Raw genomic sequence first — 57671 nt, forward strand, 5'->3', positions numbered from 1 at the left:
TTCGCGGTCTCTACATCTGCTCCCGCTTGAGTCAGAAGATACTTCGCCACTTCCAAGTTTGTTTCACTATCGTCAACCACCAAAATGCGCGAGTTGCTCAGCCATTTTGCTTTTATTTGAGCTGTCGTCGTAGCGCTCAAAACACGCTCAATATCACCCGTAAAACGACAAACCGTATCATTCACCGCATCAAATAGGGTCGATGCAGACACTGGCTTTTGCAGTGTATAGGCGATCAAAGGATTATCATCAAACTGGCCTAATTGCTGTTTTTCAATGTCTGAAACCATGAGTACGGCTGGCAGTGTATCTTTTTCGATTTGATGAGCTAACTTCTCTAGTGTTTGAACACCATCAAGATCGGGCATTTTCCAATCAACAACTAAAGCATCCGGTAGACGCAAACCATGCTCTTGCCTTTCAATAAAGAGTTCGACAAGCGCGTTCCCGTCATTCACTAGATCTGCTCGCCATCCTAGTGAGCGAGTAAGTGACATAATCTGCTTAGCATCTTGTTCATCATTTTCAGCCACGATGAGATACAACATTTGCTGATTTTGTAATCCGGCTAACTCAATTTCATCAGCAGAAATCACCGAGAAAGGAATATCAACCCAAAATGTAGAACCTTTACCCTCCTCGCTTTTTACGGCAATTTCCCCTTCCATAAGTCCAACAAGCTGACTTACGATAGATAGCCCCAATCCAGTTCCGCCATATCGTCTTGTGGTACTTGCATCCGCTTGTGAAAAAGGTTTAAAAAGTCGTGATATGTTTTCTTGTGATATCCCCACACCAGAATCAGTAACAGAAAAACGCACAATGGCTTGAGGTTTATCATCAATAACTTTCGTATCTTTCAGTTCAACGTTAAAGCTGATCTTTCCGATATCAGTAAACTTGAGGGCGTTACTCAGTAAATTATTCAAGATTTGCTTCAACCGTAACGGGTCAGCTTCTATCCAATCGGGCAAATCACGTGATAGTACTAAAGCAAATTCAATCTTTTTCTGTTCTGCTTGAATAGTAAACACGCCGCTGATTTCGTCAGAAAAATCGCGAAGATTAACCGGCAGTAACTCTAAAGACATCTCATCCGCTTCAATTTTGGACAAGTCCAACACGTCATTGACTATTCCTAATAGTGACTTGCCCGAAAGGCTTATTTTATCTATCAGTAGACGCTGTGTTTCTGTCAGTGATTCGTCGGCAAACATATGAGTTAACCCGATGATCGCGTTAAGAGGTGTCCTTATCTCATGGCTAGTATTCGCCAGAAAAGCGCTTTTAGCACGTGTTGCATTCTCTGCTTCTTGTAGCGCCACCTTCAGTTCTTTTTCTATTCTGAGTCTTTCAGTGATATCTCGAAGCGAAACGGAAACAAGCAAATCATCTTCCATAGGAACCGCACTTAAACTAATTTCCACAGGAAACTTTTCACCAGTGCCTTTTAATGCAAATAGCTGTCGAGAGGGAGCCATACGACGATTTTCAGGGTTATTCATGTATGCATTTAAATACATACTGTGCGCTCCCCTAAATTCTAGTGGGATGAGTTGATCAATCGAATTATTCTCAAGTTGACTCCTCGACAAACCAAACACTTTCTCAGCTTCCGCGTTTACCATTTTGACGATGCCAGTTTGATCCACAATCAAGGTGGCTTCAGGGGAGGACTCCAATAGTGCTTTAAATCTTGATAATTCTTTGGTTTGTTGACGTTGTAACTGGTGATTCCATTTCTCGCGCTGTGACACCAAAGCGCTCATCCAAAGCCAATATTGAATCACAACGCTCACAAAAACGAATATTAGAATGGCAAAAAATAACACTATAAATTGCCAGGAAATACGAATGATAAATGGCAGTTTAGTGCTCGTTGTATAGATATTGAGATGTCTGGGCGACGTGGTAGTGTCTAAATTGAACATTGAATCAACAGCCCAAATATCGCCACTATTGCCTGCATATTCATTGGCTCCGGTGATCGCCAATATTGTCGGCTCTACAGGGAGAAATTCATTACTCCACTTGACCGGATTACCGTTCTCAAACGCAAAGGATTGGCTCGGTTCAGGATGTACAATAAAACTCCCGTCACTGTTCGTAATGTAAGATTGGAGATGAGCGATATTCCCCAAAGTAATCTCATCTAAAATTGCAGTGGCGTTCAGGTTAATAATGATGAGACCAAATGGTTTCCCATCTTTAAAATACAAAGGTGTTGAAAACCGCCAGACAGGACGATGAGGGGTTTCAATGACTCCATATTCTCTATTGAGATTGATATCAGACACATAAACCTTACTGCCTCCCACACTCAACGTTTGTGATATATAAGGCTCTGAACTTTTATCCTGTAAATCAGCGTCATTAAAGACAATAAGACTGCTGCCTTCTCTTTGTACTTTTACCTGTTCTTTCCAATTATTTTCTTCGGTGATAAGTCTTACTTGAAATACTTCTTGAGATGTCTGCATGTAAGCTTTGAATATCTCTGTCATACGCTCTCGCCACAGCTCTTTCAACGCACGCCCAACCAATGGCATATCCTGACTTTCCATTTGTAGCATTGCTATAACTGGCGGAGTATTGGCTAAAAAGAGCGTGTCACGACTATATTGTGCGGCTATTTCTTCAAGGTTTGACTTCACTTCATGATTATTACGAGAAAGTTCATTTGCTAAGTCTGATTTTTGCCTCTCCAACATTTGCCAGCTGATTAATAAAAACACCGCTAACATAGTGACGATTGCTGACGGCCAAGTTTTTCTTACGTTCGAACTACGCAAGAAGTGCAAGACGCTTTGAACACCACGATATGCTTCACGGTTTTCATCAAAATCGTCCCCTGCATTTGTGCGCAAAAAATTAACGCTCAGAACTAACAGCAAGGTCAGCCCCATACCAATGATAATAACCCAGTGAATGTCCCAGCGATTGGCCATGTAAGCCTCATCATTCGGAACAATTTCTAATTTCCACTCCTGCCCCATAACGTTGATTACACGTACCATTTTGTCTTCTAAATGGTAGTTCGAACCATGACCATCACTAATATAAAACGGTGTTGATTCATTTTGGTTACTCAGTTGGACTTGTGCATGGTCTATAACCAAAGATAAACCGGCCAATACGTCATCAATGATCAAAGGAGCATACGACCAACCGACTACATTTTGCTCCCTAGCCTCTGGGGTTTGCATGGTGAAATCGTTTGGAAAGATAGGCAGCATAATTAACACACCGCGTCGGGCTTTTTTGTCAGCCTGTACCAGCGTAATGGGCTCACTCAAATACGCTCGGTTTTCTCTTGCAGAAGCTAGTGCTGCATTTCGGCGGTTTGTTTCAGAGCCAATATCAAGCCCTATGGCTTGTTTGTTCGGAGCAATAGGATAGATGTATTGAATAATGAAACGATCACCATCATGAGGATTCAATGAGCGAACTGAAAAATCCGGCATACCATCCTGCCGAGCCATTTCGAGAAAACGTTGTTCTTCCTTGACCGGCACTCGTCTAATAAAGCCAAATCCAAGTGCACCCGGAAACTCTCTGGTGATATCACGCGTCCCAATATAGCTTTCAAATTGCTTACGAGTGATTTTATCTGGTCCCGCTGTGACAACGGAACCACGAGCGCCCCTCAATCCATATTCGTACAGAGCAAAACGCTCCTGAATAATTGATTCGGCTTGCGTCATAAGCAACTCTATATGAGCTTTATCATCCTCTTGGTTTTGGGAGTGCAGCAGTATTGCAATTAATGCCGTAAGTAATGTACCCGCACACAAAGGAAGCCAAATAGATAAAAAACGGAAAGTTTTGGTCAGAGAAAATTTCATAAGGAGTAGCCCAATTCAATTTCTTCGGCTGAAACAGACCGAAATAGCGTTCTCTCTGACGTGGAATCACGCCAATGGCTTTGAACTGACCTTTCAAGTGGCGTGGTGTGAAAATCGACTTCGCCATCAAGCAAACAAAAGAGTCGTTGTTCAATTGAATCATCAACCAATAATATTCTAGGTAAAGACTTACCGACTGAGAACATGCTCTCTCCTTCTGCTAGGCACGCGCAAACCAATGAAAACGCATCACTCAACATGCCATATGTTAAAAGTGTAGTTTAGAAAAACTGTATAGCCTGAATTCGGTTAGCTAAGCCAATTCGATCAGATAAATAACAACGCCGTTTTGCAATGCGTTATTAGATAGATGGCAGAACCAACATTAACAAATGTTCAAAAGCTGACAAAGAAAGATTAACCGTTAAACGGTCTACTTACACACCTCTGAAACATTTGTACAACATTTAAAACTCACCTTTACAACAAGTGGCACATCGATTGCTCAGATAGATAGCGCGCAATATATTTTTAAGGCTTATGCAAAGGCGCAGCTCTTTTTCCTACTCCTGTTAGTAAATTGGTTAACGATTTAAGTCTCTTTAGATAAGTGGTTTATATGGCTAACTAAATACGGTATCTCTCACAACGCCTTAACTATTAAGCAGTTGCGCTTGAGAGGAACTCATTATGTTGTTCACATTAACGGGGTATATATGTTTGGTAGAAAAACAAAATTAGCATTGCAAAATGCAAATGAAGAAATTGCAAAACGCGATTCGCTTTTATCTTCAATTCAAAATAGTGTGGCTGTAATCGAGTTTACTCCAAGTGGAAAAATCATTTCAGCTAACTCTCTATTTCTTGATGTGGTTGGCTATCAACTCAGCGAAATTGCAGACAAGCATCATTCCTTGTTCTGTAGTGAAAACTACAGTAAATCAAAGGAATACTCGCAATTCTGGAAAGATATCGCCAACGGAGTTCCTCAGTCAGGAGCTTTTGAACGCATTAATAAAAATGGCGAGACAATCTGGCTGGAAGCGACATATTTCCCAGTCAAACATTCAGGGAAAGTCGTCAAAGTGATGAAAATCGCTTCAGATATTACAAAACGACGTATTAAAGATGAGGCTCAAACCAACTTAATCAAAGCTTTGAATCGTTCTCAAGCGGTGATTGAGTTTGATCCTTCTGGAAAAATTCTTGATGCAAATGAAAACTTCCTGCAAGTCTTTGGTTACAAGCTAGAACAAATTAAAGGGCAACATCATAGAATGTTGTGTAACGATGATTTTTATATTGAAAATCCACGCTTTTGGGACGACCTAAATAAAGGGAGTTATAAATCTGGGCAATTTCTACGTAAAGATAAATATGGGAATGATATTTGGCTTGAGGCGACCTATAACCCTGTCATTGACCGTTTTGGCAAAGTAACTAAGATCATTAAATTTGCTACAAATATAACCACTCAAGTGAGTAAAAACTTAGCTGTTGCAAAAGCTTCAGAAGTCGCATTGTCCACTTCTGTAGAAACTTCGCAAATCGCTAAAGAAGGAGCTTCACTGTTAAATGATTCGGTAGCACTGTCGACACAAATTGCCGATGATGTTCGAGTTACAGTAGAAAAAGTCCAAATGCTGAATGTTCAATCTCAGAACATTTTTTCAATCGTATCAATCATTAATGGAATAGCGGAACAAACTAATTTACTGGCTCTGAATGCTGCAATAGAAGCAGCTCGTGCCGGAGAACAAGGTCGAGGATTCGCTGTCGTTGCTGACGAAGTTCGCTCATTGGCATCAAGGACCAGTAAGTCTACATCCGAGATTACCCATGTAATCACGGCAAACCAAAAATTGACTGAAGACTTAACTTCTGCAATGGAATCCGTGGTTGACACTTCCAGCAAAGGTAAAGACAAAATCACTGAAGTATCCGCGGTGATGGACGAAATATACCGTGGCGCAGAGAATGTTTCGAAAACGGTGATGCAACTGTCTGAAAGCTAAACATTGCTTCCATCAACCACCATAATTCCAACACCTAAGTTTGGACTTACGATTTCTGAATATCAGACCGTAAGTCCCTGCTAGGTCAATTAAGAATAGTATTTACGCTTCATTCTTAGGGCTACGTTAACTAATGCGATTAGCACAGGAACCTCTACCAAGGGACCAATAACACCGGCAAAAGCTTGATCAGAGTTTAAGCCGAACACTGCGATGGAAACAGCGATAGCAAGTTCGAAGTTATTCCCAGATGAAGTAAAAGCGATTGATGCGTTCTGATCGTAAGGAATACCTAATCGTTTTCCTAAGTAGAAACTCGCAAAAAACATCACCATAAAATAAATGATAAGTGGCACTGCTATTCTGAAAACGTCCATTGGCAACTCAATGATCATCTCGCCCTTTAGACTGAACATCAGCACTATAGTCGCCAAAAGCGCAATAAGTGTAATTGGTGAAATAAGAGGAATAAACACATCGTTGTACCACTGCTCACCTTTTGCAGACACCAACAACTTACGGCTTAAGAAACCAGCTAGGAATGGGATACCTAAGTAAATGAGTACACTCTGAGCAATATCCAGAATCGTCACATCCACAACAAAACTTTCCAGCCCAAAGTAAGGTGGTAAAACAGTTATAAACAACCACGCCATAAAGCTGTAAGTCACAATTTGAAATGCACTATTCAAAGCAACTAACGTCGCTCCATATTCTTTGCTACCGCCGCTGATATCATTCCACACCAAAACCATCGCAATACAGCGAGCGAGGCCAATAAGGATTACCCCTACCATATAGCCCGGTTGATCTCTCAGGAAAATGATGGCAAGGGTAAACATCAAAACCGGTCCGATAACCCAGTTCATAACTAATGAAAGTGTTATTGCTCTCTTGTCGCGAGTCACTTCTCCCAACAGGCTGTAATTCACTTTTGCTAAAGGTGGATACATCATTAAGATAAGGCCAATAGCCAGAGGAATATTCGTTGAACCCACAGACATAGTCTCGTTCCACTCAGCGACTTGAGGGAACAATACTCCAACGCCTACGCCGACAGCCATCGCAAGAAAAATCCACAGCGTTAAATACCGGTCCAGAAAACTCATTTTTTGGGAGGCACTGGCCTCCTCACAACCTACGATGTTACTCATAGAATCCCCTTCAAATTAAACTAATTTGTAAATATGTTTTGTACCGATATTAGCTAACCGAGCCATTTGAACATGACTTACTTTTGATACTGTCCAGCTCTAACTCAATTAGCGATAGATTGTTTTGCAATGTAAGCTCCAACACTTGTTTAACCCAAGGTTCTATATTTGGATTAACTCGGTAATAAACCCACTTTCCTCGACGTTCATCAAGAACGAGGTCATGTTTTCGCAACTCTGCAAGATGTCGTGAGACTTTCGGTTGACTAAGATTAAGCGCTTTCATCAGGTCACATACACACAACTCCCCCAGCTTCTGCATCAAAAGCATAGATTTAAGGCGAGTTTCTTCTGAAAGTGCTTTGTAGAGAGAGATTGGATAAGACATAAAAAGATTTCAGCTTCTATTACATACGAAATATCATATATGTGTTTTTCCATATATGTCAATTTTAAAAGCTAGATAATCTGGTCGCCACAAACAAGTATCCGTAGACTATCGTCCTAAAAAGGCACATAAGGCTTGATTAAAAACCTCTGGCTGATCCATTAAAGGTAAATGCCCAGCGTCTTGTATCCTAATGAGCTCCGCATTAGGTATTGTCTGGTTAGCTCTTTCACCATATGACTCAAAAGCAGAAATGCCTGTCATTTCATTGGCTATAAAGCCATAAGAACCTAGGTAAGAAAGGGAAAGAAGCACAGCCATTAAGGCATTTGTTCTGCGTAGAAGACTGATGCTGGAACAAGAATGAGCTTGTCTAGATCTGAGTTAGCAACACGGGGAATTATGAATGTCTAATTAGCTAAAATAGCAAAGGGGATACAAACTCCCCTCTGCATCAATGGAAGCACTATGGCTTACTGAACCTTACTTAGGTCGACGATTAGCTCATGCACTTGCTGCACTTTTTTACCATTCAGAAGTTTATTCACGTCTTTAACCGCACTATCCACTTCTGCTGAAGAAGACAATACCGTATACGTTAGATCAAAATGTTTGCTTTCTCCTGCATGAATCGTCGGGACTAGGCCCAGAGGACGTTGGAACTTGGTGTTGTAGGCGTAACTGGTACCAGGTTCAATTCCCGTAACATAACCTTGCTGTAAAGTATCTGTGTTTTTCCAAATCGTCAGGACTGGCAATTGGCTGGTATTGTATTGCATTGATACACCAAGGTTGCCCTCCTTGTTATGTAACACAGCTAATGTGTTTCCACTCTTATCTGCGACAGGTTTTAGATTGTAAACCATCTCATCATACCCTTTAGTTGGGCCTAGGTAAGTTTGCCAATCTTTCAAGCCTTTATCTGCGTAGCTATTAAAGGGAGAAATTTCACTGGCAGCGGCATACACTTTTGCACCTTTTTCTAATATTGGGCTGCCAAAGTTAGAGTGATAAATAATTTGGTATTCATCGTCATAATCAGATTTGTTGGTCAAAGTATCATTGAGCGAGAAGCTGTTTTCTCCAGGAGTAATAGAAAACGATGTTTTTGTTACTAGCTCTGCTTTTTTAAACGTTCTTTCCGACACTTCACCTTCAACCGTAATAGTATGCGGAGCCTCATCGTCAATAATGACTTTAATTGTCGAACTTGGCGTATTTTGAACTCGACCATGCAAGCTAAGTAGTTGACCATTGTCATCTACCCCTGGATGCCCCGTCCATTCATAACCACAACGCACCATCATTTCATTGAAGCCATCCAACCAACCGAGCCCGTTACGACTTTCCAAATCAATGTAGGCTGGGTTCACAATTTCTTTTACTGGCGAATCCCAGCCTAACACTCGTTTGCCATCTTTCTTAACGTCAAAAATCCCCATACCTCTGGTTGGTACTAAGGTCACTTCCAGCTCACCATTCTTTATGACAATAATGTCAACGCCTTCTTGCTTACCGCCATGTAAGCGCACTTTTTCTATGCTAAAAGGGATATTTCCAAAACCAAGTTTTTGGTTCGTAATTTCCCAATTTTCAACATAAGTATTCGTTGCGGTATCGGTTAGGGTAAATTCTGCTGCTGTAGCATAAAGCGGTGCAACCAAAGTAAGAGCTGCAACAAGTGGTTTTATTTTCATAGTTTGATCCTTTAAATAATTTTTCTGACATTTAAGCTGAATCGTTTCAGCTATCAAAATTGCAGACAAAAGATTTAGGATCAAAGTGCTGAACAAATAGATGTGATTCAGTTCATCGAACTGGTCACTTTTTAGCCTATTAATGTTTGATGAATCACGTTCAGCACTAACTGATTGATTTATAAATAGTAATATAACGACGTTGAAATGTTATTTTTTAGAATCGAATGTATACCTTGGGTAATAGTCAAAAACTTAGGGTCTATGGCTCTGCAATAGACGTTAGCGTTTTAAATAATGCTGATACGTGTATTTTTCCGGATTTAGGCTTGTTCTCGTATACTCAAAAACCCTTCCATCTTTCAGTTTTCCAACTGAATGGATACGAATCAGAGGTCGATCTGGCGACACATCTAACGCAGCGCAAATATTTTCGTCCGGCATGATCGCTTCAAAATCTTGAATTGCTCCGTCAATTTTAAAACCCAAATCTTGTTCTAAATATTTGTATTTAGAGCCTTCAAGCGAAAGAAGATTGATTTGTGGGAACAAGGCAACAGGCATATAGGAGTCTTCGTAAATCGACGGGATATCATCGATCAACTTAATACGACGGATAAAATACACCTTTTCTGAAGGAGCTATTTTTAAGAAATTGGCTATTTTTTCATCCGGAGACATCAACTGAAACTCCACAACCTTATAAACCAAACGCTTATCCGAATCCGCAAGCATTTCTTTGGTAGTGACCAGGTTCGACATGGAATTGGCCATCGCTTTACTGATCACGCTGGAACCTGAACCTTGGCGTGTTTCGACCAATCCAAGTTTAACAAGCTCATCAATCGCCTTGCGTACCGTACTCCGGCTAACTGAATAGTGTTCAATCAGTTCTTTCTCTGTCGGCAAGGAATCTCCAATTTGTAACTCATCCGAATCAATACGAGCCTTTAGATCCAGCATTACTTTCTTATACAGCATGATTTCCCCTTTGTTTGTTGCCAATAATTATTACATACAAAAGATACAAATCAATAACCAATTTAGTTTTATAAAACCCAAACGTCCTTCTCATCACCACTCAAAAGTTGTCATTAATTTGTATCTATAAAAATAAATTGATCACGATCTCTATTCTGTTAAGATCAATTTGTTATTTATTTGTCATTATGAATAATCACCAAAGCAAACATCATTACTAAACCAAAAAGAAACAAAAATACGGTGGTCATATGAACATAGAGAAGATATCCAGAGACTTGATTCCCTTATTGGGAGGGAAAGAGAACATTAGTAGTGCCGCTCATTGTGCCACTCGATTGAGACTTGTCCTCGTTGATGATAGTCAGTTAAACCAAGCAGAAATCGATAACGTTGAAGGTGTTAAAGGTTGTTTTGTCAACGCCGGACAAATTCAGATCATCTTTGGGACAGGGCTAGTCAACAAAGTGTATGCGGAATTTGTTTCCCAGATCGGTTTAAGTGAAACATCGAAGGCTGAGCTCACTAATATCGCGACACAAAAGTTGAATCCGTTTCAGCGCATAGCCCGACTTCTATCAAACATCTTCGTACCTATTATTCCGGCTATAGCATCAGCAGGTCTGCTAATGGGATTGCTTGGCCTTGTTCGTTCCAATGGCTGGGCAGCACCAGACAGTGCATTATTTATCATGCTCGATATGTGCAGTTCCGCTGCATTCATTATTTTGCCGATCCTGATTGGTTTTACCTCCGCTAAAGAATTTGGCGGTAACCCGTTCCTAGGTGCGGTTTTAGGCGGCATTCTGACTCATCCAGCGTTAACTAATGCCTGGGGAGTGGCTTCCGGCTACAACACCATGGACTTTTTCGGCATTGATGTGGCTATGATTGGCTATCAAGGAACGGTCTTTCCAGTGCTACTCGCCGCTTGGTTTATGAGCAACGTTGAAAAGCAGCTGCGCCGTATTGTTCCTGATTCTATCGAACTTATCGTCACCCCTTTTGTTACGGTCATCTTAACGGGTTTTGTCGCGTTGTTGTTTATAGGTCCTGTCGGCCGAGCTCTCGGTGATGGCATCACTCTCTCACTCAGCTTTATCTATGAACACATTGGCTGGCTTGCTGGATTTTTGTTTGGCGGTACCTATTCAATGATTGTCATTACTGGTATCCACCACAGCTTCCATGCCATTGAAGCGGGCCTGCTAACCAACCCTGAAGTGGGAGTAAACTTCCTGTTACCTATCTGGTCGATGGCTAACGTGGCACAAGGTGGCGCATGTCTTGCGGTAGCATTTAAAGCAAAAGATACCAAAGTTAAGGCCATCGCCGTTCCAGCAGGCATCTCCTGTATGTTGGGCATTACAGAAGCGGCTATCTTCGGTGTGAACTTACGTTATGGAAAGCCATTCGTTGCAGCACTTATTGGCGGTGCTTTGGGCGGTGCATACGTAGTATTAACCAAAGTCGGCATGACAGCGGTAGGAATGACGGGTATTCCGGGCATGGTTATTACGCAACCAGGTAGCTTGGTGAACTATATTATCGGCATGTGCATCGCCTTTGGAGGCGCATTTGTTATTTCTTACCTCATCTCTGCGGTTAACAAAAAATAATCACGACTCATTCGTTTTCACTTTGCAATATAGATATAAGAAGAGATTTGTTTATGTATAAGATTTTTTATCAACCCGAAGGCCACTGGTTTGGCGACTGCATGCCCTATTGCGAAGATGGTGTGTTTTATCTTTACCACCAGCGCGATACTCGTAACCCAGGCCCGATGGGTGAACCTTTTGGCTGGTCACTTTGTACCACATCAGATTTTCGCCACTATCAAGAACATGGCACGGCGATAGAACATGGTTCAAATGATGATCAAGACCAATACATCTATGCGGGCAGCGTGTACCAAACCGCCCAAGACACCTATACCGCTTTCTATACCGGTGCTAATAAAATTTTCAAAAAGAAAGGCATTCCTTCACAAAAGCTCATGCAGGCGACTAGCCATGATTTAATTAACTGGCAAAAGAATGGCAATGCAGAACAGATCGTTCCACAAGAAGGCTACGACGTATTTGCTTGGCGTGACCCGTTTATTGTCTGGAACGATGAGAAAGAAGAGTATTTGCTGGTGCTCGGAGCCAGAGCCCCAGGTGATAACAGAGAACGTACCGGTCGTTTGGTTTCTTTTACCAGTAAAGATATGAACAAGTGGGACTTTCAAGGAGACTTCTGGTATCCAGGATTGTTCACCATGATTGAAATGCCGGAGCTATTTAAAATTGGCGAGTGGTGGTATCTGATTATTTCTGAGTTCAGTGACAAGAACAAAATGATCTATCGAATGAGTCGAAGCCTCGATGGTCCTTGGATTGCACCTCATGACGATGCTTTTGATGGCAGAGCATATTATGCCGGCCGTACAGCGACAAATGGCACCAATCGTATTCTTTTCGGATGGGTTCCAACAAAAGAAAATGATGACGATTTGGGCAATTATGAATGGGGAGGCACTTTCGTTCCTCAAGAAGTTTACCAACGACCAGACTACTCACTGGGCGTAAAACCGGTTAAATCTGTGCTGGATGCATTCTGCGTCAAGACAGCATTGGCAGATGTCCATTTACAAACCATTGATACCCATAAAACACAAGTTCTCACTGAGAACAGTTCAACCTGTTTCACTCTTGAAGCAACGGTGAAAATTGCAGAAGGTACTCGTGGGTTCTCTATTTTCATCTATGGGAATGAACTCGAAGAAGCGTATGAATACCGTTTTTCACTCAACGAAAAACAGCTTACTTTCGACAAAACACCGAACTGGCCTTGGTTCCAGTATATGAATAAGGGATTGGATCGACCAATTAATCTACAAAATAATACCGAATACAAACTGTCTATCATCGTTGATGACGATATCGCAGTTCTGTACATCAACGGCACGGCACTGAGTGTTCGAATGTATCAAAAACCGGGCACAAAACTTAGTTTCGGCGTCACAGACGGTGACATCGAGTTAACTAATATTGTGCTGTCCAAACTGGAACAATAACAACTAACAGTGATGGTCATCTGACAGCCGGATGACCATCTAAATTTAAGTTTGTTTTAATACATTTCAGCAGCTTGACATCAGAATAGAACAGATTGATATGACTCACTTCTGAACTAACTTTCTTCATCCTATCATCGTATACTTAACCGCCATTTTAAAATGACATACTCTTCAACAAAGCATTTTAGTTATTAATGTTATTTTTATTGCGCGAGCCACAAGTAATGTACGTAGAAAGGGTTAATTCTGTATGTTAAGTATTCCATTACCATTTGTTGCTGCCTTTCTACTGTTTCTAGTTATTGTCGTATTGAGGCTGAAAGCACCTAATCATTGGAAAAAACCAATAGGCTTTATTTTTCTCTGTATCATCACCATGACAGTCGTTGGGTTACGTTGGACAATGGATTACCCTTTTCTACGCGCTATTCAACCTATCTTAGGTGCCTGTTTACCTGTTACTGCTTGGCTTTCTTTTTCAAAGGCACACCGGCATTCTTCTAGCTACTTTCTTCATAGCTTAGGGCCGCTTATCGTTGCACTATGCTCACTCAGCTATCCCTATTTGTGGCCCAATATCATTGATTATTTGGTTCCGTTATTGTCCTTATTTTATGGATTAAGCCTTATAAAATCGTCTTTTTCTCCAGCCGAAGAAGTTTCATTAAATCAATTAACGCAGGTTTCAATTGCTGAACGAGCTACCGGACTGCTATTAATTATCTCAGCTTTAACTGACAGCGCTATATCCTATGACTTTTTTGCTTCTTCAGGGGTGCATACACACTTAATACTATCGGTCAGCTATCTTATCCTGATACCTGCTATTGCTAGTATGGTTATTTTTGTCAGCATATGTACCCCGATTCAATCAGGTGAAGTGGCAACTGAACAACAGGAAAGTCAACAAAACAGAAAAGAACAATCTGAAGTAGCTCTGCAAGAAATAACAAGTTTGAATGAAGATGAAACATCGCGCATTTTGAGTCAATTCGAGACACTAATGACCGAGCATGAAGTCTTTAAAGATGCCAACCTGACACTAAGTAAAATAGCCAGAAAGCTAGTTATTCCCGCCAGAAAAATATCAGCATCGGTAAATCATACATACGGTGAGAACATCTCAAAAGTCATTAACAATTACAGAATTAATCACGCTAAAGATTTGTTAGTCAGCAGTGATATGCCGATCACTGATATTTATCTGAGCTCCGGCTTCCAAACTAAGTCTAATTTTAATCGGGAATTTTCAAGAATCACTGGGCAAACGCCCAGTGATTATCGTCAAACCAATTCAGTCAACACAACGGTACCTCAAATTAATCCGGACTAAGTAAGAAAGTTAAAACATCACTAAAGATCTGCTGGTGGAGATCGCTACGTTTAGAGCCCTTTCCATCTTTACATATCACACCGTCGCCAGGTACCTCCTCTTCAAGCAGAGAGACAGCCCCTTGTTTACAAAGTTGGATGAAACTAAAGTGCGTTGCCTGTTCATACACTTTATATCTCCTCAATGATAAAGGTAGATGCTCAGCGAGATAACCAGACTCCAGAGCCTGTGGCAAATCGCCAATATCAATGCCCGCAGCGAGAACTAATACCGGATGATGAACGGCGTTAAGGCTTGAAGGTAAGAAGCTTCTGGCCATACCTAGGTCAAGACTAACAACTCGCTTTATCCGTGAGTCATACAATGTTCCAGATGCTGGCTCATTTTCCTGAGCTTCTTCCAAGCCCAGTTCATTCGCGAGGCCACAAGTTCTAGGCCCGGGATAAAGTGAGCACTGTTGTTTAAATATTTGACGATCAAATACTGCGCCTGCAAGTTGCATAACTGTCCAACCACCAAGCGAATGACCTACTGCAGAGATGTCACTACGATTGATGCCATTTTTCCATTGCTCATTCGATAGCAGATAATCTAAGACATGCGAAATATCTAGAACTCTTAACCACCACTTAGCGGCCTTTGCCGGTGCATGATCAAATGTGGTTGTCCCCGGATGGTCTGGTGCTGCAACAATATATCCCTTGTGTGCAAGAGCTGATGCAAGCCAGTTGAGATTTCTCCAGTTTCCTCGATATCCATGAGAGAGTAGAACAACTGGAGCCGATTTAACGTCAATAGTCGCGTTTTTTATTACCTGAGTGCCGATGAAAGCTGGGTTTTCGCCAGCAGTTACAAGCGGGCCCACTTGGTGAGTTGGATACCAGATTGCAACAGATAGCGGCCGATTCGGTTCTGTAGTAATGATTACTTGCTTAAAACCAATATTTTGTGCAGATGCATTGTTCAAAAATAATAGAAATAGTAAAAATGGCGAAACTACCCACTTTAAGTTCATGACTCACTCCATAATGTTATAGACACATTTCGAAATCAGCATAAGCAAAACTTAGGTGCTCCGAGTCCTAGAACATGATCGAGGACTTCCTCAATCGCGATATTGGACAATTTATCCAATCGAATATCACTTTCGTCTCGTCAATGAAGGAACGAAGGTGAGTCAGTCCATAAGCAGAACAGGAACTCGCCTAAACCTCAGATTTGGTTATCTTTGTACTATTGGCTATCAAAACTGGGAATTATTTAAAATCCATCTCTGCCTTACAATCCCAACGCTTTTGCCAACCAATACAATAACGACAGCCCCAATCAGAACTGGACTAATCAAAAATCCCCAGCTTTGTCCCGACAACATAATTAGCAGTGGATTAGCGCCCGCTGGTGGATGCGTTGTTTTCGTTACCAGCATCAGACTAACCGCTATTCCTGTGGCCAAAGCTAGCCATATAGGCGACACGCCAACAAACTGAACAAAAAACACCCCAACGAAAGCCGTTAGCAAATGTCCTAGAATTACGTTTTTTGGCTGAGCCAATGGGCTATCTGGAACGCCAAACACCAGCACCGTGGTCGCACCAAATGGCGCCATCAATAAAGCGATGTCGTAAAAAGTATGATCAAAATAAGACAATGTACCGATAGCAATACTTGCTCCAACCCCTGCAATAATTGACAAAATAATACTGTTCATATGTAGTTGCACTCCTTTTAGTAGACCACTCTGTCTACATTTATAAAATAGACAGAGTGGTCTACTTATGTCAACATAGTTTTCAAAGGAGCGTGCATATGAGTAAAAAACGTCAGATATTAGTCGATACAGCGTTAGAGCTTTTTTATCGAAACGGAATCAATACCATAGGGATCAATGAAATTCTGAAATCCGCTGGTGTGGCGAAAAGAACGTTGTATACGGATTTTGATAGCAAAGAGGCGCTGATATTAGCGGCTTTACACCAACGTCATAAACGTTTTATTGACTGGCTAGAAAGCAAGCTTTCCGATTCAGACTCTGATGCCCGTGTCATCGAAAACTTATTCAAGTCGTTAGCCAGTTGGTTTGATAATCAAGAACCTGCGTTGGGAGATTTCAGAGGGTGTTTTTTTATAAATACATCCGCAGAATTTAGCGATACTAGTTGTGAAATTTCTCGTTTCTGTAACCAGCACAAACTGCAAGTACGCCAAGTAATTCAAAGGCATCTTCACAGCAAAGATCCGATATTATTAGAATCAATATGTGTGCTAAAAGAAGGAGCCATTACCACGGCATATATGAGTGGTGATAACCACACAGTGATAGCCCATTGCCTTGAGATATTAAAAGTACTTCAAGAACGCTTGAACCAACAAGTTCAAAGTAAATAAGAGATAGGCTTGTATTCTGACGAGTTACGTTAGGATAGATGAATGCTGATTGAGAATGAAAAAAGAGATTTGCGTGTTTTAGATGTGATACGTGCAACATAAGTCAGCATAACCGCGCACGTACGATCAATGAGTTATAGTCAAAATTGCAATATATAACAGCATAAAATTGCAGCATAACTTAGCAAATTTTTACTTTAACCCAAATGCAGCGTAAGAAACTTTCCTACACTACAGGCATGAGTTGCCAAGTTGTCTATGCTGGCTCTATATCCTTCTCTATATAACTTAACAAGTATTAACTTAAGCTCGCTTAGTAACAAAGAGCTTCCGCGGATAATTTGCTGTTTTGATTTGAGGCAGAAGGTGATGGATAAGCTCAATGAAGCTATGCAGTTGGTATGACATATCCAGCAAATAACCCCAACGGTCAAATATCAATCTTTGCTTGCTTATAGCTTGGCTCAATGATGATAAATGGCTTTTTACTCATCACGGTTAGGTTAGCTCTCTCTATCTCTAAATCTACAGTATTTTCTGGTGGAACACTGGGCGGTAACCCATCCGCAGATTCGGGAGCCGTCAACGTCAGTGTCAGTGTAGGCAAATGTACTCAATACAAAATGGATGTGAAAGCGGCGCAGCAGAAAGGTAAGGACGTAGCGAGCATCACCGTTCCTGAAGGCTGTGACGCAATCAAAGAAAAGTAATGCCACCATCAGCAGTAAAAACGACAATGGGGAGCAATCACGCTCCCCACTTTTTTGTCTCAATGCACTGATTTTAAGGTATATGTTTTGTATAAAAACGTGGTATCAACCCAAATCACAGCCTAATACCGCAGGGTTTAACAATATGTTCCCGTGGCTGATACGGTTGGAAATTGCTGTTTTTGGTGGCGAGAAAGGGTTCTGTGGGTGTAATGGGTGGTTCTGGGGAATGGGGAGCCACTCGGGTGAGTGGCGTGATATAAAAAGCATGTCACTACAATAGGTTAAATAAACTTCCGTTAATTAACACCTCAGTAATTCTCTTTATAACGACTATATTTCGCTATCCATCCATCCTCTGTGTACATTTCACCGCTGAGTCCATCACTTATTGTGTGAATGTTCACGGCGTTATTTTCATCATTGCAAGTGAGAGTGATCTGATCACCCGATTGTTCTATCATCCACAGTAGATTATGTAGAACATCGTCAACAGAGCTAACCACGACTTCTCTTACAAGCGATAATTGCTCATCGTCTAGCTTGGATAATTTACTATTCAGATCTTGAGCTGATTTAGACCTAATTTTCCCTTGAGCAATCATCTCATATTTTTCAATCGCTTCATCTCTGACTTCACTCATTAAAAGCTTGCCAAAGCTGTCTAACAAATCTTTATTTGTCACGTTAATTTCCTTTTTTGTACCAAGGTATATTGGTTGGTACTCTTACGCCATTATTTCTAAGTGTATTTAATGATTGAGCTACCAATGATCTAGCCTCTGCCTGTGTAGCTCCTCCCGCAATTAAAGCATCAACAGCAATTTGAGTATGTTCAGTTAAAGTATTAGGTCTACCTGACTCGTGAAGCTCCTTAAACGCTTGTCGTTGATATTTAGTCATCTCTTTATGATCTAGTCCATTTTCTTTCATGAAGTTTTGGCTAATTGAAAACCCATCATTATTATTATATGAAACGTGATCTTTAAATGCTGCTTTTGCATGAACATGGTGACCTTTTACTGCTTTATAAGGACCAGTTCCCTCAGTAATATCAGTATTGTTAGTACTTGCTTCTGGCTTAAGGTTTACCTTAACATTCCCACCAGTACTACCAAGTGTACTCGGTTCTACTTTGACTTCAATTCTACTGACAACCTGTTTGACTTCAACGAGTTTACCTTTGACCTTGCTGTAGAACTTACCGCCATATTCAATAACCTTATCGCCTACCGGTCCCAGTGTTTTTTCTATTTTTCTAACTGCTACCTCTTCTACGACTGTGGTTACTATAGAGCCATTTTTTATTCCTTCTGCCACGGCAAACGCTGTCGCAACTTGGGGCACTTCTTTCAAGTCGTTTGCAGTATCCGCTGCAACGCCATCGGTTATTAAGTTCTCATATACCCGCTCTAGTGTATTTTCTTCGTCATACTCCTTTGCTTTCTTCAAGCTTGAAATAATTCTATCTTTAGCGTCATCTGTTAATGGAGGGTACGTATTGTCTAAAGCATCAGGAATATCTTCGATATCCATGTTGTAAAGGCCAAGCGCAATTTTCTTTTCTCTTTCTAACTTATCTTTCAGGTTTGGATTGCCTTCGACCAAAGACTGATAGTCCTGCTTCACATGAGCAGTTAACGGATTTGCTACACCATCACCATTATTAGCTTTTTCAACACCATCAATCAGCTCATTCGTATTTTTAACTAGTCGGTTTTTATCATCATGACTGAGCTTAGTTGTTGACGTCTTAGGCTTATTCAGCTGTACATTGGTATACGTGCCCGTGGAGAACTCCATACCGTCTGCGGAATACTCACCAAAGGTATCTGCGTACTCTTCTGCCAGCGCCCCTTCACGATACCTTGTTTGTCCTTGATCAATCCGTACGTGAGCCGCTTCATGTCCTATGGTTTCAGCCACATCTGTCGCTCCACCATTATTGTTATAGTCAATCGAGACCCTAGAGTTGGTTGCTTTACCTTTCGCAGCGTTAGAGTAGGTCATCCCTTTGTACTTCTCAGTCGCAACCGCTTTGGCGCTCTCAATAGTCACACCGTAGACACTTGCATAAGTCTTAGCATACTGATCTAACGCTTGGTCATACTCTTCAACACTATAGTTTTGCTTGTTCTCTAAGATATCTACTGACTTGCCATCATCGGCTAGCGCCAGAGATTTCTGTACATCGAAATCTTTTTGCACGTCACCAATATGATCCAAGGTATCCGCAAATGTAATAGAGTCTTTAGTAGCCACATCTCCAACAGCTTGACCTAACCTTTTTGTTCTCTCAACATCTTCCGCTATCGCTTTTCGCCCCTCTTCGGTCAGCAGACGGTGATCAACCGTAACATCAAAATCCCCCTGCTTACGGTCAACTGTGTACAAGTCTTTTTCTGTGTGTTCAATATCGCGATTTAGGGCAGTAAGATCGTGTGAGTTATCTGAACCCGCAATGGTCAAATTGCCTTGACCAATGGTCGCTAGTGTCTTGGACTTGCTGTAACCAGATGTATTTTTATACTGGATAGTTGTCGAGTTGTTGGTTGAATCTATCTCTCCATCATTGACCCCCACACTAGTACTGACACCCATACTACGATTTTGGTTGTAGTCAGTATTAGACAAGTCTGCAAAGGTAAACGTATTCGTGGTCAGGTTTAGCTGTCCGGTATCTTTCCCAGCATCGTTTTGCGTAGCAATGACGGCTCCTTTCAAGTCCGTATTGTTAGCAACATTGATGTCTGCGGTACCACCCGAAGTTAGGCTAGTAACAACGGTTTGCTTAGTTCTTGTTCGTCCATTGGAAGCATTGACTCCACCACTGGCTCCCGTTACCTCTGAAGTCGCGCCATCACTTAGAGATAGGCCTCCACTGATACCCATTCCTTTTTGGCTAGAGCTGTATCTATCTTGTACCGACGAAACATTTAAATCTCCTCCCACATTCATCGTCAGTGACTCATCAGCGTTCACCGTCGCACCTTTAACATTGGTATCTTTCACCGATGTAATAGTGATATTGTCAGCATTCAGTTGGCTGTTGTTATGTGTCAGTGAGGACGATGTGTTCTGGCTACGATCAAAGCTGGCATTGAGGTTAATACCTGAAGATGCACCATAAACGGTTATCGAGGCACCAATTTTACCCGATTGCGTTTCTGACTTACTGTCATAAGTATCTTGCGATGCGATGATATTGACTTCATTTGCGGCAACCTCAAGGTTGTCATTGGCGGCTAAGGTAGAACCACTAATATTGGCTTGATTACCCTCATTGTCTCCCGCTCGAACAATAATGTTTTGACCGCTAAGCTGAGAGCCAACAGAAGTCGTTTGTTGAGCGCTGGCTTTGGTTTTGCTCGCTTCAACGTCTAGATGAAGACCGGCGTTAAAACCGTATGTACCCGTACTTTGCGCAGCCGCTGCTGCTTGCTGTACGAGTAGTGTTGTTTTCGAGACCACTTCTTCCGATGCAAGTGCAACGCCGGCTACATACCACGCCTTATCACTCTTCACTTCCGAAATTAAATCACGGAGCTCTTCAACATCTTCAAATAGGACTCCGGGCTTTTTCGTCTGATATTCTTGCTCAAGTATCGTCAACGTCGACTCTAGAGAATCCAATTGTTTTTGGTACTGCTTGAAGTCCTCTTTAGCTTGCTTGAGTTTTTTTGTCGCCTCTTTCAGTGCAAGCGCAGCTTTTACCACTTCAACCGCTTGATGTTGAACAACAACGCTGACTTCGGCTTTACCATGGACTTCTTCGCGTTGCTCTGTAAGCGTATCAATGGCTTCTTTGATGGTAATGTCGTCATTGGCTGTCAGACGTAAATCGCCTTGATTATCCCCATCAGTGTCAGAGGCTAATGTTGAACCCTCAACCAATATGGATGACTCAGCCTCTATCGAAAGGTCATTCTGTGCGCTAACAACGCTTCCTTTGTGATTCACTGCGTCACTTTGCTGCTTAACTTTATCGTACGTTGCTTTTCCTAAGCTGGCTTTAATCATGCCATCTTCAACCTTCACGACGTCCCGAGTATCACCCATCAACATTTTTGTCGTGGTGCCCAGCCCAATGGAAAGCTTTTCTTCACTTTCAAAATGTTTCGACGTTTCTTTGGCAGCAAGAATTTCAACGTCACCGGTATCTGCGGCAAGTGAAACATTCTCATCAGCAGTCAATTCAGATCCAATAATCTTTATAGCTCCAGCATCAACAGACAGGCTTCTCCCCGATTGAATCAGACTTGACTGTGCAGTCGATGTCTCTTGTCCTTGACGTTTTTTCTCCATCTCAAACAAGTTTCCGCCACTGAGAAACGAGGTCTTCTCGTCCCATTGCTGCGTCTGTCTTAGAACATCTCCGGCAGCAATCAGAACTTCGTCCACCGCATTCAGATTGATGTTTCCACCGCTGCTCACTTCACTGGCAATGACACCAATGTCTTTACCGGCAACAATCGATGTATTACCAGAGTTAATCAGGTAACTGCTATTAAGTAATGTTGCATCGCTGGCACTGCCCGTGTTGCGCCCACTTAAACCGCCAAAGCCTTTTTTCACCGTTTCATGGCGTTCAAACTCTTTGTAGCTTTGCGCTGTGAGAGTGACGTCACCATCCGCAGAAAGCGTCACTTCTCCACCCGCGTTTAGCTTTGAGCCCACGAGATTGATATCACTCTGACCACCCGCTGTTACCGCCGCTTCTAGGTTTTGAGCTTTGATATGGATGTTTTGTCCAGCCTGAATGTCACTGCCTTTCACTTTCTCACGGTAGATTTCATTCGTCGTAGTGGAGCTACGACCAAAGGATTTTTTACTTACCGTTTGGTCAAAGTGATAGCTGCTGTCGTTCACTGCTAGAATATTAACGTCGCCTTTGGCAGACATATCGACAGAATCCGTGGCCGAAACCGCAGTGCCCGATAACGTAATGTCTTTTCCAGACTCGATAACGACGTTGGAGCCTGACAGATTAGAGCCTTGGTGGTTGACACTTCGATTTATCTCTGTGCGATTGGAACTGTAGCTGTGATCTGAGTGTTTGTTTTGGGCTGTTTTTATCGTGATGTCATTGTTCGCTTTGAGTTTTAATTGGCTTTGTGCATCCAATTGACTCGCTGTCACATCGATATTGTTTCCGGCGTCAAAGACTAAGTTACCACCGGCTTTGATGGATGAGCTCACCAGAGAAGTATTGCTCTCACCCACTCGACCTCTTTGGTGTTTAACATCGTAGCCGTTGGTATTCTCTTTGCTATCAACAACAATATCGTTACCTGCACTAACCTGAACATTGTTGTTTGCAACAATAGAAGCAGCACGGTTTTCAACATTTTTTCCTGCTGAAATGGTTAAATCACCCGATGCTTGGATGGACGCTATTCTTCCTATATCGGTCGCCGTTCCAGAATTTCGCCCCAACGTTGCTGAGCGTTGAGTCACTCTGGTTTCATTGACAACACTTCCATTGGTACTTTCAAGCGTGATATTTCCGCCTTGAATGTCACCACTAAAATTAATGATGTCGTTTTGTGCCTTAAGTGCAACGCTTCCTTGAGCTTTTATTGAACCACCGTCATTAGTGATGGTATTGGCGCTATTAACATCTAGTACATTAGTTGCGGTTAATACCCCGGAGTTAAGGACGTCACCAGCGTTAATATCTACGTTTACACCAGCAATCTGCGCACCGTCATTAATGCTCTCTAACGTTGCCCTTGTTAAATACAGTTTAGGGGCTAAGACAATTTGCCCGTTCACTTCCACTTCTTCATACCAGAGAATATCTTGGGTGAGTTGAGCTATTTGACTGGAAGATAGGGCCACTCCACTCGTCAAATTGAGTGCGTTTTTCTGAGCTGCTGCGGCATCAATCAGTTGCTGCATCTGTTCGAGTTGACTACCGACAGACTGATTGAGATATTGCCTCCCTGTCTGTTCGAATACACTCTGGCTTATGATGCGCGAATCATAAAATGCATCCCCCAGAAACTTTATGTCTTTCCTTGGATTAACCCCGACCTTTTCAATGAAATAATCTGAGCCTAAAAACTGCCCCATATTCGTCAACAGCGGGTTGGTTTCGATAAGATATTTACCTAACGGGTTAGGCGAGCGAACAAACAATCCATTTGGTGAGTTAGGGAAAGTAAATGAAGGGAACGGGACGTCATTAGTATTTATATACTGGATATCAGGTCCTGATACCGACACAGTGTCTACGGACTTAGCTTGAGATTGCCCTTTGCTTGGTTTCACGGCGGTAGCATTCGCGCTGAGAGTACCGTTATTCACCTTGTTCGCCACATTGAGAGTTAATTGATTGGTGGCGGTGATTGATGAATTTAGCTTACCTGAAGAGCCTGTGTTTACTTTCCTTGTGCCGACCTTATTAAAAATAAAGTTTCTTTCAGAAGTTCTAGATGAATCAAGTTTATAGTCAACATAAGTCGTGTACTCCGAAAACTCATACCCCTTATTAGTCAATGAATTTGCACTAATACTTAACCTATTTGCCGCTATCTGACTTGCATCATTGACCACTGAGTAAGCGTCAATGAGAACGGTTCCTAGACCAACAATTTGACCCTGCTTACTACTGGCAACCAGTTGAAGCCCTTCTTTCTTTGAAATGGCAGTGAACTCTCTTCCAGATGTAATGACTAGCTCACTCACCCATTCATCACTATGCGGGCTTGAAGCGCTACAACCTCTTACACATCTACTAGTTATATGATGTTCAGGTTCATACTGTGTACCTGTCGCATTAAAGACACTGGTAAACGTTGCGGTTTTATCGATGGAAGAAGTATTTCGAATATCAAGTACTGAACGTTTATTCGTTAGTGTATTAGCATGAATATCAACATTACCACTTAGGGACTCTATGGTTCCTGAACTGTTTGTGATACTTGAACTTCTTTGCTTTTCAGCATTCTTTGCGAGTAAAAGACTTTTGCCAGCGACAATATCAGCCGTGTTGGTTAACGTGTTTGAATAGAGATTGGCATTGTTCCCCGCATACAACAGTCCTTCGTTGGTCATATTGCCGGAGCTAGTCAGCGTTGCATCCCCCAACGCGATAATACCGCCTTGGTTAATTAAAGAGGCAACCGATAAATTGAGCGCATCCAAAGACTGTAATGTACCAGTATTGTTTAACTGAGAAGCCGATACCGATGTAGTGTGGCCCGAAATGATACCTTGGCTCGTGTTGCTCAAGCTCTGACTTGTTGAAACTTGGGTTGATGTTTTAGATGTCAAGGTACCGCTATTACTCAATGATTGAGCGCTGAGAGACAAATCACCTCCCGCATCCAACTTCGCTAAGTTTGTGATAGCGCCAGAAGCAGTCAGGTTCACCTCACCTTGTGCAGCAGTATCTTTTTCAATCTGTATCGTATGTGAGTCTAAACGAATGCTGTCTGCGCTAGACAATATTCCTCGCTGGGTAATGTCTTGAGCATGAATGTTCAACGTATTACCGACTTTCACTTCCCCTTCGTTAAGAAATACAGAGGTCTTGATAACCGCTTGATCATCGACATTCACTTTTGCTTGGGTCGCTGTAACTGCCTTGACTGAGGTATCGATATCCAGTTTTTTGGCGGTGATATTTCCGCCAACAATCGCTTCTTTACCAACAAGACTCAGTTTTTGGTTTGAGGTTATCTCCCCACCCAAATTCATGCTGTCAGCGGTAATGCTTATATCCTGTTTTCCAGCAATAACCCCGTTGTGTGCGAGACTTCTGGCTCTTAGTTCCACCGATTCTTGCGCAGAAATTTGACCATTTTGGTACAAATCATCCGCTTTAAGATTCAGTGTTTGTGTTGATGACAATACAGCATTTGACCCAATGGTAAGGTCATCGGATGCCGTAGCCGTCATGTTGTCGGCAACAAGCGTGGTATCAATGGTTCCGCGGTTAACGTTAACAGAGACATTCTTACTCAGTAACTTTCCAACACCTTTCAACGTCGTGTCTGTACCCGTCACGCTCAGCGAATCCGCTACTTGTATTTCACCTTGGTTGTTGAGTTGCGACAACTGCGACAGTGACGCTTGCTGGGACACAATCGAACTCTCAGAATCGACGTTGATATCTGTAACATCACTTATTAGTTCGCCGTATGACACAGTCTTACTGTTGTTCAGAGACAACCCATCAGCCTGAATATGTAAGGTAGCACTTGCATTCGTTACACCGTTGCTGTGCAATCCGCTAACCAAGTGTGTGTCCGAAGATTCAACGTTTTGTGCCACGATTGAAATATCTTGCCCAGCTACCGTTGTGGATTGCTTTAAGCTGAGAGAGTTTGCATCAAGGGCAACTTGATTGTCCGCAATTTGCTTGCCCGTTAATTCAATGCTGTCTTGACTAGAGATGGCGATATTATTGGCACTGCTTGCGTTGGCTAAGGTAATGCGGCCATCGGAAGTCAACACGATGTCACCCGTATTAGCAACGAGGTTGCCCACGTTCACCCCAACACCGTCTTCCGTGGCAACCAGTGAGATACGCCCAGCATACATTCCTCCTAGCGACGAGGAATCAATGGCTAAGGTGGGTGAAGAACTATCTATACTCGAAGTATTTTTGGAGACTTGATTGGTTTGATAATCGACATGATTCCTGCCTGTTACAATCGAAAGTTCATTGGCATGGATGCTGGCATTAATCTCAGCGGTACGGCTGATAATGTCAAAGTAGGTTTGTTTGGTCGCATCAAGCCCTAATCCTTCAATCGTCACGCTGCCTTCAGCAACATCAAAACCTTTAACTAGCCCATTTTGTATATCTGGAGTCCCTGTCGAGAGGGTTACTCGTGGTGTATTGATAAAGCCACAACCATCACAGGTAATCCCATAGGGGTTAGCAAGGATGACATTCGCTTGTTGACCAAAAACTTCCGTATAGCCTTCTAATTGACTTCGATTCGCCCCAGTCACTTCATTTAAAATGACGCTGGCTGCCTGGCCCTTCAAATTTGGGTTGTTTTGTAATATCCCCCCCAATTGAGATTGGGCAAGTTGCGCGGTTGAGTTATTAAGAATGAGTCCCGAAGGGTCAACGTTAAACTGCTGGTACTGGTTGTGAGACAGCCCTTGGCTATTTGGCGTAGCAATGTTGACGACTTCAACCCCATTGCCTGCTGTGGATTTGCTTGTATTTCCGGCGCTATTATCAATCACCACATTGGCAAATACAGGCTGTAACGTAATGATGCCGCATAAGCCATAAGTGAGGCACACTTTACCTACTGTCAATCGTCTATCCATGTCGCCAACCTGTCTCTATATTTTTACGGTAATTCGATAGTAAATGACGTAATCGTCATGATTGATTCTTGAAGGTGCAGCCAAAGGCACACCGATGCTCAGCGAGCTTGAGGCGTATTGAGATTGAGTAAATAGTCCCAAACTACTGCCCATCATGGAGCCGCGTTCATATTCATCGGAAGAATCTTTAGCAATGCTGCCCGTGTCTAGAGCTAAACGGCTCGTGACGCTCCCCAAATACGGCCACCGCCCTAATTGATACGTTAAATCATTGCGCCAGTAGTACCCTTCATCACCGGAGATTGAGGTGTTTTTGAACCCCCTCACCGAATATTCACCACCAATGCTCACTCTTTCATTGGCATAGAGTGTGTCGTTACTCCATTGCCCGAAGAGCGTCGTTGCAAAAGATAAATTTGAACTCACTGGGTAGGTATAACTGCCAGAGAAAGTGCTTTTCAGAAACTGTGCTTTAGGAAAATTGGGGTTACTTGAAAGATTTTGCTCTCCCCCAAACCAATCGGTTCCGAATGAAACCTTCGGAGATACGGTAAGAAATCCCTTTCCTAAACGGGTACTGTGCTCTAATGCGAATGACAGTGAGGATAAATTTCGAGAACCCGCTTCCAGCAGCGTCCCCAAAATAAAGTTCTTTTCCCGTCGATGACTTACCGTGGTCTTAAGAGCCGACTTACTCACGCCATCACGATAAAACAACCACTTGATGTCGATATCATGACTGTTCGTTTGGCCGGTTGAGTCAAAGGTAAATCCTTGGTTTGAGAACTCCGTTTTATAAGTACTGTAGGAAGTACGATAACCGATGTTCCAGTAGCCATAAGGCACATCAACGCCCAAGTACAAGCTCTCAGAATTTTTTGAATGAGCAAAAGCGGCGCTGTGAGTGGAAGACAACGTCCATTGGTCAAATATGTTGAATAGGTTTTCAGCAGAGGCATCAATAGATACCTGCTCTTCACCCGTTGATTTCTGACCGCCATTATTAACACCGCCCCCAATAGAGCCTAAAGAACCAATGTTGCTTTGAATATCGACTATCGAATAGCCTGCTCTCGTCGATGGCAAAAGCTTGATTTGTGCGTTGTAGCGCGATAAGCGATTTATTTGATCTAACCCTTGCTCAATATCTCTCAAGTTAAGCACATGATCAGAAACATTAGAAAACGCCATAAGTAATGAGTCGACCACGCTACCATTAAGCAGTATTTTTTCTATTTTCCCTTCTAATACTTCTATCTCTAAAGTGCCCGATGATAAGTTTTGAGGTACTAAAAATGCTCTACTCGTAACATACCCAGCCTGCAAATAATGATTCGACGCTCTTCTCAAATACTCATTGATGGTATTAAGACCAATACAACCCGCTCTAAAATCAATCGCTTGGCTAAGTTCGTCATCGGTATAAATCGTATTTCCAGAAAACTGAATATTTCGGACTTCAAAGCATTGAGACTCTGGTGCTTGCTCCGGCTCAGGGATGGTTGGAGAAGGGATGAGAGATTGGACTGACTGTGTGTTTTGTTCCAACAACTGAAGTCGCTCTTGCTGCTCTCTTTCTATCGTTTGTTTTGTTATCGGGCTAGAAGGTAGCTCGGAAGCCCTGCCGCACAAAGAAAACAAAACAAACAAAATGGGCACAACGTTTCTCAAACACATCATTCAATAATTCACTTGATTCCAAAAAACGATACAAACCAACATACTTGGCACACAAAATTGCAAGATTAATTGCATTTGCAATAACGAAAAGTGAAACTCGTAGCATAAATTAAATAAATTGCAAAATAGAATGCATTCACCAGCAGAATAAAAACTTCAATACCAGTGTTGATAAATGCGAACCAGGTGAAGGATAGTCCGGTAGGGGCGTGTATATGGTAACGGTTCCTAAAAGCTATAAAACCATCAAAAAGGTATATCGATAGAAAAAGTTAAAAATGGAATGGAAAGGGAAGCATTCATGCCCCATTCTTATTTGTAACTATACGTTGGTTGCATAACTAAAAATTTTGGGGACAACTGTTGTTTGGTGAAAGTTTTCCAAGATTGAAAACGCACATAACCTGTCCTTTTTCCGTTGTAAAAAACAACCAAAATAGGTTTAGGACACTTTATGGGTTTTATTGGGAAGCTTTATGGTTTCAGCGATTAGTGTCGCTGAAACCATAAGATGTCCTAACGCCCTATAGAAAATCAATCAGTTACCAACACAGTAAAACCATATAGTGTCCTAACATGAAAGCATAAGGTGTCCTATTTTATGCTTATGTAAATCATGGTAACTGTAGTGAAAGAAAACTACTTACAGTCCCAAGCAGTAGCACAGCCCTAAAAACGCACCAACTAAGCACACCGTAACAAGGTTTTGGACATTTCTGAGTTATGAACCATACAGAGCCCTGATTTTTCGGATTACTTCTAGTATTGCAACCATGCGACCAGCCTACATGTGGCAGGCCAAATTCCCTTATTCACTATAGTTGCTGATATCATGCTGAAAAGAATTTGATATCTCTGATTTTAGTGTGTGAAATTTGGTGCGAGTTTCCTGTATTATCTCCATAAAGTATCGAAGAAGAAGTACCTTGGGTGCTCCTAGTACTCAGCGCTCTAGTTTAGAAGCTATTATGACACAAAGCGATTTTAGAAATTTACTGTATAAGATTAAGGCAGATGCTTGCTCCGATTTCTCTGGAGCTGGTGTTATTGTATCTGATTCTCCTGCGAATTTACCAATAGTAAGTCTACGAGATACATCACCAAAGTTATCCGGTTCGGTGGTTGACATTTTGGCAGAGCTTTCTAGCTATAAAAGCAAATATCATGATGGATTTCATATTCTAAATAGAAAAGGAGAGATAACGCATGTCGCTCAGTATTTCTCTCCACCGATTATTAAAGAAGTGAGCATCGATAATGCTCGCCCAGTAGGTGGACGTTTCGTAGCTGCTCTGTTCGGCTCAGCAATTCCTGGTGTAATAATGACAGGGGTTATCAGTGAAAGACATGGTCTTTCTATCTTTGTAGGTGGCAAAGAAGTATTTTTTGAGGAAGCACAATGATTAGCCTTATTCCAATAGGCAGAGTTATTACCCTCATTGCTGTCGCATACGCAGTGGTTAGCTGTCTAATACTCTGGGCTGTGTATGACGAAAGTACATCGTTCTTGTCAGCGGTATCAATAGGAGCTAGCGGTTCAGCTGTTCTAAATGGTCTACTCGCCATACTATTTTATTATGGCTGGGAGAGAATTTGGGGGAAATACCCTAGCCTAAATAGACTATTATTCCCCAACTTAAACGGGACATGGGACATGACGATCCATTGGGAGTGGGAAGGAAAGCAAGGTACATCGCACGGCAGAGCTGTGATTAAACAAAGTTTTCTGAATATCGGTATGGATGTAGAGGCTGAAGATTCTGACTCTCAAACTTTACTGGCTAAGCCTAAAAAAGATGCAGAAACTGGGAGATCGGAACTATATTATGTTTTTTTGACCACCCCAAAACACAAATCACACTCACTACCTCAACAACCATATAAGGGTACAGCTATCCTTAAGCTAGGTCTGGATGATGATGGATTACTTCAAGGGAATTATTTTACTAGTCGAAAAACCGTCGGTTACTATGTGTTAAAACGTGTTAGTCATTCTGATTAAAATTATACCGAAAGTTAACTCTATCTTGCTAATAGTGATAAATAGCATAAAAGCTCGACAACTACCTATCAAAGTAATAGGTCTTTATTTTTCCTCAATAATAATCTCTACTTGAATTGGTTGATGGCCTCGAATAAACAGGTAAGCACTACACTCGAACTGCCAAAACCAACGTAACCTAGAAATAAATAAAAACGCAAAATCTACGTTTTCACCGCCATTAACTATACCTTGCATAGCATTGATGTCATTGATACTAGGATCAACTGAGAAACTTGGGTGTGTGTGCCACTCTCCTAAATAATTGAAGCGTTTGTAATCAGAGCCTGTTACTTCATAAAACCTCTGCAATGCCAAATCGTGTTCATCAGAATCTCTGAAAAAGCTAGAAGTCGTCCCCCTTTTCACATCGACAGAAAAATCAACGATCCGGAAGGCCTGTTCGCCTAAGTCTTCCCCCATAAGCATTCCACCTATTTCACGCTTGCCAGCCTTTAACATATGGAGTCGAAGCTTTTTCAAAACACTATTCGGAAGAACTATTTGCATCTAATTGGTCCTTATGTGGAAGGTAAGCTTGCAATAGTTGGATAATCTCTTCTGAATCAATATGTTCAGCAGTTTCTCCCCAGTGGCCTTCTGGTAGCAGGTCGATAGGGCGAGTATCAAAAGGCTGTTGAAAAAGCCATTCTGACGACATGCCAACGATATACGCAGAATAAGGGAATATACTAGCCTCAGGTCGAGCTAGGATATCGGTTGCGAACTGAGTAGCATGAGCACTCATAATGGAGACTTCAGCATCATTTGCTATTAACGGTGTATCGTCATCCACTTGAGCACTATAGTCATTTGCTTTTGTACTGTGCAAGAACTCTACACCTTGCCCCTCGCACCAATTATATATTTGAGCTCTCGCAGATAGTGGGACAGGATCTAGCTCAGGTCTTGACCTTGCCACAAGACCGCCAATCCCACCACCAAAAACTTCTACCCAGATCATTGGTTTTTTCTTGCGCACTGAAACAGACGCCATCAAGTTGAATGCTAAAGGCTCTGCTGTAGCATCTATAATGAGATCGCAATTACCGAGTGATTCTAACGCCCCAGACATTGAGCTAGAGCTTTCTTGTCCACCTAATGATAATCTAAGAATCTGTGTGTCAACGTGAGGGTTAATGTTTTGTAATCGCTGTTGTAATGCAGGTGCTTTATGAGCTCCAACATAGTTGAGATCTAAGTCATTTCTAACAATGTTGTCAGGGAAAAAAATGTCTTCATCAATGAGCAAAAAATTTCCTACTCCAGATCTACACAAACTTGCGGCAACTTTGGAACCGACAGAACCACACCCAACTAGTCCTACTTTTTTATCGCTCAATGATAAAAATTGATCTGGTAATCTATTTTTGTGCTCCGGTATTTTAATCGTCGTGTAACGTATTATTTTTCGTTCATCAATAGAACCAAAGAGAGTCAATAAAACCCAATTATCTTTATCCCCTATAATCAAGTTTACAATTGAATCTGTTTGTAGAACTTCATGATACAGCTCTAGCATTTCTGATGTTTCAAGTAATTTCTTTAAATCAGAAACTTCTGGTTGATCTGATATTTCTGCACCAGAAAAACGTACTACAAAGGCTTGTTCTTCTCTATTACAGTCAGGTAAGGTGAGATTGCTTGTCCAAATAGGATTCTCTTTGTCTCCCACCTTTAGAAGAGAACTAATGAAGACCCCGCCCACCTTACGCTCTCTGATCCAAGCTCTTTCTGTTTTTCTCTCTGTGAGGGCTTTGAGCGCATTTAGGTCTCCTTCAGTAAGCAAAAAACGACAAGTTTTGATGCGCGTATCACGTCCTAAGGAAGGTATATGTGCTGATTGTGCATGCGCCATATATCCTTCTTCTCCCTGCTCTTCTAAAAGTAGTCGGTAAACACTTTCAATCATATCTGAGCCACTTATTGACGATTGCCAATTATCAGGTCTATGCTCTAAACATAGTTCACCGCTCGCCCCGTACTGATGCAAAGAGACCCTCGTTTTATCTTCTGTATAGATCATTGGTGGTGAATCAGGGAATACGCTCGGGTACACCATCTTAAAGTGAAAAGTTCTATTTAGATGCAATACTTGAAATGTCAAACACATTGCCAGTTCATTATCTGGATCAGCCTGCCACTTACCTACCTCTAACCAGCCTACTTTAGACTCAAGCTCCGCTACAGTCGCTCTTTCTAAAAAAAACCTTTCTTTTTGAAAAATCCACCACATCACGCAAATCCATCCGGCTTCTTAGGTTTTCTTGCAACATCACCAAATGCAATGCTTGGGGTTGCTAAGGTTGATGCTGCCGTCGCAGCGGACAACAAACTAGAGGCTCCAGATTTTGTTAAACTTAATAGATCTTGGTGAACTTGATTCGTTACATTCTGACCGATTCTGCTTTCCAGGATACCCGACATTCGACGGTGTTCAGCTTGTTGTCCTACTGAATAAAAATCTTCTCGAGCCTGACTCAGCCAGGAGAAAAAGGCTTCAGCGCGTTCAGGATGTGTTTCCCATTTATCGGCAAAATTCTCCATGGCATCTGTCGGATTGTTGATTACATACTTATGTCCATCATAATGTATTCCTTCCTCCATCCTGAATAATATGGAGAGCAGCGCCGAACCTATACTATCCTCACCTTGATATGCATGAGCAGATAGCGTTGTAAGAATTATTGATATGGGTTTATCTTTTGAATTGTCTTCAAACATCATGTCACGATGACGTTTAAGTATCATTATCGCTGATTGCAATGGTGTTCTGATGCGATAACTCGGGATGTCTTCAATACTGGCTTGTATACCTTTAGTTTCCATTTCTTTCAGTATTTCACGGCGTTTTCTTTCAAAGTTCTCACCCATTCGAAATTTAAACCATTCAGCATATCCACGAGGGTTCGATCTCGGCCAGTCTGATGTAATTTGATAGTACTGAGGTAGTACTTCATTGTCTGTTATAGCTATTGCTGTCTCAGCAAATTTAGTATCAAAGTTCTTCTGTTCTAGTAAAAGGCGTTGTTGCTCAGCGTTTGGTATACAGGGAACGACATCCATGTGGAATTGCGCGCCGTCAGCATATTCTAGCCTCCAACAGCGCCTCTGCTCAGCGACTGGCTTTTTGATACCCTTGCTTTTGCGATATAACTCTAGTTCACCCCCCATGAGCACTTTTAAATCTTGTTGCGAGAGAGACAACTTATCGAGATAAGTCAAAGAGCACGCGCAATCAATATCGTATTCTTCCTGTGCTGACAAAGGTTTAATAACTAATCCTAGACGAAAAGAGCCTTGTACATACACGTCAGGAGAGTAATCTTTTACCGCTGACTCCTCTCTATGAAGCCATTCCCCTACAGATTTATAGCTTTTCTCGGCCTGTTCATATCTAGACTGTGGGATCTCTAATGCTTTGGCCAAAGCCTCTAGATAAGTATCCGCTTGCTTTGTAACTGATACAGACATACAACCTTCTCCTGCTTTGTAAGAACATTATTCCGTTACTTCAATAATGCAGCTTTTGAACGCTGATGTTGTGTAAATGCCAAAAGTTGCGTACCAAGAATACTCCTCAGTGTCAATCATGTACATTTTTCAACCGCCAATTTGACAACGACATATTTAAAATATGTATTCGTAACGTACGGGAATACATGCTCTGGCTGGAATCTATCTGGTATGCCACAAAAAATAGGCTGTAATTGAAAATCTACACCGTATAAATCGAGGCTGTCCTGAAATTTGTGTAATTGTTACTTTGATATCCTTTATCTGAGACTTATTTGATGTTGCTGATCGGAGTTAGCACCGACTGACCTAACATCATTTCCAGTTATATCTAAAGCGGGGACGAAAATATTTGAACCATCAGGTCTATCGTAGACTCTGCATACTGAATGATTCCCTGCTTGTAACATTTGGCCAAATTTGAAAAGTGTACTGGCTGGGGAGACACCGAAAACATGTATCACCTTAGAGCGCCATGAATCTTGAATTGTCCTTATGGCTTGCCTAGCAAGATTTGAAAAATTATCTAATTGTTCTTTTGAGTTAATGCAGTTGGGGTTGGGGTCAGTATTAGTGATTCTAATCCAACCTATTTTCTTATCTCTAACTGTTCTAGCCAATTCTTCGGGAAGAGCATTGGTGTCTAACTTTGCTGTGAGTTCGAAAGAAAGGATTGCTTCTTCCTGGCAAGAATCGTCATCTACTTCATACGAGATATTAAACTGCGAGGTTAAGATCGGAGACTCCTTTGGCCAGTGCCAAGTTTTTGCGATTCGATCATATTGGAAAATTTCTACATGCCTAGCTTCACCGATAATCCTTCCAGCCAGAACTAGTACAGGAACCAAATGCAGCGGGAAAATTCCTAGAGATTCAGGTGTCATAGATGATTTCTGAGATGGTTTGTTACTTGTGAAGCTAATTAATTCTCGTATATCTGACTCATGCTCATGAAGAAAATGCCCCCAAAACCCAAAACGTCCTCGGTCATCTCGCTGTGTTCTTCGGAGCATGTGTTTGATTTCTGGGAGTGGACCAAGATTTCGGCTAAGTGCAGAACTGCAAAGTTCTGTTTTGGATACATTTGTTGGTACTTGAGCTAAGTCAGCGAGTAGAGTTATGAGTTGTACGGTGGGATACTGCAAACTACCCAATAACAAATTAACTCGGGCAGTATGTACATCGCGCATATGTTGTAAATCGGATGCTGGATGTCCAGCTACATCTATCCTATCTATGAGTCTATGGTGACCGTCACACATAAGCATGATGTTTTCTGGAGAGTCTGATAGTGCATGAGAGCTCTCATCCCCTCTCGGTCCATCTGGATCGGAAGCTACAATGTGAGCCAAATATGCAATCCTTGCATTTTGTGTTGTTAAAGGAGTAGAGCCAAGATCTTGGCCACACCCCCGGTACATACACCTTCCTCCAGCATCATGCCATACCTTAGAAGCCGTAAGGGGTGATATTGCTTTGCCTCGACCTTGGCCAAATAGTTCATCCCTTGCTTTCTTTAGAGCAGTAATATCTTTGACTTTCGCTTCTAGCAGCGTCCAGTCAGATTGTGAGGTCTTACTTTCTACTAATACGTCATAAGGAAGCTCTATACGTTTAAGCATGTTCTTCTTAGACAGCACCTTTAGAACGGATACAGCTTTCGTACCTAAATCGCCTACCATTAACTGCGACGGTTCTTCACTCTGCTCATAAACCTTGAAGATATGTTTGGCATAAGCATAAGCTAATAGTTTTCCATTTGAGAGGCATAAAGAAAGCCATTCTGCCAATTCTGCGTCCGATAAACCTGACGGATGACCTTTAAGTACCTTCAGTTCGTTTTGCACTTGTATTCCTTTTCCATCGTTTAACCACTACTCATTATTAACTGACTCTGACCCAATTTCTTCCTTTCGATTGCAGACAAGTAAGAACGATAATCAACCAAGCACATAATGTGGTATTAGTTAGATTTGGTCAAACAGAGGTAACAAGGAATACTAAGAGTAAAAAATAGTTCCAGTTTATACGCCTTCGTACTGTCAAACCTCGATAGAAATGTCCGCTTTTAGGAGAAAAGAAATGGAGTCAACGTGAGTGGCTGGCGGTGAATTGGTCAGGTTCTAGAAGGAAAAGGCTCGCTAATGCGAGCCTTATATCTATCAATTGATAGGGACGACGAGCTTACCACTTCTTGCTAAAAGCACCTCGTCTTTAACAACAAATGCCTCTACGAAGTGATTCCCTTTATAAGAGGTTGTTTCTTCTTTGATTTTTCCACCGATTTCAAACCCACCTCGTAATTGACCTAATCTACTCGCTTCTTCTCCAGTGTTAGTAATTTGCCAATATACGTCTGAGCCGGGAGGAATATCATCTGTAACCGTGAACTTAAGCGAATAGTTCTTGCCAAAAATAATTTGTTGGACAGCTCTAGCGAACGGATTGACGCTATTTTTATTACGATACTCAACATCTAAGTTGACACTACCAACGTTCTCCACTTCTTCCCATCTGTGGTGCGCGCAGTGAGGACGAATAGGGAAGTTAGGCTGACTTGCTTCGTCCAAAATTTCATCATAGGTAGCTGCTGTGGCTGATTTCTTTGTAATAGAATGAAAACTATCTCCGAACACACGGCGCCATTTTTTAATAGATTCAGTTCGATCTGTTTCATCAAATGCATCTTCTATCCAAGTTCTATAATTGCCGATCTTTGTTTTGAAAATCGTATACTTTTCTTCATTCCAGTGACGAGTAAACGTTTCTTCGGTTCGTACTGGATTGACTATTTCTGGCATTGAATCGTTAAAACTTAAATAATCATCCAAGCGGGTAAAAATTGTCTTTAAGGTGGTAGCAATATCTTTGAAGTGATCACTATTAGATTCGTAGTCTTGAACCATATTACAAATCAGAGTGGTTAAAAGTATTGATTTACATGAAAACGTAGTTTTTATGTCACGAAGATACTTGATAAGGCGAATACATTTAATGAGGTTGTTGTTACCTACCACTGAATTCTTGTCGGCGACCCACTTCTTGTATGATTCAGGGTCAGTAAGTTCAAACTCATTGGTGTGTCTATTCGCAATCAAATATTGTGTATGATTACCGAAAACGGTTTCTGTTACTCGTACAATACATGGAACAACATCGATGTGAAAATCACCTGAATAATCAAGATAAACACAACGCGTGTTATAGTGAACCATATCTTTATAGATACTTGACCCCTTAAAAGCCTGATGAAGTTTTGTTATGTAGTCTTTAGGCTCCCAATTATCATTTTCGTCCATAAAGAAGACTATATCAGCGTCAAACTCTTTGTTTTTAACTGGCTTGATAATCGTCCTATGTCCGTATGACCCCTGAGGCGAGGTGTTCCTAAAAATCCCTTTAAAATCGTCGTGATCTTTTACATACTTCTCAACAGACGCCGAAGTGGTAGTGACTTTGTTAATTCGAGCTTGATTGAGATTGACCACTTCTGTTAGGAATTCAGTAAATATTTTTTGATGTCTCACATGGTTTCCTTACTTAATTAAATAACTAATTTCTTGGTCTTTGTTTATTTGTATTGACCAAGGGTAACCAGCACCATCGAAGTGGTGTACGTTTATCTGTTGACTAAGGTGATTTTGATTAAACTCCGCCCCTATGCGCATGATTAGCGAGGCTTGAGCCATAAGGGTCAAATGAACTTCAGTAACGTAGGGGAACTTCTTAAGAAGGGTGTTATTTATTTCGGTTCTAAGGGAGGCAACAAAGTTTGATTGCTCTACATCTGAGAACATATTTCCAACGTTTCTACTTTCAACTCTATAAGCAATAGCGCGATCTAACTCTAGATTTTCAAAAAAGGTCTTTAAGTCATTATCAAAAGAGACTTCTATCGAAATGCCTAGCTTTGTTACCTGAGAATCTAGGACCTCCGGCTTTTCCATAATTTCTGAGCACTCTAATTTTTGACCTCTACTTCTAGCATCTCGACAGTCTAACCATAGTTCCTTGTGTTGCTTCTTGTTATCACGGTTCCAGCAGTAGTAATTTACCAGACGCTTATTTCCAACCAAGTAACCTAAAGTAAAGCAATGCGGAACATGAGCTATAGCTCCTAAAGCGAGTGGCTTGTTTGGTTCAAAGCCATTTAATTTCTGAAGTGATTCGTCGTAAAACTTCTGAAGTTTGGCGCATGATTCTTTTAACCAGTCCTCAAGAGTCTGCTTTCTAGACTTCCACATGAAAAGGTCATCATGTAACCCAGCTGGTTCGATTGTGGAACTAAAACTGCTGCACAGGGTTGGAGCGGCAGCCCCATCTAAGCTTCTTAAATCGATACTCTTTGCTCTGTTCTTTGAGGCTGACTCACCAAATAGCATTGAGTACACTTCAAAGAAGAATCCTACGACGATCATTACTATTGAGACATAAACACCTACCAACGTCGCAATTTCATATGTTGAGTCAGACGCTGTATCAATGACGAATGAGTATTCACCATTGCTAAACTGAAATGCAAGTGAGCCAATAGCCGTAAGAGTAAAGAGCTTTATGCCTAAGCCCATAAGATAGCGCGAACCTGAAAGTCGGCGCTGAAAAATTACATAACCAAAATCAAGTAGTTGCGCTATCCACTTCAAACTTCAAGTCCTATATATCTAGAAAGTAATTGATTCTAACCTATAAGACACTTATTGCGCATTGATATGTGTGTATATAAATGCATATTTATATTTGGTTATCTATTCGTTTGTACAGACTTTCACCCCGTATTACATCTCGGGGATTAACAGCGAACAGCATGAGAAGAAGGGATAACTTTTAGTATTGCAAAAGCCCATGAACAGGGTGTGAATGAGTAAAAAGTCTAAGCAACTTTGGGGCAAAGACTTGCTAAGAGAACGGTTGGTCTAATGCCCGTTCTCTCTCCCACATCACATCAAGCTTCAGATATATGTTATCTACAAAACGCAAGCTACTGGTTTGACTTATATGATGACAACTCGGAAATAGGGCAGCGATCGCATCACTACCCTATTTCTCATATCAAAACACTTCTAATTAAATATCTTTAACTAAAGATGGTGATTGATAGTGCTTACTTGTTAATCCCAACCATTCTGGCAACGATGTTCCCACTGCAATCGAAGAAAATGTTCCGGTCAGAACACCAATGAACATAGCAATCGAAAATCCTTGCAGAGGTTCTCCGCCCATAATCCACAGCGCTGCAACGGTCAATAACGTGGTACCTGATGTCACCATAGTACGAGAGAACGTCGCCATTACGGCCATATTGTTGACCTCGGCTAAAGGAACATCCGGTTTTCTAATTAACAACTCACGTATTCGGTCAGCGATAATAATCGAGTCATTCAACGAATACCCCAGTATTGCCAAAACAGCAGCAAGTACCGTTAGGTTGAACTCCATTTGCGTCAGTGCAAAAAAGGCAACCACAAACACAACATCGTGAACGAGAGCAAACAGTGCCCCACTGGCTAAGCGCCATTCAAAACGAAACGACAAATAGCCAAGAATGCATAGGATAGCGATAAGCACCGCGAGGCCACCTTGCTCTGCCAGCTCTTGACCAACTTGTGGTCCAACAATACTGGTATTGAGTGTCTCAACATTGGTGTCTAACTGTGCCGATAGTTCAGATAGATTCACATTCTCCTTCGTCGTAACAGGATAACGTAGCACCCAACGCTGAGGCTCACCTGTCGCAATCAAGAAAACTTCACTACCATAATTTTGTTTAAGCGTGGCTCTCAGAACTGGCTCTTCAATACGCTTATCAAGACGTATCTCACTGACAATTCCACCGGTGAAGTCTTGCCCCCAATTCAGACCTTTAAAGGCGATGACACCTATCGATACCACCATAAGCAAAATAGAGATAGCACTACAGGTATAACGCCAGAAACTGGTGAATTTGATTTCCATATTAAACCCTCACATCACGCGATGAATTACGTCCATAAACAAGATTAACAAGGACACGAGAGGCAAAAATGCCGGTGAACATGCTGGTTAGCAAACCGAGCCCAAGCGTTAAAGCGAAACCTTTGATTGGACCATTACCGATGGCATAAAGCACCACAGCGGTGATCATAGTGGTAATATTTGCATCAAAGATTGTTGAAACCGCACTATCAAACCCACGGTCTATAGCATTGGCAAAACTTCTTCCCTCTTTGAGTTTGTCGCGTATTCGTTCAAAAATAAGGACATTAGTATCAACCGCCATACCGACAGTGAGTACTAACCCTGCAATACCGGGTAAGGTTAAAACCGCTCCTGGTATCAATGCTATTAACCCAAACAACAGAACCATATTGGCGAGCAAAGCGATGTTCGCGATCCAACCTAAACGACGATACCAAAGTGCCATAAATAACAATGTGCTCGCCAAGCCAAGCGCCAACGCTGCAAATCCATTTTCAATGTTTTCAGCACCTAAACTTGGACCAATAGTACGTTCTTCAACAATAGTCACCGGTGCCGTCATCGATCCGGCACGGAGCAACAAAGCCAATTGCTGAGCCTGTTGATGCGTACCAACACCCGTGATCCTAAATCGCTCAGACAACACAGATTGAATGGTCGCGACGCTAATCACTTCATTTTTCTGAGTCAGCGTGCCGTTAGGCGTACGACCATATTCACTGAATACCGTCGCCATCGGCTTACCGATATGAGTTTTGGAAAATGTCGTCATCTGCTTTCCGCCCTCACTATCTAAGGTGATATTCACTTCGGCTTGCCCTAGCTCTCCGGCACCGGATCTCGCATCGAGAATATGCGTTCCGGTCAAAACGGGCGTTTTGCCCACCACGACACGCTCCCCTTGCGCATTGTTGATGAACTGAGTATTGGCACCACGAGTTGGAAGTACTTCATAAAAGGCGAGCGTTGCCGTAGAGCCAATCACCTCTTTCGCCACCGCAGGATCTTGTACTCCCGGTAACTCAATACGAATGCGATTTTCGCCCTCTCGTTGAACTAACGCTTCTGTCACCCCTAGCTCTTCAATACGGCTCCTCATAATCTGTAGGTTTTGCTGCACAGTTCTGGTTTGCAAGTCGCTTTTTTCTTTTGCATCAAGCTGAAGTTTTAACTTTTGTCCATCACGAACCATCTGCCATTGCGACAATTGACTGGCAACAAACGTTCTCAGCGCCGGTCTTGCCTCAGTGGGTACAGTAAGTTGCAACTGTTCTTCGTTGATAGAGCTGAGTTGTAGCCCTCTGATGCCTTGGGTACGAGCAAAATCTCGTAGAGCGTTGGCGGCCGCTTCGGCTTGCAGCCTATACACAGGAGTCGTATCAACATCTAACAAAAACTGAACGCCACCACGTAAATCCAATCCAAGCTTTATTGGCGCAAACCCGAGGTTGAGCAACCAATCTGGAGCTGAAGGGCTTAATGACAGAGTCAGCTTTTCAGGCTGTAACGCATGCTTGGCGAGGATATCTTTTGCCTTCGCTTGCAGATTCGCGTCAGCCAAAACCACCTGAGTGGCTTGCTGGTTCGAGTTGATTTTTTTTACCGGTACATTTTCTTGAATGAGCACACGATTAATCGACTCAGCGTCAAGATTTAAGTCTGCAGACACCGGTATTTGAATCGCCGCATCTTCACCATACCAAGTAGGAATAGCGCTCAGCGCCATAATGATGAGAGTAGTGATTAATACTAAGTATTTCCATTTGGCGTTGCGATTGGGCAACGCTGAGGTACGTCGCTTAGTAGACGTATTAAAAATAGAATTGATTGACATATTTGCTCTTTGTCTCGTTGAGCTTACGGCATAGCCGAACAGCAGGTAGCCGAGCCTCACCTACGCATGAGGTGATTCTAGGAATACCCGATACAGAGTTGTTTGCTTAAAAGCGTTGAGACAAAAACGTCAGATATGATGGATGAAGCGGTACTGCAAGTTTGACTCTTTCCAACCGTTTAGGCGACCTCGCCCGGGATGGAATAGAGTCCAAGGGTAATCTGGTAATGCAACGGCATATCCATGACACAGTTCAGGCACATCTGGCAGTAGGATTTCTGTTGCAAGCATGTATTCGGGATAGTCATTTTCAAACGAAGATCCCGACATACTGATGCAACGCTGATTAACGGCAGGTGCATACCATAAGCCATCATTCGATGACCTATCATGTTGAGCTTTATTGGTATTCGTTGCGGAAATAGAAATATGAAAATCGAACTGTTCGACTTGTTGAGTCTTGCTTTCACTCTCTGTATGAGTGTGAGCGAAGGCCTTCCAGGTTGTATTCTCTACAACACCAGAATAAACAGACACTAACAAACCGACAAATAGCAATATCGTCAGATTTCGCATAAGAGAAAATAAGCTCGTTTTCATACTTTATATCATTGGGGCAAATACATCTTTTTCAATGTATTGAATGCAAATGCCCTCCTAGAGTCTTAACGCTTAACCGGAATTTTGTCAGTCCACTTTATATTGAGATCACGCTGTGGAAACGGTATGGATAAGCCAGCCTCTTCAATTCTTGATTTGATCTGCTCTTGAATTGCCCAATAAGTATCCCAGTACTTGTCCGTTGGTGCCCATGCCCGCAATTGTAAATTAACCGAGCTGTCAGCCAGCATATGAACAATCACTTTTGGCTCAGGATCTTTGAGAACAAATTTTACCCGCAGCACAGAATTGGACATAAACGTTTTAGGGATTTTTACTAAATTGGCGAAATACGGATTAGCCTATGTATGGTGAATCTCCAAGTACGTGGCCAAATATTTTCGGCCAATACAATCTAGAATGGAGAATGTCTTAAGTAGGATGCTATGAGTTACAGCTTTGCCTTTTTAAAGTTTGAATCAGGGTGCATCCTAGCGTGCATACCGCGAATTAGCCCGATTGCGGAGCCATTTGAATATGCTAATTTTCTAGCTTTTAGTCTTAGAAAGCTGGCCCATATTGAAGGGGTTGGGTAATGTGCCTCTTGATGAACTATTCCCCTAGGATGGTTTTGAAACTCATCCCTATCAATAACTCTATATACCTCTTGTCCTATATCTGAATCATCAAGGACTAGGTAATTGATTTTAAACTTAGATAAAGGTCTATGCTCGAGAGAAATTTGAAGTAGATTACTTAAGTGCTCCTGCTGAGACGAGCAAGATACGAACAGATTTGCACGACAGTTCAGTATTTGCAATTGATTAAAAAACTTAACATCTTGCTCTTGCCTTGCTCTGACCCATCCTTTACTAGATGTTATTTGGTAAATGTCAGAGTCATAGGCAATAAGTTGGATTTTCGGAGTTAGAGGAAGGGCAACAAGCAGACCTGAACTACTTAAGCCGAAACCTCTACCAGTTTGCCTTAAAGTTAGCATGTTCAGTCTACTTGCTTGTACTGCTGGGTCATCTGAAGTGATAAACTCAATATCTGTCTCATTCCTCACAAGACAGACCTTCAAGTCATCAAGATGCCCTCTAACTTTTAGAAACATAGCGATGGAATCTTGCACTGCTTGTTCCATTTCAATTTTAAACTCTTGAGCAGAAATGTTGGCTGCATCAGCTAATTCTTCAGCCATTTCAACGTAACGCTTTGATGTCGCCTCGGTACGCTGCTGTTGCAAAATCCAATAGTGGAGCAGAAACTGAGAATCTTCATTGGTCAGTTCATACCCATCTCTAGACACTGAATCCAGCACTCTTGCTAAATTATTTTCAATAGGTTGAAGAGCTTTTTCTAAACGTAGGTCTTTTCCATAGAAGTAGTCCTTCGAACATTGGCCTTTTATGGGAGCGTTAGTGACAAACTTTGCTCTATCAATATTCATTAAGTTGATAGATACGCGATTATCAGCGGAAGAGAACCTTCGAAGATAACATTGTGGAACATAATGTTGGTTTTTGTTTGTCGCCATCTAAATTTATCCCTAATGAACAGAGGTATAGGTTATAGCTAGTTAGTTGGTACTGCCTATCTAGCTTTATTAGTGGAGTTAGGTCTTACTACTTTCCACTCATTACTATTTATAAATCAAAGTTACATGGTCATCGATACATAAGCTTTGATGCATAGCTCATTTAGGGGTAGGACGTGTTCTAAAGCCGCAGCCAGCACCATGATGGACAGAAATGTTTTAGAACTGATGCGCTATAGCATTTCTGTGAGATTAGGAAAAATATGTTGAGGCCATAGTCGTTTGTTAGCCGTTGTCGTAGGGGAACACTATATTTTCTGCATCACTCGGTAATGGTTTTGAAAAAAGAAAATCCACATGTGGAATTTCAACCTCTTCCTTACCCATGCAGCATGCTTCAAAATTTTTATCACTTTTGCAAGGACATTTGTCTTCCTTAGAAACGCTGCTAAATCGTGCAATAGGGAATTTCATTTTCGTCCACCGCACATCCCAATCTTCAAATGCATTATCTAAGAAACTAGCTAAACGTTCCAAAAGCGTGAAGTCTAAAGTTGAGTCATCGTGCATCACTGAATATTTTTGGACAGGCTTTGTTACGATAGAAATTTCGAGCATCTCCATATCGTGTGCTTCATGTACACATAACTGGCCATTATATACCTTGCCCTTTTTATGTTCACATCGAGATCTAGGCTTTACTTTGTGACCACAGATACCGCAAGAATAATAGCCAACCTTAAACCCTGGACTACAGAATAAACAATATGGATAAAGAGATTGCCATTTAGAAACCTTGTTCTTGATAAAATCTAATCTTGACGCAACGATATGATCTTTGTAAGAGTTTTCTCTAATATAGTTCTCTTTGATTTCACACTGTTCTAGCTCATTCCAAGCTTGTCTATAATTTTTAAGCTTTATGTTATTGAACGCCTTAATAAACAAGATATTCAAATCCAGAGATTCTAGGTTTAACCAACAGCTATTAGCCTTATCTTCGTCACCATTATCAATAGCAGATTGTTTCTCCGCCTCAAGATATTCTATAATTTTTTTTATTCCATTAGTTTCAGTGTCATCTATAGTTGTTAGCTCAATCTTCATCGCTCAAACTCTTCACTGCATCTATAGCTTTACTTAAATTTTCCACCTTACCATTAAACTCTATAGCAGTGGTTTTTCCTTCTTTGTTTTCCACCATAAATTTCAGTGCAATGTTGTCATCATCTTTAGCTTTTAGTTTGTCGTAGATATATGAAGAAATCACACCACAAAATACTGGAACTACAATGCTCTTAATTATGAATGTACCAAGCCAAAACTCTGCACCGTGTAAACCTAGTTCTTTATATTCTTCATCAGAAGCATATACATCAGTATTGATTCCATTTTCATTTAAGAAGTCCAATGTATCTAATGTTCCCGCGTAAAACACATCGTCATGACCATGTGAAGGGAGAATTACGACACTTTTCTTCTTCAAGCCAGAGGATATCTCAGGAGCTGCTTCATTAACTAATTGTTCAAATGTCAAGTTAGATTCTTCTACACGAAATATCTCTTTTTTATCCAATATGGTCATACCAATTTCCACTTAATTATGTTTAATCTTCCGAAGACGGCTAACAGTATCTTTTAACTAGACACCTTCCATACAAGTGTAAAGATAAATGCCGAATAAAATCACTTATCTCATTGTTTTATTTGATTAAAAATAAATACAAAATTTAAAATGAAGACAGTGTCGGTATAATATCCCATACACAACTTACTACATATTCAATTATTAGAAAAAATAGGTCAAATAATGACAAAAGAAGTGTGTCCTAAATCTGAGGCTAACTGACTTTGGGGCAATTCCAATTTAGCGCACAAAATCTAGGCATCCACAAAAACAAAACCACAGATCTTCACCCGTGGTTTTTTAACTGGCTTAATTTACCGCTAGCCCAGCGGATATGGGTTGCTTACTTCCTGCCCTATTCTTAGCCGCCTACTCGGCGGAACACAGATGGCGAACGTTCAGTCGTTTGTGGCTAACTTTCTTAGCCGCCTACTCGGCGGAACACACACATGAATACGCTCGTGAATGCAAAATGGCTTTCTTAGCCGCCTACTCGGCGGAACACTATAAAGAATAGTCTCTAATCAATTGAAATGCTTAGTTAGAATTCACTTTTGAATCAAATAACCTTCTTTGGTACACATAATCATAACTATATGATTTATAGTAACTAATTCGTTACCATAAAAAACAAGGTTAAATAGCAACCATTGGGACTGTTCCTTGCCATAGCTTATTTGATGCAAAACCATAACCATTAAAGCCCTGCTGTATTTCCTCATCCATAAGGCATTGACGTTGTATATGCAAAACAAACTCATCCCCTGATGATTGACTACTAATAGGTATTTCGTGGAACAACTCAAACTCCCGTTCTTCAACTGATATAGGTGTGAATGTATGTCCAAACTCCTCTGCACGCCTCATAGCTCGTTTAATTCTTCGCTTTTTAGAACCGTTGAAGATCTTTTGAATCGTTTTATTGAACACAAATCGAACTTCCTCTACGTCTTCAGGAACAACATTAATATCTGAGATTTCAAAGAGGTTTTCGTTCATCATTGTAGAGAAGTAGGGTTGGTACGATAGGCCTGTGAGGATACTTTCATTGGTTGAGACAAAAGTGATTACACTGCCAACGGTTTGTTCATTCCATAAAGGGAAACAGATACCGACACTGTTTTTGAATGGCTTATTGCGTTCATGAGAAAGAAAGCCATGCATATTCGAAATACACCGACCTGCTAATAGTTCATTGTCAGCATATTCAGGAATATATCGAATAGAAAAATAATAGCGAGATCCCATTACTCATCCTTCTTGCTTTTCTTGCTTGCACCGCTGAACACTCCACCTTTAGTTAATACTGCCATGATAAAGTGGACATCATCTGGAATCAGATTCGTTTCTAGCATCGTTTCAATGTAGCTTTCTGTTTTTGAAATCAAAGAATAGAAGTCCCGATGTTGTGAACTATGCCGCCTTGCAATTACATATTCTTTGTCTGCACCATATTCGTTAACTCGTAACGGCTTATCGGCATTTTCATCCCACCAGTCATCGATTCGTTGAATCGCGGCTCCAACTTTCTGCGAATGAAAGGCTGCTGATTCTTCTCCGTTCACGACAATCTTAGCTAACTGTTTGGCTGGTTTCCCTACTTCTTTTACATCTAAGAATTCTTGGCTTGGGTATATTTCATCACCCCATCCAACAGACAATCTGGCTTTAATATCCATATTAAAGTAGCCCGAACGATCTGATAACGCTTTAGTTAGATAATCGGTAAGCTCATCTAAGGCTGTTTGCGAAGCAATATCCCAATCTCCATACCAGTCTAGATATCTAACATCAGCAATTTTCCATTTTAGCGCTTCTGTAATGACTTGTACCTCAATGTTCCGGCAATCTCTATTACGCTCCCAAACCCACGTCGCCATCAAAATATTTTTAGCGTAACGCCTTGCAAGCTCATGATATCCAAACAATTTTTTATATATCACAGCAAGACTACAGAGAGTGTCTCGGACCTCATTATCAACACATACTTCTGGTGATAATGAGTTAGCTCGGACTCTTAACGAGAAGGCACAATAGATATCATCTACTCCCGGAGGGACATAACAGTGTTCTAAAAATTGAATATTTGAAAGTGCAAGGTCTTGCGGTGCTACATTTTTCGCTTTTAAGTCGCCAGCATAAGCTTCTGAATAACCACTTTTAGGAGACCGGTGATAAGTCCGGTCTATCTGAAGTGGGCGCATCTTATTATTTTCATCGAGATAATAAAAATATGCTTTGCCAGGTGATAACGAGCGAACATAATTCAACTGACTACAGAGTTCCATAAGCGACTAAATCCTTTTGTTTTTTATAAGGATAGTCTGCTCTTCCACATCCGGCGACCAAAAAACCTGCTCAAAAAAGTGATCTTTTCCGGCAAATCTTACTTCGATAGGATTAACCCGTTTTGCTAAAGCAATGTTGTTTTCCGCATAACAATGCAGTTTCGTCAATGCCCCCTTCCGTTCCTGTGGTGACTCTAGAAAATGAAAGCCGTTTGCTACGGGAATTAACGAACAATCATTAGTTAAACACTCTCGTAACTCAGCCAGATTTTGAGGCTGAAAAGAATCTGGTGACAACCAAGTACCATAGCCCGGTAAACCTTTCACCGCTTGGAACAATTCTGACTTACTTACAAAGGTTCTTAACCAATTAACCCCTGAGTTAATCTCGGGTTGAAACAAAACCCCTCCAGCGAAATTAGTTGGTAATGCAGCTTTAAACTGGCTTTGGTAATCTGAAATTCGCTGTTCACTTTCTATTGTAATTACAATATCGAATATTAAATCCGAGCAATCTTCACGAATGATAGTGGTTCGCTTAACTTGTGAAATACTCCGAGCTTTTGCTATTACACTGGGTTCGGAGAGCTTTGCGCTTGTTTGAACTGACTCATTACGAACGAAAATAGCAAAGTCTTTAAACTCGAATTGCCCTTCTCCATCAGATAGCAAATCTTGTAGCTCTCTCTGGTAACGATGAACAAATCCCCACACCGCCGTTAATGAAGGCGCACCAGATAAGTACGGGCAACTCATTGCAGCAGCATCAAATACTCTCATAGATGAAAGGTAAAGATACTGCACTTTACTATCAGAAACAGTAGGAGGTTCTGGTTCAGGTTGACTTAGCTGAGTTAGCACCCAAATAAGCTCTGTTTTTAACACACGCATCAGTTTGGGATGGTAGGCAAAACGAGAAGCAAAGCGGTTGTTCTGTAAAGCTATATTCAAGCGCTGATTTAAGCTGGTTGTGAGCTCTATAAAATCAAGCTCATTGATGGTCAAGAATCGCTTCGCCAGTTCATCATCTGCTTCATCATAAAAGCCAATTGGATCAGTGATTGAATTATCCCGTAATTCAATAAGCGGGAGTAACCATAAAGCGATTTGTTTACGTATAATTTTCAGTTGATACTGGCGAACATGTTTCTGCGCTTTGCGCATTTGAGGTTGTTCAAAACCTGTCAGATGAGCCAATACACTACAGGTACTTTTTGACGTTAACTGAAAATCATCAAAGTAGCGCTTGGTTCTACTGCGGCTTGCACCGAGTGTTTGATGTCGATTCGCAATTACGTCAATCGGATAATTGAGTACATTTATATATCCACCCAGTGAACCACATAAATTTCCAATACTAGCTGAATTTGGATAGGTCATTGTTTTAAAGCGAAGAGAACATTCACCTTGACGAGACAAAACAGAGAGTTGCTGCTGTATAGCATGGCTAACCACAGGGGTTACTGATAGGTAATCCCCCCTCCAAGGGAAACGGAGCTGTTTGCTATAGCGGTTCACTTCGTCGGGAAAATGAGTCAACGGTAACTGATGTTCAATGAGATCTTTAAGCTGCGTTTGTGCTTTCGGTTTTAATCCCATATCAGCTAAAAGTTCCAACCAAAAATCATCACCAGCACGAATGAGATTCAGCAAATTTTCCACTCTTCCACGCCACCGGAATTCATTTAATAACCAGATAGTATGTTTATAAACAGCGGAATTGTGCGCCCAGCCATAAGCTCTGTTTAATGCCTGACTCGTGAGTGTCGGAGTCTCAGTGTACAGAGGTGTAGCTATAATTCGCTGCTCTGATACTCGACAATCTGGAAACTTGAGATTATGGGTATGAAACCACTGAATTTCTTGTTTAGCCGCCGATAAGTTATCTGAATCGGCGAAATAACCCAAAGCGCGAGGAAAATCGAGCCAGTCTTTCACTTCCGGTTTACTCAATGAAAGATTGAGTAACACAATTAACGCCTGTTTTTCATTCCCATCAACTTCTACTGGTCGTGTATACGGCATGAAGGTTTTTTTGATCTCTGTAAACCGGAGCTTAGAGTCTTCAATATCGATTAAATCTTGCAAAGTTCTCATGGCTTACCACTCTGGCAAATAATGATTTAAACCATCAGTTTCACTACACATACTGGATAACTTGAGCTCGATAATGCTACGAAGAGTGAAAACAGAGTGATGGTTTTCTATTTTACTCTGCAACTTGGGCGTGTGTTGAGCTTTAAGCTGTCCAAACTGGTACAGGCGATATATTTCTTCTGTGGTACATGTAAGCAATGTAGAAGCTTCTAAAGTGCTTAATAATACATCACCTATGTTTGCTGATTTCACTTTAGGATTATTAGCGATTAAAGTTCTGAAATATAGAACTACACTTTGCAGCACCGGATTTTTACTAAGTTCACGACTTGGTAGGCTGCGACACTCTTTCAACAAGTCACCAAACACTTCACTGAAGTAGGTTTTGTTCCAAGTCTGGATTCGCACTATGGCAGCCTTCTGCACAATTGAATCTAAATCTGCATAGAGCTTGTTCGGCCAAGATTTACAACACTCAACAAAGTCATCAAAACTAATATCATCAAGTTCACCATATCGGTTGATATACCAAAGCAGAAATCCAAACCGACTTGATTGAGTGAGATCCTGACTCATTAATCCTGATTCTACGGGCTTCTCCCCTGCTAGCCACTGTGCAACGATTAAAGTAGAGCCACTTTCCTTCTCTGGCTCGCCATTAAATAAGGAAAATCCACATTCACACTGCTCAATTAACTCTGACGATTGGTAGTCCAATAATTTTCCACATTCAGGGCATCGTTGAACGAGTTGACTGTGGTGTTTATGGCAAACTTGGTAGGGAATGAAATGCCACAATTGACGAATATAAGCAGCTTCGTCTAGGCATTTAGGGCAAACAGGTGTGAAGTTTTTTCTAAGAAAGGCTTGAGGATAATCAGCACCATAGCGATTTACCGCTTTATAATCTGGAGAGAAACTTGCCTTCGAATGAGCAAGCGATAGCCGTAGAACGCCAAAGTCGTTAAATTTCAGCCGCTTTTCCAAATCTATAAGTACTCGAACTCGCATTTGGCTCGTTGTTTGAGCTTTATAGATGTTGATTCGACTTAACTCGAAAGGAAATGCGCCGGGAATAGCCTCATGTTGCAATAACGTAGTTTGCCAAATGTCTTCAGCGAAATGAGCAAACCGCTCGTAGCCTTGAAACTTACTTAAGCGTAGTAAAAAGCTTTCGAGAGATTCATCAGAGTAAACTTCGATGTCCGTATCCATTGCAACCCTAAAACTTAGATTATCTAAGTTTTAGTATGAACCCCGACTTCGCAGATTACAAATGTGTCTATTTGAAAAATTGAAAGTATGCCTAAATTATTAATGCCCCATTGTGTGTCAACCTAAGATGTAGGACATACTTCCTCTGTCATGATTTGACCTATTTTTTCTAATGACTAAATATGTAATTAGTTTTGTATGATAAGTAACCCTATTCGGCATTTTTCTCTGCATTTATATGGAATGTGCCTAGTTAAAAGATACTGTTAGTTTCTTCGAGGAAAGATTCTCCAAAATGAAGCAAGATTTTGAATTTATAAGCGAGTTAGCTAACCAGTTTTTTAGCCAAAAGCACATTCGTGATCGGCTAAAACACATTGAATATAATGAAATTACAGGTTGGGAAATTTGGCTTCAAATCGAATTTTCGGTTTTTATTGATAGTCATTTGGAAGTAGCTGAATGGTGGCGAGAGTATCCATACACAATTGATAAAAGATCGGCTCGTCATAGAAAAAACATGATAATTGATTTCGTGCTTCGTAAAAAGTGCACAGCGCTAGATCAATACATAGCCTTGGAAATCAAACAGAATCAAGTTATGTCTTCCTGTATTCGAGGAATGATGGAAGATGTTTGTAAGGTTTGGTTAGTTCGTAACGCTGAGAATGATTTGCGTAGTATGTGGTGCTTAGGCGTTCATGCTTCAGCTTCTGAGGAGGAAACCTATACGCGCGTTGATAAATATGCCGATGAGTTTGGTGTTGAACTATCTGTGAGCGTTAGAATAACTAGTGAGATTAGGGGTACAGGATTGTCCTATACAATATTTTAAGTACAAAACTAACAAACACTATAAGACGGATTAACAACGCGTGGCATTTTTAACATGCGTTAACTTTAGTGATTTGGGTGGTGTGCGGAAACATCGTATTGCGTTGTTCACCACTTAAGCGAGCTAGGTCGGCAAGGTTGAGTTCTATGACTAATTTTATTAAAAGCGTAGATGAGTTAGAGGCTCATTTTTCAAAGTATAAAAAGGGTTACTTATTTCGCGGACAAGTAAAGCATTTTGTGGATTCTAAAGGGTGCACAAGCATTCCTACATCTTTCAGCAGACATGGCTGTATTCCTGATGTTATGTTCAAGTGGACTCATTATGCTAAAGCTATGATTCGTGGCTTCTCTGGTGTCGACTACTTTGATATAGACTTAGAGTTGTCTCAAGCAATACTGCAACATTATGGCTGGAGATCATTCTACGTAGATTTAACTAAGTCTTCTTCAATAGCATGTTGGTTTGCAACAAATGCATATGAAGAATCTAAGTCTATTCATATGAGTGAAGATATACATGAGAACCCTGTATGGCTGGTTCACAATAATGCCAAATATAGTCAGCATGAAGGGAACGGTCATATCTATATAATCGATTGCTTAGCATTAGAAACCTTAGATATAAAGATTCATGATCTCACTTTAATGCAAGGCGATGAAGGAAGGCTTAGATTTGACGCTCAGCAAGCATGTTTGGTTGGGAACTTGAACGGCCGGTTGCCTCCTCAAGTTATTGCGTCACACATCGAAGTTCCGAGCAGTGTCTTGAAAGACTATTGTGAGAAAAATCTAATACACGATGTCTCGGACGTCTTCCCATCGAGCAATGAAGACTTTGTTTTAAAAACACTTTTAAGTTTACCTTGGGAAAAAATTAATATCGACGGCCCGATACCTACGTTTCGAAGAGGCTTAGTAATCCCAGATTATGAAGATAACTTTATAAAGCACCTTCCTCCAAATGTTACTCTATACGAGAATTTCTGGGTTTCTGACAATAGAAATGATTCGGACAATCCATTTAAGGATCTGATTTTTTATAAACTCCCACAATTCGCCTACTACGCCAATACCAATGAAGAATTTGATTTAGTTCTTGTTAGTGAGGCTCTGAAAAGGCATGGTGACTTTGTTGTTGAGATTGATGGCTTGGTGAAAATAGTGGAGGCGCAAGAGGAATATATTTATGAGAAAGGGATACATGTTTCGGTTGATGATGATGGATATATTTCGGTATCTGGGTTAGTCGTTTCTCATCCAAGTAATATTGTTGCTGGTGTGGGCACTAATGTTGGCTGGATCTATAAAAACAATCATAATGTCTGGAAGCGAGTCGACCACCAAGACGAGTGCCCTTGCAATAATTCACTTAGACATCAGTTGCAATTTTCATTACTTAGAATGCTTAATGAAGCGATAAAGAATGAAGAACTTATTGCCGATAATAACTGTTGTTACAGGCATAAAAGTGTCCCATCGGCTTAACAAACGTTTCACATAGGGACTACCAACTCGCGGTATTTTTATAATGCGTCGGTTTTTGTGATTACAGTGTTGTGCGGAAGCTTGGTAGTAGCGTTGGCTGCCCCTTAAGCGGATGTTATAGCGCAGGATAAACGATGATATTAGAGTCAGCAGAAAATTGGGTTAAAAGCTATGAGTCTTTGCTTCATGGAATGGAGTTAAACCCAGAACACAAGAAGGTTGTACCTTTAGCATTGTTGCATTTGGCTCTGGAGCACAATGCAGCAATTGTGAAGCTTGTTAGACTTGGTTTTCATGGTTCTGCGTTCGCATTGCTTCGCCCTCAAAGAGACGCGTTTTTGCGAGGTATTTGGTTATTTAGGTGTGCGTCAGAGTCTCAACTGTCAAAATTCATGGCTGGAAGAGAGCCACCTGGTACCAAAGTGCTATTTGAACAATTGGAACAAACACAAGGCTATCGTCATGCTCATCTTTCCGAGCTAATGGCTGAAATTAAAACTCACCTCCACGATTTTACTCACGGAGGGCTTTATCAGTCAGCTAGCCGTGACAAAGGTAGTCGAATCGCAGGTGGACACTCAGAGCTGCAAATTGAGTGGTTATTGAGACAAACTTTAGTGCTTTCATTTCTAACTGCTTTAGAGGTTTGCCACATCTTTAATGACGCACCAAGATCACATGAACTAACGTCTATTTTTAATAAACTCATAGCAGCGTAGTGCTGGCTGGGAGTCTCGCTATAAAAAACGCTTTAAGGCGGATTTGCAACGCTCGGCGTTATATGCTTTTCCGTTTTTAGATAATTTAGAGGGCGATATGACAATTGACGAATGCCACAAGTAATTTCTTCAAGCCTGATGGAATGGATAAATCCTTGTCATAGCTGGAATTGCTTTTGAAACAGAGAGTGCCAGTGAAACATAAAGATGGCGATAGCAATAACCAACATTTATATGATTCTATTCATTGGATGGATGCATATAAACACCTGACCATTCTTATTGAGGGGCATCGTACAGCAAAACGTCATACATTCACCTTGGTTGTATCGTACTTAGCGCCACTAGTGTCTGGTGGTTTGCTGTTAGCAAGGCTTGGGAATTTAGGACAATTCTGCACGCATATAACGCGACGTTATGTGCTTATCACTGTAGTTGGCTTATGTTTAAAGGAAAATTGATGGAAAACATTCAAAGATCAAACGTTCTTATAGCTTTAGCAGAAGTGGTCCAAGATATTGAAGTGATCGAGAAAATAGAAGAGTCCGCTGGTCGACTTTCAAATGACGAGTTGGCAAAGTTAGAAGGCTTAATTCTCAATAAAGTGATGGCATATCGAACACATGATAAGTGGCCACCGAAAATACAACCTATTACAGAAGTGATGAATTTTGATAGTTAGTGGCGCTTGGTTAGTAACACCTTAAATTACACAAATAACAGGGCATTAAGTGTTTCTGGAGTTTTTAGCATGAAGTACCTATATCGTGGTGTTAGCGTCGAGCTACACGAAACATTACATGGGAAGTTGGTTCCCAAAATGCTCAACAGCAACTTTGCAACCGTAGCTTGTATGGGCGATCCACATGCAATTTGTGGATCAGGAATAATTATGGGCGAATCTGAGCTTAATACAGTGGTTTTGCATCAATGGGAGCAAGCCGGACTTCCCACTTCAGGTGTTTCATTCACTCCTTCTTTTGAACGCGCAAAGTTCTATGCCAGAAATGGAAAAGATAGTGGCAAGGGGTTTATTTACAAAGTAGATATGAATTTACTAGATAGTAATAACGTAAAGTGTTTTAGTGTAAATAAGCTTGTGCCTAATCCGTCAGTCCCTGAGGATGATGAGCATATTCTAGTAGGTTTTGGTGGAGGTGAAATCCCAATGGAAGTAGTTGTTAGTATTTCTGAAATTGCGTAAAACAAACGTTTAAGTTTAAGGTTTCAAGATACTTTTCCTTTAATGTGCCTAAGTCATTTAAGCTAAGAAGCTTTTGTCCAGGGACTTCTTAGCGCGATCCTAGCTAAAAAATTTCTGCCCCAAAACTGCTTAGCCCAACAACATTGACTCGTTACAATTGTCATTAGTTGACCTATTTTTGGTAATGGTTAACTATGTACTCAATTTGCTAACCTATGTAGCTGAATAGGTAAAATTCGTGAATATTTTTACAGCATTTCTTAATGTATTTGAGCAAGTTTGGTATCTAGTGCCTTTATTGCTTATTGTTAGCATTTTTAAAAGTCGCTGGCTAAAAGGTGTATTCGGCGAGTTTCTCGTAAATCGTCTGTTGTCCAAGTTACCAGAATCTGATTACACATTAATAAAAGACGTAACGTTGCCGACTAACGATGGTACAACTCAAGTTGACCATATCGTGGTTTCTAAATACGGTATCTTCGTCATTGAGACTAAAAATATGAAAGGCTGGATATTTGGTTCAGCTCGCCAGAAACAGTGGACACAAAAGATTTACCGTCATTCCTCTAAATTTCAGAATCCACTGCATCAAAACTACAAGCACATTAAAGCGCTGGAAGCCTTGTTAGATTGCACTGAGGATCACTTACATCCAGTTATTGTTTTCACTGGTGACTGTACCTTTAAAACCGAAATGCCTTCAAACGTTACCTATGCTCGTGGAAGTATTCGATACATTCAGCAATTTAACGAGGTAGTGTTCTCTGACAAAGATTGTGCTCGGTTAGCTGAGTCTATAAACCATATTAAGTTAAAGCGCGGACTCTTTACGGATTTAAACCATCGTAAACATGTCAAAGAAGTTGTCGCATCTAAATTTACCTCAAATCATTGCCCCCGTTGTGGCTCTGAAATGGTGTTGCGTGAAACCAAGCGTGGTAAGGATATAGGTAAACAGTTTTGGGGCTGTTCAACTTTTCCCAAGTGTAGAGCTGTGAAACAATTCAACTAACAAACGAGCTTGGCGGGAACTCTAGCTTATAGCTGCCCCATTGTGTTCTTGACCAAGTTCTAGGACATACTTCTTTTATCATTAATTGACCGATTTATTCTAATATCGGACTATGTACTTAGTTTGGTATAGGCTGCTATACAAATTGTGTCTAGTTAAAGGATGCTGTTGACTTCCCAAGGAGAAAAAATGAAATACAAATGCAGGCATTGTGGACAAGTATCGGAAATTCCAGAGGGAATATCGCCTGCTAATTATCGCTGCGGAAAGTGCAGCAATTCGTTCAAAGATGCTGAGAAGGTAACAGGTGAAACATCTGCGGCAGTAGGGTTAATTGGTGGTGCAGCTTTGGGTGCTTCGATTGGTGGGCCTGTAGGTGCAATTGTCGGAGGTGTACTAGGTGCTCTTCTAGGTAAAGAGTCAAAAGGGGTTGGATAATGTCTTTTGATGGTACGGCTTTTGGTATATTGGTTTCTGTCTGTTTTAGTTTCGCTTTTGCCTGTCTAGAGTTCTATAAACGCAGGGATTTTAAAGTAAACAATGTGGCTTTAGTTTTCTTAGCTGTTTATGCAATTTCATCAGGCTGTGAACTCATATTGGCAGCACTTCATGGTGATCCTAATAATTTACCATCAAGTTGGCGCGAGTATATTGGTGTTGCAGGTATGGTTGGCATCGGGTTATCCCTTAATTATGTAATCAACGCGGTGAAGGAAGTATTAACTTCCAGCTCCTCTCGTAGTTCAGAAAATGTTACGAGAGATGAAAGCTAATGAATGGCTTAAGAGGGAATGCCAACGCTTGGTAATTTCAATAGAGATTTTCACTCTAAATGGATATTTGAACGGAATATTAGGGAGTGGCAATGGAACAAAATGAGTACCTAAATGATTTTTTAAAAGCTAGGAATGATCTTGTAAAAGTTTTTGATTGTTCTTACTCACTATTTATTGAAAAAGACACAGAAGACAAAGACCAAATATTCTATATTTTATCTAAGAAATTTATTAATCATATCAATAGTTTTTATTACATATTGTCTGGAACTGATTTTAACGATGTCATACCAGATAGTCATCAAATTGACCACTCTTCAGCTAAAGTAGTACTGCGATCAGCATTTGAGACATATGTCACGATGGCTCATATTTT

44 protein-coding genes, 1 pseudogene and 1 CRISPR repeat array (2 of these 46 only partly in view) are annotated in these 57671 nt (G+C 41.2%); of the genes and pseudogenes, 18 read left to right on the forward strand and 27 right to left on the reverse strand.

From position 1 onward, the window contains the following. Window positions 1-3845, reverse strand: the 5' portion of a protein-coding gene (locus L3V23_RS01775; protein ID WP_237291844.1) for a CHASE domain-containing protein. 955 nt of this gene lie to the left of the window's left edge; 3845 of the gene's 4800 nt are visible here — the first part of the coding sequence; its start codon is at window positions 3843-3845; its stop codon lies beyond the left edge, outside the window. Window positions 3846-4561: 716 nt separating this feature from the next. Here L3V23_RS01775 and L3V23_RS21380 point away from each other — a divergent pair. Next, entirely contained in the window at window positions 4562-5860 is a 1299-nt protein-coding gene (locus L3V23_RS21380) for a PAS domain-containing methyl-accepting chemotaxis protein (RefSeq protein ID WP_276573986.1), read from the forward strand. An 89-nt stretch (window positions 5861-5949) separates the two neighbouring features. Here the strand turns inward: L3V23_RS21380 and arsB are convergent, their stop codons facing one another. The 4 genes from arsB to L3V23_RS01805 all read right to left on the reverse strand — a co-directional run bounded on the left by arsB (window position 5950) and on the right by L3V23_RS01805 (window position 10080). Then, entirely contained in the window at window positions 5950-7014 is a 1065-nt protein-coding gene (gene arsB, locus L3V23_RS01790) for an ACR3 family arsenite efflux transporter (protein WP_237291845.1), read from the reverse strand. Window positions 7015-7063: 49 nt separating this feature from the next. After that, on the reverse strand, window positions 7064-7402 hold the full coding sequence (locus L3V23_RS01795; RefSeq protein ID WP_237291846.1) for a metalloregulator ArsR/SmtB family transcription factor: 339 nt from the start codon (window positions 7400-7402) through the stop codon (window positions 7064-7066). Window positions 7403-7875: 473 nt separating this feature from the next. Beyond that, window positions 7876-9099: an aldose 1-epimerase family protein gene (locus tag L3V23_RS01800; RefSeq protein ID WP_237291847.1), complete on the reverse strand. Its 1224-nt coding sequence runs from the start codon at window positions 9097-9099 to the stop codon at window positions 7876-7878. 282 nt (window positions 9100-9381) lie between these two features. Continuing rightward, a complete protein-coding gene (locus L3V23_RS01805) occupies window positions 9382-10080 on the reverse strand; it encodes a GntR family transcriptional regulator (protein WP_237291848.1) in 699 nt (232 codons plus the stop codon). A 251-nt stretch (window positions 10081-10331) separates the two neighbouring features. Here L3V23_RS01805 and L3V23_RS01810 point away from each other — a divergent pair, with 251 nt between their 5' ends. The 3 genes from L3V23_RS01810 (at window position 10332) to L3V23_RS01820 (ending at window position 14477) form a co-directional block, all read left to right on the forward strand. Continuing rightward, on the forward strand, window positions 10332-11699 hold the full coding sequence (locus L3V23_RS01810) for a sucrose-specific PTS transporter subunit IIBC (protein ID WP_237291849.1): 1368 nt from the start codon (window positions 10332-10334) through the stop codon (window positions 11697-11699). A gap of 53 nt (window positions 11700-11752) precedes the next feature. Further along, window positions 11753-13141, forward strand: coding sequence for a GH32 C-terminal domain-containing protein (locus L3V23_RS01815; RefSeq protein WP_237291850.1), 1389 nt, complete (start codon window positions 11753-11755; stop codon window positions 13139-13141). Window positions 13142-13394: 253 nt separating this feature from the next. Next, complete coding sequence (locus L3V23_RS01820; RefSeq protein ID WP_237291851.1) at window positions 13395-14477, forward strand: AraC family transcriptional regulator; 1083 nt, start codon at window positions 13395-13397, stop codon at window positions 14475-14477. Here L3V23_RS01820 and L3V23_RS01825 read toward each other — a convergent pair. Then, window positions 14464-15492: an alpha/beta fold hydrolase gene (locus L3V23_RS01825; protein ID WP_237291852.1), complete on the reverse strand. Its 1029-nt coding sequence runs from the start codon at window positions 15490-15492 to the stop codon at window positions 14464-14466. The genes L3V23_RS01820 and L3V23_RS01825 overlap by 14 nt on opposite strands. 228 nt (window positions 15493-15720) lie before the next feature. Further along, window positions 15721-16185: an HPP family protein gene (locus L3V23_RS01830; RefSeq protein WP_042490148.1), complete on the reverse strand. Its 465-nt coding sequence runs from the start codon at window positions 16183-16185 to the stop codon at window positions 15721-15723. A 98-nt stretch (window positions 16186-16283) separates the two neighbouring features. Here L3V23_RS01830 and L3V23_RS01835 point away from each other — a divergent pair, with 98 nt between their 5' ends. After that, the gene (locus L3V23_RS01835; protein ID WP_102966726.1) at window positions 16284-16862 is read left to right on the forward strand and encodes a TetR/AcrR family transcriptional regulator; all 579 of its coding nucleotides are present in this window, start codon (window positions 16284-16286) and stop codon (window positions 16860-16862) included. Between the two features lie 470 nt (window positions 16863-17332). Continuing rightward, window positions 17333-17572 (forward strand): hypothetical protein, encoded by a 240-nt coding sequence (locus L3V23_RS01840; protein WP_237291956.1) that lies wholly within the window; start codon window positions 17333-17335, stop codon window positions 17570-17572. A gap of 311 nt (window positions 17573-17883) precedes the next feature. Here the strand turns inward: L3V23_RS01840 and L3V23_RS01845 are convergent, their stop codons facing one another. The 3 genes from L3V23_RS01845 to L3V23_RS01855 are packed head-to-tail and all read right to left on the reverse strand — an operon-like array spanning window position 17884 to window position 28549. After that, window positions 17884-18258, reverse strand: a complete 375-nt coding sequence (locus L3V23_RS01845) for a hypothetical protein (protein WP_237291853.1) — start codon at window positions 18256-18258, stop codon at window positions 17884-17886. A gap of 1 nt (window position 18259) precedes the next feature. Next, window positions 18260-26869, reverse strand: a complete 8610-nt coding sequence (locus tag L3V23_RS01850; RefSeq protein WP_237291854.1) for a hemagglutinin repeat-containing protein — start codon at window positions 26867-26869, stop codon at window positions 18260-18262. Window positions 26870-26884: 15 nt separating this feature from the next. Then, complete coding sequence (locus L3V23_RS01855; protein WP_237291855.1) at window positions 26885-28549, reverse strand: ShlB/FhaC/HecB family hemolysin secretion/activation protein; 1665 nt, start codon at window positions 28547-28549, stop codon at window positions 26885-26887. A gap of 968 nt (window positions 28550-29517) precedes the next feature. Between L3V23_RS01855 and L3V23_RS01860 the strand changes: the two genes are divergently transcribed. Next, on the forward strand, window positions 29518-29952 hold the full coding sequence (locus L3V23_RS01860) for a diadenylate cyclase (protein WP_237291856.1): 435 nt from the start codon (window positions 29518-29520) through the stop codon (window positions 29950-29952). Continuing rightward, window positions 29949-30551, forward strand: a complete 603-nt coding sequence (locus tag L3V23_RS01865; RefSeq protein ID WP_237291857.1) for a hypothetical protein — start codon at window positions 29949-29951, stop codon at window positions 30549-30551. Before L3V23_RS01860 ends, L3V23_RS01865 begins: the two co-directional genes overlap by 4 nt. Window positions 30552-30635: 84 nt before the next feature. Here L3V23_RS01865 and L3V23_RS01870 read toward each other — a convergent pair whose 3' ends face one another. The 17 genes and pseudogenes from L3V23_RS01870 to L3V23_RS01950 all read right to left on the reverse strand — a co-directional run bounded on the left by L3V23_RS01870 (window position 30636) and on the right by L3V23_RS01950 (window position 51262). Next, window positions 30636-31100 (reverse strand): Mov34/MPN/PAD-1 family protein, encoded by a 465-nt coding sequence (locus L3V23_RS01870; protein WP_237291858.1) that lies wholly within the window; start codon window positions 31098-31100, stop codon window positions 30636-30638. Then, on the reverse strand, window positions 31078-32826 hold the full coding sequence (locus L3V23_RS01875) for a ThiF family adenylyltransferase (protein ID WP_237291859.1): 1749 nt from the start codon (window positions 32824-32826) through the stop codon (window positions 31078-31080). Before L3V23_RS01875 ends, L3V23_RS01870 begins: the two co-directional genes overlap by 23 nt. Continuing rightward, the gene (locus tag L3V23_RS01880) at window positions 32826-34064 is read right to left on the reverse strand and encodes a nucleotidyltransferase (protein WP_237291860.1); all 1239 of its coding nucleotides are present in this window, start codon (window positions 34062-34064) and stop codon (window positions 32826-32828) included. The genes L3V23_RS01875 and L3V23_RS01880 overlap by 1 nt, the downstream gene beginning before the upstream one ends. A gap of 302 nt (window positions 34065-34366) precedes the next feature. Continuing rightward, window positions 34367-35953 (reverse strand): SAVED domain-containing protein, encoded by a 1587-nt coding sequence (locus L3V23_RS21400; protein ID WP_237291861.1) that lies wholly within the window; start codon window positions 35951-35953, stop codon window positions 34367-34369. A 315-nt stretch (window positions 35954-36268) separates the two neighbouring features. Next, complete coding sequence (locus L3V23_RS21405; RefSeq protein ID WP_237291862.1) at window positions 36269-37633, reverse strand: cyclic GMP-AMP synthase DncV-like nucleotidyltransferase; 1365 nt, start codon at window positions 37631-37633, stop codon at window positions 36269-36271. A 9-nt stretch (window positions 37634-37642) separates the two neighbouring features. Further along, window positions 37643-38749 (reverse strand): SAVED domain-containing protein, encoded by a 1107-nt coding sequence (locus tag L3V23_RS01895; protein ID WP_237291863.1) that lies wholly within the window; start codon window positions 38747-38749, stop codon window positions 37643-37645. Window positions 38750-39170: 421 nt separating this feature from the next. Further along, window positions 39171-40058 (reverse strand): protein translocase subunit SecF, encoded by an 888-nt coding sequence (gene secF / locus L3V23_RS01900; RefSeq protein WP_102968794.1) that lies wholly within the window; start codon window positions 40056-40058, stop codon window positions 39171-39173. Window position 40059: 1 nt separating this feature from the next. Next, on the reverse strand, window positions 40060-41895 hold the full coding sequence (gene secD, locus L3V23_RS01905; protein ID WP_237291864.1) for a protein translocase subunit SecD: 1836 nt from the start codon (window positions 41893-41895) through the stop codon (window positions 40060-40062). Between the two features lie 129 nt (window positions 41896-42024). Then, window positions 42025-42495, reverse strand: a complete 471-nt coding sequence (locus tag L3V23_RS01910; RefSeq protein ID WP_102968796.1) for a hypothetical protein — start codon at window positions 42493-42495, stop codon at window positions 42025-42027. A 65-nt stretch (window positions 42496-42560) separates the two neighbouring features. Then, window positions 42561-42788, reverse strand: a pseudogene (locus L3V23_RS01915) (mechanosensitive ion channel family protein); the annotation flags it as partial. 158 nt (window positions 42789-42946) lie between these two features. Beyond that, window positions 42947-44035 carry a DUF4238 domain-containing protein gene (locus L3V23_RS01920; RefSeq protein ID WP_237291865.1) on the reverse strand — a complete coding sequence of 363 codons (1089 nt, stop codon included), beginning with the start codon at window positions 44033-44035 and terminating at the stop codon, window positions 42947-42949. 285 nt (window positions 44036-44320) lie between these two features. After that, complete coding sequence (locus L3V23_RS01925) at window positions 44321-45142, reverse strand: hypothetical protein (protein WP_237291866.1); 822 nt, start codon at window positions 45140-45142, stop codon at window positions 44321-44323. Next, window positions 45132-45620 (reverse strand): hypothetical protein, encoded by a 489-nt coding sequence (locus L3V23_RS01930; RefSeq protein WP_237291867.1) that lies wholly within the window; start codon window positions 45618-45620, stop codon window positions 45132-45134. Before L3V23_RS01930 ends, L3V23_RS01925 begins: the two co-directional genes overlap by 11 nt. A gap of 400 nt (window positions 45621-46020) precedes the next feature. Continuing rightward, window positions 46021-46168: direct repeats of the CRISPR family, unit length 27 nt; unit sequence TTCTTAGCCGCCTACTCGGCGGAACAC. A gap of 130 nt (window positions 46169-46298) precedes the next feature. Further along, window positions 46299-46910: a type I-F CRISPR-associated endoribonuclease Cas6/Csy4 gene (gene cas6f, locus L3V23_RS01935; protein ID WP_237291868.1), complete on the reverse strand. Its 612-nt coding sequence runs from the start codon at window positions 46908-46910 to the stop codon at window positions 46299-46301. Further along, a complete protein-coding gene (gene csy3, locus L3V23_RS01940) occupies window positions 46910-47950 on the reverse strand; it encodes a type I-F CRISPR-associated protein Csy3 (RefSeq protein ID WP_237291869.1) in 1041 nt (346 codons plus the stop codon). The genes cas6f and csy3 overlap by 1 nt, the downstream gene beginning before the upstream one ends. Before the next feature lie 6 nt (window positions 47951-47956). Next, the gene (locus L3V23_RS01945) at window positions 47957-50047 is read right to left on the reverse strand and encodes a type I-F CRISPR-associated protein Csy2 (protein WP_237291870.1); all 2091 of its coding nucleotides are present in this window, start codon (window positions 50045-50047) and stop codon (window positions 47957-47959) included. Between the two features lie 3 nt (window positions 50048-50050). Then, window positions 50051-51262 (reverse strand): TniQ family protein, encoded by a 1212-nt coding sequence (locus L3V23_RS01950; protein ID WP_237291871.1) that lies wholly within the window; start codon window positions 51260-51262, stop codon window positions 50051-50053. A gap of 295 nt (window positions 51263-51557) precedes the next feature. Between L3V23_RS01950 and L3V23_RS01955 the strand changes: the two genes are divergently transcribed. The 10 genes from L3V23_RS01955 to L3V23_RS02005 form a co-directional block, all read left to right on the forward strand. Continuing rightward, window positions 51558-52097: a hypothetical protein gene (locus tag L3V23_RS01955; RefSeq protein ID WP_042479840.1), complete on the forward strand. Its 540-nt coding sequence runs from the start codon at window positions 51558-51560 to the stop codon at window positions 52095-52097. 146 nt (window positions 52098-52243) lie between these two features. Continuing rightward, on the forward strand, window positions 52244-53584 hold the full coding sequence (locus L3V23_RS01960) for an FRG domain-containing protein (protein ID WP_237291872.1): 1341 nt from the start codon (window positions 52244-52246) through the stop codon (window positions 53582-53584). A gap of 134 nt (window positions 53585-53718) precedes the next feature. Then, on the forward strand, window positions 53719-54303 hold the full coding sequence (locus tag L3V23_RS01970) for a hypothetical protein (protein WP_042479844.1): 585 nt from the start codon (window positions 53719-53721) through the stop codon (window positions 54301-54303). A gap of 194 nt (window positions 54304-54497) precedes the next feature. Further along, entirely contained in the window at window positions 54498-54764 is a 267-nt protein-coding gene (locus L3V23_RS01975; protein WP_237291873.1) for a hypothetical protein, read from the forward strand. Beyond that, window positions 54764-54985, forward strand: coding sequence for a hypothetical protein (locus L3V23_RS01980; protein ID WP_042479847.1), 222 nt, complete (start codon window positions 54764-54766; stop codon window positions 54983-54985). Before L3V23_RS01975 ends, L3V23_RS01980 begins: the two co-directional genes overlap by 1 nt. 69 nt (window positions 54986-55054) lie before the next feature. Beyond that, window positions 55055-55507 (forward strand): hypothetical protein, encoded by a 453-nt coding sequence (locus tag L3V23_RS01985; protein WP_042479848.1) that lies wholly within the window; start codon window positions 55055-55057, stop codon window positions 55505-55507. Between the two features lie 238 nt (window positions 55508-55745). Next, a complete protein-coding gene (locus tag L3V23_RS01990; RefSeq protein ID WP_237291874.1) occupies window positions 55746-56519 on the forward strand; it encodes an NERD domain-containing protein in 774 nt (257 codons plus the stop codon). Window positions 56520-56708: 189 nt separating this feature from the next. Then, window positions 56709-56957 carry a hypothetical protein gene (locus L3V23_RS01995; protein WP_237291875.1) on the forward strand — a complete coding sequence of 83 codons (249 nt, stop codon included), beginning with the start codon at window positions 56709-56711 and terminating at the stop codon, window positions 56955-56957. Next, window positions 56957-57292: a hypothetical protein gene (locus L3V23_RS02000; RefSeq protein ID WP_237291876.1), complete on the forward strand. Its 336-nt coding sequence runs from the start codon at window positions 56957-56959 to the stop codon at window positions 57290-57292. The genes L3V23_RS01995 and L3V23_RS02000 overlap by 1 nt, the downstream gene beginning before the upstream one ends. A 92-nt stretch (window positions 57293-57384) precedes the next feature. Next, window positions 57385-57671: the start of a DUF5677 domain-containing protein gene (locus L3V23_RS02005; protein WP_237291877.1), read on the forward strand. It continues 556 nt past the right edge of the window; 287 of the gene's 843 nt are visible here — the first part of the coding sequence; its start codon is at window positions 57385-57387; the stop codon falls past the right edge of the window.

Source organism: Vibrio sp. A1-b2 (genome assembly GCF_021726015.1).
Taxonomy (GTDB): Bacteria; Pseudomonadota; Gammaproteobacteria; order Enterobacterales; family Vibrionaceae; genus Vibrio; species Vibrio diazotrophicus.

Excerpts from the sequence above, each read along its gene's own strand:
- L3V23_RS21380 (WP_276573986.1), top strand. The coding sequence starts at position 4,562 with ATGTTTGGTAGAAAAACAAAATTAGCATTGCAAAATGCAAATGAAGAA.
- arsB (WP_237291845.1), bottom strand. The coding sequence starts at position 7,014 with ATGAGTAACATCGTAGGTTGTGAGGAGGCCAGTGCCTCCCAAAAAATG.
- L3V23_RS01795 (WP_237291846.1), bottom strand. The coding sequence starts at position 7,402 with ATGTCTTATCCAATCTCTCTCTACAAAGCACTTTCAGAAGAAACTCGC.
- L3V23_RS01800 (WP_237291847.1), bottom strand. The coding sequence starts at position 9,099 with ATGAAAATAAAACCACTTGTTGCAGCTCTTACTTTGGTTGCACCGCTT.
- L3V23_RS01805 (WP_237291848.1), bottom strand. The coding sequence starts at position 10,080 with ATGCTGTATAAGAAAGTAATGCTGGATCTAAAGGCTCGTATTGATTCG.
- L3V23_RS01810 (WP_237291849.1), top strand. The coding sequence starts at position 10,332 with ATGAACATAGAGAAGATATCCAGAGACTTGATTCCCTTATTGGGAGGG.
- L3V23_RS01815 (WP_237291850.1), top strand. The coding sequence starts at position 11,753 with ATGTATAAGATTTTTTATCAACCCGAAGGCCACTGGTTTGGCGACTGC.
- L3V23_RS01820 (WP_237291851.1), top strand. The coding sequence starts at position 13,395 with ATGTTAAGTATTCCATTACCATTTGTTGCTGCCTTTCTACTGTTTCTA.
- L3V23_RS01825 (WP_237291852.1), bottom strand. The coding sequence starts at position 15,492 with ATGAACTTAAAGTGGGTAGTTTCGCCATTTTTACTATTTCTATTATTT.
- L3V23_RS01830 (WP_042490148.1), bottom strand. The coding sequence starts at position 16,185 with ATGAACAGTATTATTTTGTCAATTATTGCAGGGGTTGGAGCAAGTATT.
- L3V23_RS01835 (WP_102966726.1), top strand. The coding sequence starts at position 16,284 with ATGAGTAAAAAACGTCAGATATTAGTCGATACAGCGTTAGAGCTTTTT.
- L3V23_RS01840 (WP_237291956.1), top strand. The coding sequence starts at position 17,333 with ATGATAAATGGCTTTTTACTCATCACGGTTAGGTTAGCTCTCTCTATC.
- L3V23_RS01850 (WP_237291854.1), bottom strand. The coding sequence starts at position 26,869 with ATGGATAGACGATTGACAGTAGGTAAAGTGTGCCTCACTTATGGCTTA.
- L3V23_RS01855 (WP_237291855.1), bottom strand. The coding sequence starts at position 28,549 with ATGATGTGTTTGAGAAACGTTGTGCCCATTTTGTTTGTTTTGTTTTCT.
- L3V23_RS01860 (WP_237291856.1), top strand. The coding sequence starts at position 29,518 with ATGACACAAAGCGATTTTAGAAATTTACTGTATAAGATTAAGGCAGAT.
- L3V23_RS01865 (WP_237291857.1), top strand. The coding sequence starts at position 29,949 with ATGATTAGCCTTATTCCAATAGGCAGAGTTATTACCCTCATTGCTGTC.
- L3V23_RS01870 (WP_237291858.1), bottom strand. The coding sequence starts at position 31,100 with ATGCAAATAGTTCTTCCGAATAGTGTTTTGAAAAAGCTTCGACTCCAT.
- L3V23_RS01875 (WP_237291859.1), bottom strand. The coding sequence starts at position 32,826 with ATGTGGTGGATTTTTCAAAAAGAAAGGTTTTTTTTAGAAAGAGCGACT.
- L3V23_RS01880 (WP_237291860.1), bottom strand. The coding sequence starts at position 34,064 with ATGTCTGTATCAGTTACAAAGCAAGCGGATACTTATCTAGAGGCTTTG.
- secF (WP_102968794.1), bottom strand. The coding sequence starts at position 40,058 with ATGGAAATCAAATTCACCAGTTTCTGGCGTTATACCTGTAGTGCTATC.
- secD (WP_237291864.1), bottom strand. The coding sequence starts at position 41,895 with ATGTCAATCAATTCTATTTTTAATACGTCTACTAAGCGACGTACCTCA.
- L3V23_RS01910 (WP_102968796.1), bottom strand. The coding sequence starts at position 42,495 with ATGAAAACGAGCTTATTTTCTCTTATGCGAAATCTGACGATATTGCTA.
- L3V23_RS01920 (WP_237291865.1), bottom strand. The coding sequence starts at position 44,035 with ATGGCGACAAACAAAAACCAACATTATGTTCCACAATGTTATCTTCGA.
- L3V23_RS01925 (WP_237291866.1), bottom strand. The coding sequence starts at position 45,142 with ATGAAGATTGAGCTAACAACTATAGATGACACTGAAACTAATGGAATA.
- L3V23_RS01930 (WP_237291867.1), bottom strand. The coding sequence starts at position 45,620 with ATGACCATATTGGATAAAAAAGAGATATTTCGTGTAGAAGAATCTAAC.
- cas6f (WP_237291868.1), bottom strand. The coding sequence starts at position 46,910 with ATGGGATCTCGCTATTATTTTTCTATTCGATATATTCCTGAATATGCT.
- csy3 (WP_237291869.1), bottom strand. The coding sequence starts at position 47,950 with ATGGAACTCTGTAGTCAGTTGAATTATGTTCGCTCGTTATCACCTGGC.
- L3V23_RS01945 (WP_237291870.1), bottom strand. The coding sequence starts at position 50,047 with ATGAGAACTTTGCAAGATTTAATCGATATTGAAGACTCTAAGCTCCGG.
- L3V23_RS01950 (WP_237291871.1), bottom strand. The coding sequence starts at position 51,262 with ATGGATACGGACATCGAAGTTTACTCTGATGAATCTCTCGAAAGCTTT.
- L3V23_RS01955 (WP_042479840.1), top strand. The coding sequence starts at position 51,558 with ATGAAGCAAGATTTTGAATTTATAAGCGAGTTAGCTAACCAGTTTTTT.
- L3V23_RS01960 (WP_237291872.1), top strand. The coding sequence starts at position 52,244 with ATGACTAATTTTATTAAAAGCGTAGATGAGTTAGAGGCTCATTTTTCA.
- L3V23_RS01970 (WP_042479844.1), top strand. The coding sequence starts at position 53,719 with ATGATATTAGAGTCAGCAGAAAATTGGGTTAAAAGCTATGAGTCTTTG.
- L3V23_RS01980 (WP_042479847.1), top strand. The coding sequence starts at position 54,764 with ATGGAAAACATTCAAAGATCAAACGTTCTTATAGCTTTAGCAGAAGTG.
- L3V23_RS01985 (WP_042479848.1), top strand. The coding sequence starts at position 55,055 with ATGAAGTACCTATATCGTGGTGTTAGCGTCGAGCTACACGAAACATTA.
- L3V23_RS01995 (WP_237291875.1), top strand. The coding sequence starts at position 56,709 with ATGAAATACAAATGCAGGCATTGTGGACAAGTATCGGAAATTCCAGAG.
- L3V23_RS02000 (WP_237291876.1), top strand. The coding sequence starts at position 56,957 with ATGTCTTTTGATGGTACGGCTTTTGGTATATTGGTTTCTGTCTGTTTT.